The organism is Streptomyces sp. NPDC020490 (assembly GCF_044335305.1).
GTDB lineage: Bacteria > Actinomycetota > Actinomycetes > Streptomycetales > Streptomycetaceae > Streptomyces.
In genome coordinates this window covers 1-44,320 of record NZ_JBIRUY010000056.1, presented here as the reverse complement: position 1 = coordinate 44,320, position 44,320 = coordinate 1, and the positions used below count along the sequence as shown (strand labels likewise).

At 70.3% G+C, this 44,320-nt stretch carries 40 protein-coding genes and 3 pseudogenes; 16 read left to right on the top strand and 27 right to left on the bottom strand.

The window, feature by feature from the left end; all coding sequences use genetic code 11:
• Positions 1–135: 135 nt before the first annotated feature.
• Positions 136–534, top strand: a complete 399-nt coding sequence (locus ACH4ZX_RS37820; RefSeq protein ID WP_398283046.1) for a VOC family protein — start codon at positions 136–138, stop codon at positions 532–534.
• Between the two features lie 127 nt (positions 535–661).
• Positions 662–835, top strand: a pseudogene (locus ACH4ZX_RS37815) (hypothetical protein); the annotation flags it as partial.
• Positions 836–1,172: 337 nt separating this feature from the next.
• Here ACH4ZX_RS37815 and ACH4ZX_RS37810 read toward each other — a convergent pair.
• Positions 1,173–1,448 (bottom strand): hypothetical protein, encoded by a 276-nt coding sequence (locus ACH4ZX_RS37810; RefSeq protein WP_398283044.1) that lies wholly within the window; start codon positions 1,446–1,448, stop codon positions 1,173–1,175.
• 173 nt (positions 1,449–1,621) lie between these two features.
• On the opposite strand from ACH4ZX_RS37810, the pseudogene ACH4ZX_RS37805 reads away from it, so the two are divergent.
• Positions 1,622–1,729 (top strand): annotated as a pseudogene (locus ACH4ZX_RS37805) (XRE family transcriptional regulator); the annotation flags it as partial.
• A gap of 23 nt (positions 1,730–1,752) precedes the next feature.
• Here the strand turns inward: ACH4ZX_RS37805 and ACH4ZX_RS37800 are convergent.
• The gene (locus tag ACH4ZX_RS37800) at positions 1,753–3,276 is read right to left on the bottom strand and encodes a hypothetical protein (RefSeq protein WP_398283042.1); all 1,524 of its coding nucleotides are present in this window, start codon (positions 3,274–3,276) and stop codon (positions 1,753–1,755) included.
• Between the two features lie 493 nt (positions 3,277–3,769).
• On the opposite strand from ACH4ZX_RS37800, the gene ACH4ZX_RS37795 reads away from it, so the two are divergent.
• Positions 3,770–4,477 carry a Crp/Fnr family transcriptional regulator gene (locus ACH4ZX_RS37795; RefSeq protein WP_398283040.1) on the top strand — a complete coding sequence of 236 codons (708 nt, stop codon included), beginning with the start codon at positions 3,770–3,772 and terminating at the stop codon, positions 4,475–4,477.
• Positions 4,478–4,507: 30 nt separating this feature from the next.
• Here ACH4ZX_RS37795 and ACH4ZX_RS37790 read toward each other — a convergent pair whose 3' ends face one another.
• Entirely contained in the window at positions 4,508–5,026 is a 519-nt protein-coding gene (locus tag ACH4ZX_RS37790) for a Pycsar system effector family protein (RefSeq protein ID WP_398283038.1), read from the bottom strand.
• Positions 5,027–5,826: 800 nt separating this feature from the next.
• Here ACH4ZX_RS37790 and ACH4ZX_RS37785 point away from each other — a divergent pair.
• The 8 genes from ACH4ZX_RS37785 to ACH4ZX_RS37750 all read left to right on the top strand — a co-directional run bounded on the left by ACH4ZX_RS37785 (position 5,827) and on the right by ACH4ZX_RS37750 (position 13,364).
• Positions 5,827–6,135, top strand: a complete 309-nt coding sequence (locus ACH4ZX_RS37785) for a hypothetical protein (protein ID WP_398283036.1) — start codon at positions 5,827–5,829, stop codon at positions 6,133–6,135.
• Positions 6,132–8,294, top strand: a complete 2,163-nt coding sequence (locus ACH4ZX_RS37780; RefSeq protein WP_398283034.1) for a hypothetical protein — start codon at positions 6,132–6,134, stop codon at positions 8,292–8,294. Before ACH4ZX_RS37785 ends, ACH4ZX_RS37780 begins: the two co-directional genes overlap by 4 nt.
• Positions 8,279–9,055, top strand: a complete 777-nt coding sequence (locus ACH4ZX_RS37775; RefSeq protein WP_398283032.1) for a tetratricopeptide repeat protein — start codon at positions 8,279–8,281, stop codon at positions 9,053–9,055. Before ACH4ZX_RS37780 ends, ACH4ZX_RS37775 begins: the two co-directional genes overlap by 16 nt.
• 496 nt (positions 9,056–9,551) lie before the next feature.
• On the top strand, positions 9,552–10,346 hold the full coding sequence (locus ACH4ZX_RS37770; protein ID WP_398283030.1) for a hypothetical protein: 795 nt from the start codon (positions 9,552–9,554) through the stop codon (positions 10,344–10,346).
• 312 nt (positions 10,347–10,658) lie between these two features.
• Positions 10,659–11,192, top strand: coding sequence for a 2'-5' RNA ligase family protein (locus tag ACH4ZX_RS37765; RefSeq protein ID WP_398283028.1), 534 nt, complete (start codon positions 10,659–10,661; stop codon positions 11,190–11,192).
• Between the two features lie 216 nt (positions 11,193–11,408).
• A complete protein-coding gene (locus ACH4ZX_RS37760; RefSeq protein WP_398283026.1) occupies positions 11,409–11,855 on the top strand; it encodes a hypothetical protein in 447 nt (148 codons plus the stop codon).
• Between the two features lie 428 nt (positions 11,856–12,283).
• Entirely contained in the window at positions 12,284–12,784 is a 501-nt protein-coding gene (locus ACH4ZX_RS37755; RefSeq protein ID WP_398283024.1) for a hypothetical protein, read from the top strand.
• Positions 12,785–12,794: 10 nt separating this feature from the next.
• On the top strand, positions 12,795–13,364 hold the full coding sequence (locus ACH4ZX_RS37750; RefSeq protein ID WP_398283022.1) for a transposase family protein: 570 nt from the start codon (positions 12,795–12,797) through the stop codon (positions 13,362–13,364).
• A gap of 522 nt (positions 13,365–13,886) precedes the next feature.
• Here the strand turns inward: ACH4ZX_RS37750 and ACH4ZX_RS37745 are convergent.
• The 3 genes from ACH4ZX_RS37745 to ACH4ZX_RS37735 are packed head-to-tail and all read right to left on the bottom strand — an operon-like array spanning position 13,887 to position 15,554.
• Positions 13,887–14,504, bottom strand: coding sequence for a hypothetical protein (locus tag ACH4ZX_RS37745; RefSeq protein ID WP_398283020.1), 618 nt, complete (start codon positions 14,502–14,504; stop codon positions 13,887–13,889).
• Entirely contained in the window at positions 14,492–14,917 is a 426-nt protein-coding gene (locus ACH4ZX_RS37740; protein WP_398283018.1) for a hypothetical protein, read from the bottom strand. Before ACH4ZX_RS37740 ends, ACH4ZX_RS37745 begins: the two co-directional genes overlap by 13 nt.
• 46 nt (positions 14,918–14,963) lie before the next feature.
• Complete coding sequence (locus ACH4ZX_RS37735; protein WP_398283016.1) at positions 14,964–15,554, bottom strand: DUF697 domain-containing protein; 591 nt, start codon at positions 15,552–15,554, stop codon at positions 14,964–14,966.
• Between the two features lie 86 nt (positions 15,555–15,640).
• Between ACH4ZX_RS37735 and ACH4ZX_RS37730 the strand changes: the two genes are divergently transcribed.
• Positions 15,641–16,750: a helix-turn-helix transcriptional regulator gene (locus ACH4ZX_RS37730; RefSeq protein WP_398283014.1), complete on the top strand. Its 1,110-nt coding sequence runs from the start codon at positions 15,641–15,643 to the stop codon at positions 16,748–16,750.
• Here the strand turns inward: ACH4ZX_RS37730 and ACH4ZX_RS37725 are convergent.
• Complete coding sequence (locus ACH4ZX_RS37725; RefSeq protein ID WP_398283012.1) at positions 16,734–17,495, bottom strand: discoidin domain-containing protein; 762 nt, start codon at positions 17,493–17,495, stop codon at positions 16,734–16,736. The genes ACH4ZX_RS37730 and ACH4ZX_RS37725 overlap by 17 nt on opposite strands.
• Before the next feature lie 107 nt (positions 17,496–17,602).
• Positions 17,603–18,553, bottom strand: a complete 951-nt coding sequence (locus ACH4ZX_RS37720; protein WP_398283010.1) for a LysR family transcriptional regulator — start codon at positions 18,551–18,553, stop codon at positions 17,603–17,605.
• 83 nt (positions 18,554–18,636) lie between these two features.
• Between ACH4ZX_RS37720 and ACH4ZX_RS37715 the strand changes: the two genes are divergently transcribed.
• From ACH4ZX_RS37715 to ACH4ZX_RS37705, 3 genes are all read left to right on the top strand, one after another.
• Positions 18,637–19,398: a sulfite exporter TauE/SafE family protein gene (locus tag ACH4ZX_RS37715; protein WP_398283008.1), complete on the top strand. Its 762-nt coding sequence runs from the start codon at positions 18,637–18,639 to the stop codon at positions 19,396–19,398.
• A 49-nt stretch (positions 19,399–19,447) separates the two neighbouring features.
• Positions 19,448–19,999, top strand: coding sequence for a hypothetical protein (locus tag ACH4ZX_RS37710; RefSeq protein WP_398283006.1), 552 nt, complete (start codon positions 19,448–19,450; stop codon positions 19,997–19,999).
• A gap of 650 nt (positions 20,000–20,649) precedes the next feature.
• The gene (locus ACH4ZX_RS37705) at positions 20,650–20,895 is read left to right on the top strand and encodes a transposase (RefSeq protein WP_398283004.1); all 246 of its coding nucleotides are present in this window, start codon (positions 20,650–20,652) and stop codon (positions 20,893–20,895) included.
• A 41-nt stretch (positions 20,896–20,936) separates the two neighbouring features.
• Here ACH4ZX_RS37705 and ACH4ZX_RS37700 read toward each other — a convergent pair whose 3' ends face one another.
• The 19 genes and pseudogenes from ACH4ZX_RS37700 to ACH4ZX_RS37610 all read right to left on the bottom strand — a co-directional run bounded on the left by ACH4ZX_RS37700 (position 20,937) and on the right by ACH4ZX_RS37610 (position 44,023).
• Positions 20,937–22,193, bottom strand: a complete 1,257-nt coding sequence (locus ACH4ZX_RS37700; protein WP_398283002.1) for a cytochrome P450 — start codon at positions 22,191–22,193, stop codon at positions 20,937–20,939.
• Positions 22,194–22,227: 34 nt separating this feature from the next.
• Complete coding sequence (locus tag ACH4ZX_RS37695; protein ID WP_398283000.1) at positions 22,228–23,256, bottom strand: C45 family autoproteolytic acyltransferase/hydolase; 1,029 nt, start codon at positions 23,254–23,256, stop codon at positions 22,228–22,230.
• Positions 23,253–23,849: a GNAT family N-acetyltransferase gene (locus ACH4ZX_RS37690; RefSeq protein ID WP_398282998.1), complete on the bottom strand. Its 597-nt coding sequence runs from the start codon at positions 23,847–23,849 to the stop codon at positions 23,253–23,255. Before ACH4ZX_RS37690 ends, ACH4ZX_RS37695 begins: the two co-directional genes overlap by 4 nt.
• Position 23,850: 1 nt before the next feature.
• Positions 23,851–24,108 carry an acyl carrier protein gene (locus ACH4ZX_RS37685; protein WP_398282996.1) on the bottom strand — a complete coding sequence of 86 codons (258 nt, stop codon included), beginning with the start codon at positions 24,106–24,108 and terminating at the stop codon, positions 23,851–23,853.
• Positions 24,101–25,600, bottom strand: a complete 1,500-nt coding sequence (locus ACH4ZX_RS37680; RefSeq protein ID WP_398282994.1) for an AMP-binding protein — start codon at positions 25,598–25,600, stop codon at positions 24,101–24,103. The genes ACH4ZX_RS37685 and ACH4ZX_RS37680 overlap by 8 nt, the downstream gene beginning before the upstream one ends.
• On the bottom strand, positions 25,597–28,914 hold the full coding sequence (locus ACH4ZX_RS37675) for an amino acid adenylation domain-containing protein (RefSeq protein WP_398282992.1): 3,318 nt from the start codon (positions 28,912–28,914) through the stop codon (positions 25,597–25,599). Before ACH4ZX_RS37675 ends, ACH4ZX_RS37680 begins: the two co-directional genes overlap by 4 nt.
• Positions 28,911–31,145 carry a class I tRNA ligase family protein gene (locus ACH4ZX_RS37670; RefSeq protein WP_398282990.1) on the bottom strand — a complete coding sequence of 745 codons (2,235 nt, stop codon included), beginning with the start codon at positions 31,143–31,145 and terminating at the stop codon, positions 28,911–28,913. Before ACH4ZX_RS37670 ends, ACH4ZX_RS37675 begins: the two co-directional genes overlap by 4 nt.
• Positions 31,142–32,209 (bottom strand): NAD(P)/FAD-dependent oxidoreductase, encoded by a 1,068-nt coding sequence (locus ACH4ZX_RS37665; RefSeq protein WP_398282988.1) that lies wholly within the window; start codon positions 32,207–32,209, stop codon positions 31,142–31,144. The genes ACH4ZX_RS37670 and ACH4ZX_RS37665 overlap by 4 nt, the downstream gene beginning before the upstream one ends.
• Position 32,210: 1 nt before the next feature.
• Positions 32,211–33,515, bottom strand: coding sequence for a lysine N(6)-hydroxylase/L-ornithine N(5)-oxygenase family protein (locus tag ACH4ZX_RS37660; RefSeq protein ID WP_398282986.1), 1,305 nt, complete (start codon positions 33,513–33,515; stop codon positions 32,211–32,213).
• Positions 33,512–34,645: a saccharopine dehydrogenase C-terminal domain-containing protein gene (locus tag ACH4ZX_RS37655; protein WP_398282984.1), complete on the bottom strand. Its 1,134-nt coding sequence runs from the start codon at positions 34,643–34,645 to the stop codon at positions 33,512–33,514. Before ACH4ZX_RS37655 ends, ACH4ZX_RS37660 begins: the two co-directional genes overlap by 4 nt.
• Entirely contained in the window at positions 34,632–35,444 is an 813-nt protein-coding gene (locus tag ACH4ZX_RS37650) for a saccharopine dehydrogenase (protein WP_398282982.1), read from the bottom strand. The genes ACH4ZX_RS37655 and ACH4ZX_RS37650 overlap by 14 nt, the downstream gene beginning before the upstream one ends.
• Complete coding sequence (locus ACH4ZX_RS37645) at positions 35,441–36,472, bottom strand: cytochrome P450 (protein WP_398282980.1); 1,032 nt, start codon at positions 36,470–36,472, stop codon at positions 35,441–35,443. Before ACH4ZX_RS37645 ends, ACH4ZX_RS37650 begins: the two co-directional genes overlap by 4 nt.
• A 71-nt stretch (positions 36,473–36,543) precedes the next feature.
• On the bottom strand, positions 36,544–37,725 hold the full coding sequence (locus ACH4ZX_RS37640; protein ID WP_398282978.1) for an acyl-CoA dehydrogenase family protein: 1,182 nt from the start codon (positions 37,723–37,725) through the stop codon (positions 36,544–36,546).
• A complete protein-coding gene (locus ACH4ZX_RS37635) occupies positions 37,725–39,896 on the bottom strand; it encodes an iron-containing redox enzyme family protein (protein WP_398282976.1) in 2,172 nt (723 codons plus the stop codon). The genes ACH4ZX_RS37640 and ACH4ZX_RS37635 overlap by 1 nt, the downstream gene beginning before the upstream one ends.
• A 35-nt stretch (positions 39,897–39,931) precedes the next feature.
• Positions 39,932–40,819 carry a 3-oxoacyl-ACP synthase gene (locus ACH4ZX_RS37630; protein ID WP_398282974.1) on the bottom strand — a complete coding sequence of 296 codons (888 nt, stop codon included), beginning with the start codon at positions 40,817–40,819 and terminating at the stop codon, positions 39,932–39,934.
• Positions 40,816–41,643 carry an oxaloacetate decarboxylase gene (locus ACH4ZX_RS37625; RefSeq protein WP_398282972.1) on the bottom strand — a complete coding sequence of 276 codons (828 nt, stop codon included), beginning with the start codon at positions 41,641–41,643 and terminating at the stop codon, positions 40,816–40,818. The genes ACH4ZX_RS37630 and ACH4ZX_RS37625 overlap by 4 nt, the downstream gene beginning before the upstream one ends.
• Positions 41,644–41,671: 28 nt before the next feature.
• Entirely contained in the window at positions 41,672–42,391 is a 720-nt protein-coding gene (locus ACH4ZX_RS37620) for a thioesterase II family protein (protein ID WP_398282970.1), read from the bottom strand.
• A gap of 435 nt (positions 42,392–42,826) precedes the next feature.
• Positions 42,827–43,081 (bottom strand): annotated as a pseudogene (locus ACH4ZX_RS37615) (helix-turn-helix domain-containing protein); the annotation flags it as partial.
• Between the two features lie 102 nt (positions 43,082–43,183).
• Positions 43,184–44,023, bottom strand: a complete 840-nt coding sequence (locus ACH4ZX_RS37610; protein WP_398282968.1) for a patatin-like phospholipase family protein — start codon at positions 44,021–44,023, stop codon at positions 43,184–43,186.
• Positions 44,024–44,320: the final 297 nt, after the last annotated feature.

Below are 44,320 nucleotides of genomic sequence, written 5' to 3'. Positions count from 1 at the left end.
GCCGCGATCTGGCACAACAACGCAACCAACGCACCGATCACCCGGTCACTGATCGCCTATGACCACTGACCGGAGATCGGACTTACTCGTCTAGCCTGCGACGAGCACGCCTCCAGCACAGCCAAGGAGATTCCGATGGACTTCGTCTCGATCCGCATCATCACCAGCGACGTCGCACGCCTCGTCGACTTCTACGAGCGAGCCACAGGGGCGCGGGCGACGTGGGCCACCGAGGACTTCGCCGAACTCCAGACCGCGGGCGCCACCCTCGCGATCGCCGGCACCCGCACCGTCCCGCTGTTCGCCCCGGACTCTGCCCGCCCGGCGGACAACCACAGCGTGATCACCGAGTTCCTCGTCGACGACGTGGACCGCGTTCACCAGAACCTGACCGGCTTCGTCACCGACTTCGTCAACGAGCCCACCACGATGCCCTGGGGCAACCGGTCGCTGCTGTTCCGCGACCCCGACGGCAACCTCGTCAACTTCTTCACTCCCGTCACCCCGGCGGCCATCGAAAAGTTCGCACGCTGACGCCACGCACAGCCGCTCACGCGGGAGCCCTGAGATCCCAGGGCTCCCGGTGAACGCGGCCACCTAGTCCAGGAGCGGCACCAGCAGGGGACACCGGAACGGCGACCACGCAACCGAGCATGAACGCCGCGTCGCACTCGCGGAGTTCGTGAACTACTACAGCTACGAGCGGCCGCACGCAGCGCTCGGCGGCCGACCGCCCATCAGCCGGACCGCCGGGAGCGACCGGATCGTCTTCGACCAGCCGCACGAACCACTCGTGGACATCCCGCAGCAGCTCACCTTCGAGGACTCCGCGTAACCAAGGTCCCGAGACACCACACCTAGGCGTCCGGAGCAGCGACGACGGCGCTCGGGAACGGGCGGCGGCGACGGAGTCACGCGCTCCCGCCCATTTCGCGCAGTTCCCGGCCGACGAGGTCGCCGGCAGCACGCTGGGCACGTTCGAACCGGCCGGTTCCCTGGACTGCCGCGGCCACGGACAGATCCTCACCGAGCGGCAGTACGCGGTGGCGGGCCCGGACTCCTGGCCGTGGGCAAGCTGGCTTGCCGGTGCCCGCGCGGAGCGGGGACGCCTGTGGGCGCCGGCGCCGGGGCCGGTCCGGGGAAGACCGGCCCGGCCCCGGCACCGGCGGCGGTCAGGGGGCGGTGAGGTACCACAGCTGTGAGCTGGTGGCATGTCCGCCGGGCAGCTCGCGCAGCGGAGCGACGTTGTCGTCGCCGTAGGTGGCGGTGACGGCGAGGTCTTCGTTGAGGTAGGGCACCAGAGCCCATGCGTCACCGCTGGTGGTGGGCCGCAGCCGCCACCATTGGGCCTTCTTGCTGGACTGGCACTTGGTCAGGTACACCCAGGTGCCGGCGTCACCGCGCATCTCCGCGCAGTTGCCCGTTGTGGTGATCGTCCACCGGTACACCGTCTCCCCGTGGGAGGTGCTGAAGGGGGTGAACTGGAAAGTCCGCGGGTAGGGGTGGTCGGCCCTGTCGACGCTCGAGGAGGCACACGATCTACTGACGCTCGCACAGGGGGAGAGGATCACGCTGTCGCGAGGGGCCAAGCAACTGGTGAAGGAGATCGCGGCGCCCCGCCCGGATCCGGCACCTGACGGTCGCGCTCCCGCCCCGCTACGCCGCCCGCCTCTTCCAAGCCCGGGAGCAGGGCGCCACCGAGCAGCGCCTGCGCCAGATCCGGGTTGAGCGTTGAGTCGGCGGGCAGGGCAGTCACAGCTGCAGTTGGGGCAGCAGCTCCGACATCACGGCGAGTGGTAGCGACGGGTTGGCGGCCGCCGCTTCCACCACCCGCCAGGCGGCGTCGGTGAGCAGTTCTGCGATGACCGGCGGGGGCAGAGCCGGATGGCCGGCGGCTATGGGCCTCGCCTTTGTGTCTGCCAGACAGGCGAGCAGCGCCGAGGCCGTCGCATGGCGGTGCCGGGCGACCTCGCGCAAAGCTTTCTGTGCCGGTGGTTTGTGCCGGGCCAGGTCCTCCAACACTGCCGGGGTCGCGTCCGGGTTCGCCGCCACCTTGGCAGCGACCTGGACCCCGTGCCGGTCGAGCATGGCGCGCAGTCGGGCTTCGGAGAGGCCCGGGTGCGGCGCGATCGACTTGACCACTTTCGCGTCGGGGTCGGTGGCCAGCGCGTCGCGTATCACGGGCGGCAGATCGCGCCGTTGGGCCACGAGCATCCGCGCGGCCGGGTTCGGCGACTGGGCGAGTTCCTCGACCTCGTCGGGGGAGGCGGCGGCAATCCGCGGCAGGAGAGTGGCGCCGAGCCGGAAGGCGCCGGCCAGGTGGGCGAGCACGTCGAGCGGCACACGTGGGTTGTGGGCGAGCCGGCGCCGCACGTCGTCGTCGGGGTCGGTGGCCAGCGCGTGGATCAGGGCGTCGTCGATCGACGGATTCTCGGCGAGGTCGGCCCGGACCGCGGGGTGGGGATCCACGGCGAGCCGTCCGCACACCTGCGACGGCAGACCGGGGCGGGCGGCGAGCGCACGGCGCAGCAGCGGCGAAGAGTGGTCTGCGAAGCTGACGACGGCTTCGCCGGGTGCGGCCGGGTTCCCCAGCGCCGTCCGCTGCGTCTCGCGCACGGTGGACTCGTGGGAGCCGTCGCAGCAGGCGCCCGGCAGCAGATCGCAGTCGGCCCGCGAGCATTGCGGATCGCGCACGAACGGCGTCTGCTCACGGCCGCAGACCAGACACCACCGCGCCGGAGGCAGCCCCTGCCCGGTGAGCAGCGCCGCCAGCACGGCCGGGGGTGTCGCCTCGTTGGCGGCCACCGCGCGGCGGACCTCGGCATGCGGATGCCCCGCAAGTCTGGTGGCCACGTCCGGCGTCGTCCACAGCGCGAGCTCCGCCACGACCCGCACGTCCGAGTCCGCGGCGAGCATCTCCACCGCATCGCGCGGAAGACCGGGGCAGGCGGCCAGCTTCTCCCGGCGCTCCACGACCGGACCCGTCGCCAAGAGGCGCGCCCACTGCGGGCGTCCGGCACGCTCGTCGAGCAGGGCGAGCGCGACGTCCGGCTGTGCCACGGGATCGACGTCGGCGGCGGTCAGCCGCCCCGCGTACGCCAGCCGCACAGCGCTTTCCTCGACACGCGAGGCCAGCGCGAGCGCCTGCGCATGGCTGAGGTCCGCGCGATCGGCGAGGACCGCGGCGATGTCCGGGTCCGCGACCGTGATCAGCCGGTCGACCAGTTCGGACGGCAAGCTCACGTTGGCGGCAAGCCCGCACAGAACATGGTTCACAGAGGCATCCTGCCCCGGACCATGGCCAGACGGCTCCTGGATTTCGACCCCGGTGAGCTGCTGCCGGCACTCGGGCACGTCCTGAGCGCGGCACGTGGCGACTCGCGCTCCTCCAACTCGCGGACCTTCTTCCGCGGAGCGACGTTCTCCGCCTCCAACCGAGTCGGCGGCTCGGCCGGCGCCTCCGACCGGTGTCCCCAGGGCCGGCTCGCACCAGCTGCCCGGACCCAGTTCCGCAGGGATGGAATTCTTGAGCAAGCCTCATCGTCCCAGCTCAGCGGGCACTTTCGCGTTTCTGGTCAAGATCCGGACGCCACCGCAACTGAAACGCGGAGGCCAAGTGCCGGGCAGACTCGGCTCGGCGGGTACGCGTCGGCATTCCGCACCTCTGGGACGACGCCACCAGTTCCTCGATCGAATCGTCTTGGACTTCGTGCGGACGGGCACGATGATGACCGGCACGCCCAACGCGGACAGACACGGGGAAGTACACATGGATGCGCCGATCGGATCCGAAGAATGGCCCGCGCGCAGCCTGCTCGGGCTGCTGTCGCTCCCGGCCCGGCGGGAACTTCTCGGACTGGGCACCCGGGTACGGTTCGAGGCGGGAGCCGTGCTCCTCAGCGAGGGAATGAACGACCAGCACGTACTGCTGCTGCTGTCCGGTTTCGCCAAGGTCACCGCCACCGTGGAGAACGGCGAGAGTTCGCTCCTCGCGGTCAGGGCAGCCGGGGACACCGTGGGTGAGATGGCTTCGATGACAGGCGCTCCGCGCTCCGCAACGGTCACCGCCTGCGGTCCGCTGACCGCCAGAGTGCTGCCCAGCGGCGTATTGCGGGAACTGCTCCAGCGCCGCCCGGAGGTCTCCATGACCCTGACCGCCGTCGTGGCCGAACGGCTGCGCTGGGCGAACCAGCGGCGGTTGGAGTTCCGCGGGTACCCGGCAAAAGTACGTCTGGCCCGGCTGCTGGTGGAACTGGCCGCCTCCTACGGATCGCCGGTGAATGGAGGCGTGGTCGTCAGCTGTCGGCTGACCCAGCCGGAGCTGGCCACCTTGGTCGGCGCTGCCGAGACCACCGTCCACAAGGTCCTGCGTGAACTGCGCGACGAGGGTCTGCTGAAGACCGGTTACCGCGCCACCGTGATCCGTGACCTGCCCCGGCTCAGACGTCTGGCGGACCTGGCGGACGAACCGCGTTGAACGGCACGTGAGCCTCCCCGGCGGCCGCTGTCAGACGACCACCCGCAGGAGTACGACCCCCAGCCCACCACTCACCCCCATGACGGCCGTGCACATCACCGCCGTCGCCAGCCAGCGGTACTTGCGGACCGCCACGCGCGCGAGGAACCGTACGGTGCGCGAAAACTCCTGCCGGTCCGTCGCCTCGTCGACACCCCTTCCGTCGGCGGGCAGGATGTCCGGCCCGTTCGCCAGCTGGACGAAGCTGTAGCGGTTGGGGTCCGGATGCCTCAGCATCCGCGGGCACAAGGTGGCCGCCAGGCTCGCCACACCGCCGACCAGTCCGCAGACGAACAGGGCCAACAGCACACCGGCGAACACCCCGGCCGCACCGCCCCGTTCCCAGGCGAGCACAGCCCGCTGGGTCCACGCCCCCGCCGTGCCGGTCAGCGCCGCCTGTGCCGCCGCCAGGATGCCCGCCTTCGCGTCCGCGTGCTGGTGGGTGGTGTGCAGTGCGGTGAACATGTACTGCGCGGGACGATTGCCGCGTTCCTGACGAGCGGACGCCATGAAGATCTCCTTCGTACGACGACGGTGTGTTCCGTCCGACACAGCCAGTAGGGACCGGATGCCCCGCCCGAACCAGACACTTCTGCGGGTTCTCGGCACCTGGTACGCGTCGGGAGTCCCGGCAACCCGTACTTCCACAGGATTCACTCCGGGGCGGGGGTGTACGACTGCTGTACCGGCGCCCGTACAGGGGGAGCGCGGGCGCCGGCCCGGCGTGAAGCAACTTTGTTGATTCACAGGAGATTTGACTGGCCGGATGGTCTCCGTCCCGGAACGGGCGTAACGAGAGGTGCCATGACAGCGAACCGTGGGGAAGGGCCGGGCGGCTCGGGGACGTTCGAGCGCAGGCTGTTGCTGGCGGTCGACGCGAAAGGGTACGGCCGTGCCGACACCGTGACGCAGCGCCAGTACCAGGAGGGCATCGCACGGCTGCTGGACCGGGCCGCCGGCACCGCCCGGCTGGACCGTGACGGCTGGCTGACGCAGGAGGGCGGCGACTCCGTGTTCGCCGTCCTGCCCGGGACGGCCTACGAGCCTGCCCTGATCGACACCTTCATGCGCGCGCTGGACGCCGGACTGCGGGAGTTCAACCAGAATCGGATCCCGCAGGCCCGGCTCAGGCTCAGAGCAGCCGTCCATTTCGGTCCCGCCGTGCCGGGCGCGGCAGGCTTCGTCGGCTCGGCCCCCGTCGAGATCGGCCGCATCCTCGACAGCACACCACACCCCTTCGCGCGGCCCTTGACCAGGCACCGGACGCCTGTCTCGCCGTCGCGGTGTCTGCGGCCGTCTTCCGTGATGTCGTGCAAGAGGCACACACCACCCTCCGGCCGGAGGAGTTCCGGCAGGTGGCCGTCACGGAGAAGGAGTACCGGGGTCAGGCGTGGATCTGGATGCCGGGAACCACCGCCCGGGGCCCGCAAGCGCCCCCGGACTCCGGCCCGGCGGCACCCTCGGACCTCGGCCCCGACAGGACCCCGCCCGGCCACGCGCCGGCGCAGCAGCCGCGCGTCGGCTTCGTCCAGAACGTGTCGGGAGGTACCGGCATCCAGGCGGAGAACGCGACGGTGACCATCACACAGACGCCCGGAATCGCAGGTGACCGGCCGTGACCGAGAACCCCGAACGCCCCCGTGTCCCGTACGAGCGGACCTACGTGCAGAACGTGGGCCCCGACGGCTGGGGAGTCCAGAGCACCAACGCGACCATCAACGTCTACGGCTCCCGCCTCCCCGCGATCGAAGAGCTCCCGGCCCCGGCCGAACTCGACCCCGCCTGGCTGATGGAACAGCCCAGCCGGCTGCTGGACGCGCGCAGCCGGATCGTCCCGTTCGTCGGCCGGGAAGCCGAGCTGGAGCGGCTGCGGCAGTGGCGGGACGCCAACGGCCCCCGGCTGTCGGTCCTGTTGCTGCATGCCCCCGGCGGACAGGGCAAGACCCGCCTCGCCCTGGAGTTCGCCGAACGGTCACGTGGCCGCACCGGGCCGGGCCCGTCCGCCGCGCGGCCCTGGCACGTCCTGCACGCGGGATTCCAGGGCGCGCCCCCCGGACCGTTCCCCTCGGGCAACGACGTCGCACCGCCCGGCGACGCCGCCGGAGTGCTCCTCGTCGTCGACTACGCCGACCGATGGGCCCACAGCGAGCTCGAACGCCTCCTGACCTCCCCCGTGCTCCATCAGCAGACGCCCACGCGCGTCCTGCTGGTCGGCCGCACGGTCCGCTGGTTCGCCGCCCTGCGCGCGGAACTCGGCGACCGGCGCGCCGCCGCCGACGACCTCCGGCTGCCGTCGCTGGCCGAGGACAGGCTGCGGATGTTCACCGCGGCCCGCGACCGCTACGCCGACAGCGCCCTGTACGGCGTGGCGGACCCCGTGAGCATTCAGCCGCCCGCCTCGCTCGGCCGGCGGGACTTCGGCCTGCCCCTCAATCTGCAGATGGCCGCCCTGGTAGCGGTCGACGCCCGCAAGAACGGCACGGCGCCGTCCCTGTCCGAGCCGCACCAGCTGTCGGCGTACCTGCTGGACCGCGAACGGCTGGCTTGGCAGAGACTCGTCGACGCCGGACGGCACGGGCAGGACTACCGGACCGGGCAGTCCGTCATGGCCAAAACCGTATTCACCGCCGTACTCACCGGAGCGGTCGGCCACGGAACCGGGAAACGCGCCCTGCGGAGGCTGGCCCTGCCGGAACCGCACGACCACCTCCTGGACGACCACCGGTTCTGTTATCCGCCCGCGGACCGGGCGACGGTCCTGGAACCGCTGTATCCCGACCGCCTCGCGGAGGACTTCCTCGGACTGCTCACCCCCGGGCACGACATCAGCTCCTACGAACCCGACCCCTGGGCGAACGACGCCCCCGCGACGCTGACCGCCACGCCCGCCGGACCGACCCCCGGCGTGACCGCCGAAGAGGACCTCCGGGCGGTCATCGCTCCCCGCGCCGTGACCTTCCTGGCGTCCGCCGCCGCCCGCTGGGCGCACCTCGGCAAGGAGATCCTTTACCCGCTGCTGTGCCGCGATCCCGGGCTCGCGATCGCCGCCGGCAGCTCCGCCCTCACCGCACTGGCCGCCCTCGGCGATCCGGGCGGCCCGGACGAAACCGGCGACGGCGCCCTCGACCCGGACCTGCTGGCCGTACTGGAGGCGGTGGAGACCCTGCTGCCCGAGGGCAGCGACGTCGACCTGGACATCGGCATCCTCGCGGTCATGGAGGGCAGAGCGCGGCCTGCCGGGAGGCCGGCGACCGCTCGGCCGAGGGCAAGGCGCTCCTCGACGTCGGCCTCACCCTCCGGAGCCTGCAACGGTTCCAGGAGGCCGCCTCCATATGGCAGCGGGCCGTGGGCATCTTCCGAGGGACCGGCGACCGCGGCAGTGAGGGAGTGGCGTGGGCCGGCCTGGGCGCCGCTCTGGCGGAGTCGGACCGTACCGGCGATGCCATCGCAGCCCGCCAGCAGGCCGTCGCGGCGTTCCGCGACGCCGGCAAGCCGAGCGAGGAAGCGGTGTTCTCGGGCGAGCTCGGCACCAGTCTCGCCGCAGCGGGCCGGCATGCCGAGTCCGCCACCGCCCACATGCGTGCGGCCGAGCTCCACCAACGTCTGGGGCACCGCGCCAAGGAGGGCCCGGCCCTGCGCGATGTCGGCCTCGCCCTGGAGAACGCGGGGCAGCACGAGGAGGCGATCGCCTGGTACTCGCGGGCCGCGGCGGTCTTCCACGAGGCACGTGACCACCAGGACGAGGCCGACGTCCTGCGCCGGGTGGCCGGAGCCCTGACGTCGGTGGGGCGGGCCGAGGAATCCATCGTCATGTGGCAGCGGTCGGTGGCCTGTTCTCAGCAGTCGGGCGACGACCCGTACGAAGCGGTGGGCCACTACGGTCTCGGACAGGCCCTCATGGAGGGGGCACGCCACGACGAGGCCCTCAGCGCCTTCCGGCGAGCCGTGGACCTCATGCGGCAAAGAGGCATGCGAGGCCCTGAGGCCACCACGCTCCGCGAACTGTCGCGCGCCCAACTGGCCCTGGGCTGGACGGAGCAGGCCATCGCGGCCCTCGCCCGGGCCGTCACCTGCCTCGAAGAGGAAGGTGACCCCGAGGGCCAGGGCGAGGCCCTGTTCGACCTCGGCAAAGCGTTGGTGAAGGCAGGCCGGTGCGAGCAGGCCGCCGTCGTCGCCCTGCGCTGCGCCGACGTGAGCCGCAGGGCACACCGTCCCGATCTCGAACAACGGGCCCTGATGGAAATCGGCGTCGACATCGCGAACGCGGGCCGGACCGAGGAAACCCTCCCGGTGTTCCGGCGCCTCCGCGAGGCCTACGCGGCAGCCGGTGACACGGAGAAGGAGGGCTGGGGGCTGGTCCTCGTGGCCGGGGCCCTGGTGGACGCCGGCCGCTTCGCGGAGGCCATTCTCGCGAACCGCCAGGCCGCCGACTTCTGCCGCGCCACGGGCAACACCCTCGGCACGGACACGGCCCTGGGCCAACTGAGAAAGGCCGAACTGGGTCTGAGGCTACGGCCTCAGCGGGGCGTCACTCCCTGAGAGCGACAGGGAGTAGCCCGAGTCCCCACGCTTTCCGGCGCGGCCCCCGACGACGACGCGTCGACCGCCTCAGCCGGGCTCTCGCACCCCAGCTCCGCGATACGCTGCGGGACGGGGCCCAGCACCTGATCCAGTTCGGCCTGCGTGCAGCGGCGTCTGCCCCGGTGCGGGCTTCCTGCCAGGCGGCCCATTCAGCGGTCGCGCCTGCCTCCCTGCTTCGGACGCTCCAAGTCGACGGCTCACCGCCGCGGCCGCTGCCTCAAGCCGCAGCGTCTCCGTTCATGGCAGCCCGCCGCAGCCACAACGCCGCCCCGCCGACGACCCAGCTTTGGCCGACGGCCTCGGCCTTACCTGCCTGTCACCGCTCGGTTCGTGGGACGCCCTGGTCGTCAGCCCCAACAGGCACCACAGGAAAAGGGAATTGGCGTGGCAGACCCCGTGTGTAGCCTCGTGCGAGTACTGATCGACTTCACGATCGGCTCACCAGGGGAGGACCATGAAAAGCACAGCACGTTTTGGCCGAAGAGTCGGCTGGGCCGCAACGGGAGGGGGGCTCGCCCTGGTGCTGCTGACGGCGACCGGCGCCCACGCCGAGGGGCGGGGCGACGTCCGGGTGGTGTCCACCGTCGTCAACGACGGAGCCAACGTCACGGTCGGCACAACGCAGAAGGTGACCTTCCCGATCGCCATCACCATCAAGGACAACTCGGGCGTGAAGGGGCTCACCCTCGTCAGCACCTTCAACCGCTCCAACGGCTACGGCTTCTTCGACTGGACGGGCACGACGTGCGAGAAGAAGTCCTCGACGACGTCGGTGTGCACGGCGACCATGTCGGTGGACCCGGCCTGGATCGCCGCCAGTGACGACATCGACTCCAACAACGTCGCCGGCACCTGGACGGTGAACGCCACCGTCAAGGCGAACGACGGGGACTACTGGATCTCCGACTCCATCGCCGCCTACAAGGTGAAGCGGGCCTCGAAGCTGACCACGGACGCGGCCCCCGAACCGGTCGCCAAGGGCGCGAAACTCACGGTCACCGGCAAGCTGTCGCGCGCGAACTGGGAGACCCTGAAGTACCAGGGATTCGCCGGACAGGACGTGAAGCTCCAGTACCGCAAGGCAGGCGCCGCCCACTACAGCACGGTCAAGACCGTGAAGACGGGCAGCTCCGGACAGCTCAGCACCAAGGTGACCGTCACTTCCGCGGGCAGTTGGCGCTGGTTCTTCCCCGGCACGACGACGACCGCCCGGGTCGTGTCGGCCGGTGACGCGGTGGTCCTCTCGTAGTCACGGCACGCGAGAGGCCGTCCGCCGCCCCAGGGGAATGCCGTGTGGCGGCGGACGGCTTCGCCGATCCGGCTGCCTCGGCGTGCCCGCCCACCTGGTCCTCACCGACGAGGGCGGCGCGATCTTCAGCCAGGTCCGGCCGCGCCTGCTTCGCCGGCACTGCCGCCCGCCTCGAAGCCGCCTGGATCGCCGGACTCGACGTGCTGATCTTGATCTGGGACAAGCGCGACGCCGCCCGGCCGCCCGCGATGTCACGGCACCGCCCCCCGGCCGGCGGCGGCACCGCAGGCGCACCGCCGGTAGGCTGCGGTGGTGCGCACGGTCGAGCTTCTGTTGGATGAGGCGGCGGAACTGGCGGTCCGGGAGGCGTGGCGGCGGCTGGCGGACGCGGGGCTGCCCAGTCAGGCGCGGCACCGCTCACCGACGAACAGCCCGCACCTCACCCTGGCCGCCTGTCCGGAGCTGACCGGTCCGATCCGCTGGGAGCTCGCCGAGGTGGCCGCCGCCCTGCCGCTGCCGGTGCACTTCACCGGCGTGGTCCGTTTCGAGCGGCCGACCTCGGTGCTGGCCTGGGCGCTGGACCTCGACTCCGAGCTGGCCGGCTTGCACCGCCAGGTCTGGGAGGCGGTGGCCTCCGACAGCCCTCCCGGAACTCTCAGCCCCTTCCACGCACCTGGGCGCTGGAGCCCGCACGTCACCCTCGGCCGTACCCGGCGCCCTGGTGCCTTCGCCGGACGGAGGGTCCCTGAGCTGCTGCCGGCGCCGCCGTTGACGGTCCGGCTCACCACCCTGCGCAGCTACGACACCGCCACCGGCGCCTTGGAGGTGCTGGAGCCCCGCTGCTGAGACGCCCCCGACACCGGGCCGCGGCCGGAGGCCGACGACCACCGGCAGAACTACGGTGGCGGGAGAGCAGCACCCACCGGGCGGACAGAGCGCCGCCGACACCGACAAGCTCACCCGACACCGGCGCGCCCCGGCAGGGGGCATGAGAACGGCTGTCCCCCTCCGCCCTTGCGCTCCACCGTTGCCGGGCATGAGCACGCAGGCCTTCAAGGGCTCTTGTCTTCCGGCTGCCGACGACGCCCCGGCACGTATTCCGCCGCGCGCCTGATCCGCAACTCCTGCACTGCCGACCTGGCCCACGCCGACGTGCTGCGCCGCCTGACGGCGGCCGGTGAGGTAGGTCCGACCACCCGCTGGACGCTGCTGCGTGGCGCCCCGGAGAACTCCACCACCGGCCTGTGGCTCCTCGACGGCGCCGGACGCGGCGAGCGCCGACGCCGCGCTCCGCCGCCGTGGGACGAGGACATGCGCAACCGGCATCAGCACGAGACCGACACCGGTCACTTCCCGTCCGGCGGCGGCATGACCGGTGCGCGGCGCCGGGCCGAGATCGGCGCCATCGCCGAGCCGCATCGATCGCGCGGCAATGCCCAGGCGGTGAGTCCGCGCACGACTATCTCCGACTCGCCCGGCTCCACCTGTACGCGGACCCGGCCAGCGTAGGAAGAGCCGGCAGGAGGCCTGGTTGCCCTGCTCGGGCGCAGCCCGTCTGCGCGAGCAGGTCCGTCCACAGCTTTGTGGTGAGCAATGGCATCTGTCCGCTCAGTTCGCCGCCGCCGGCCAGACGCAAGATCTCAGGGCGGGCAGCAATGTGAGACAGGGCCGTTGGCCGGACAGACCTGCCGTGGGATGCCCGTCAGGAAGGACGCACCGGCGACGGCGAGCCGGTGGCCACGCCACATGCCGGCTACCCGCCCAGAAAAGTACCGATTCAGCACCTACTGGGAGGGCGGAAACCGGCGTCATCGTGATTGTTCACTGTGGCGGAAGGGGCCTGCTGAACAACGCCGTGGGCGGTGAACTCGATGACACACCGCACAGGCCGGGCCACAGCCGGCCCGGCCGCAACCGCCAACGGAGGAATCACGATCATGGATGTGCGCACACGCGCCACCTTCGCCCTGTCGACCGCGGCCCTCGGCATGGGCCTCGCCCTCGGAACGCCTGCCGCAGCAGCTCCCGCGCCGGCCGACACCGTCACCGCCGCGGCAGTGACCGCCCCGGCCACCGGCACGGCAACCGCACCGGCCGCGGCCGCCGACACGTCGGTCGCGGCCCGAGCCCGAGCGTGCACGAGGCTGTGGACGCAGCGCAGTTACGGATACGCCGACGTCTGCAAGACCTGGTACCACCAGAGCGGCTACCCCGGCCGCTACCACGGCACGCTGTGGGGCACCGTCCACCACTACCACGCCCCCTCCAACCGCCAGGTCGTCGTGCAGGCGAGCCTCGACGGCAGGAAGTTCCTCCTCGGCGCGACCTACGGCAACAAGTCCTTCAGCAACAAGTACCGCTACACCCGGAAGCTCCTGATGCGGCTGTGCCTGCACCGCCCCGGCGGCGGCGTCTCCTACTGCGGCGGCTGGTGGTGATGTCAGACGAGTGACTGGGGTGCGGTACCGGGACACCCGACCGGTACCGCACCTTCTCGCCGACCGCGGCGGGGAAGTCGTCCTGATCGACGGCACCCTCATCCCCACCCAGCGCCGCACCGGGAAGGCGAACCGGAAGAACTGCTCTGGCAAGCACCACACCCACGGCCTGCACTTCCTCGCCCTGACCGACGAGAAGGGCAGGCTGATCTGGATCTCCGCCGCCCGACCCGGCCGGACCCACGACGCCACCGCCGCCCGCCGCGACAGGATCGTCGAACACCTCAAGGCAGCCGGCCTCGGCGCCCTCGCCGACCTCGGCTTCATCGGCGTCGACAAGCCCGACGGCCCCGACGACCAGGTCGTCGTCACCGGCTACAAGGCCACCCGCTGGCGCAAGCTCACCCCCGGCCAGAAGCAGGCCAACCGCGTGTTCGCCGCCGGCCGCGCCCCGGTCGAGCACGGCTTCGCAAACCTGAAGGCCTGGCGCATCCTCACCAAGCTCCGCACCGACCCCGGCCACGCCACCGCGCTCCTGCGCGCCCTGCTCGTCCTGACCAACTTCGAAGTCAACCGGTGACGAACGATCAAGGCCGCAGACTGCCGCCCGCGACCAGCGTGAGCACCCCGGCCAAGTAGGCCCGGGGCGGCGGCTGGCGTGGTCCTTAGCCGCCGAAGGCCAGGCCGCTGTGCTCGCAGTCTCTCTCGGTCGCCCGGGCAACAGCAGGTGAGGAGCGCGGGGCTTGGATCTGGCGCCCTTCGGCGTTCTGCCGGTACGGACTGTGCTCACGCGACCGCAGTCCAGGGTGGGGAGTTCTGATGCGTCGGTACGTTGTCGTGGCAGGCATGGCTGGGCTTGCCGCCATGGTGGTCACCGTAGTGGTGCTTTTGTCTGGCGGGGGGACGGCACCGACGGCGTCCCGGGCGCCCACGTCCCGCCCCCGCGCGGCCCGTCGGCCACGGGCCGCCCGCAGGAGTACGACTGGATGGCGATCTTCACCAGAGTTCCACAGAGTCTGGGAGACATCCGCTCCGCACCGGCCACCCCTGCCGTCACCTCTTTGGACTCGTCGACGAAGCGGCCTGGTTGACGCCCCGTCCGTCAGCCGCCCTTGTGCGTGTAGTACCGGCGGGCCTGTGCGGCGAAGGCCTCGACGAGCGCGGCGGTCGCGCCCCCGGCGATGCTCGCGCCGACCACCGGCGCCATGCTCGCGCCGACCTCGCCGGCGACGTAGGCCGCCAGCTTGACCCCTAGCAGGCCGAGGAAGCCGGGCACGGCTTGCTCCAGGAGGGAGCGCGTCACGGCGGCGTCCTGCGCGGCGCGGGCCGAACGCAGGGCATCGAGGTCGATTCCGCCGAAGGCGGCGCGGGCCGCCGTCAGGTCGTCCTCCGAGACCGCTCCTGTCCACAGGCCGGTGATCAGCAGGATGTCTGTCACGGGCTCCACTGGGACGCCCATGTCCTGGCCGACGGCCCATGCCACATGGGCCATCTTCCGGTAGGTGAAGACGACCGAGGCGGGGGCCGCCACTACCCAGACCCCGGGGATCAGGGCGCCGGCGGCGGCCAACCCGACCGCCTGGCTGCTCTGCCACCACTTCCACCGGCCCACGCTCTTCCACTGCTCGGCGTTCCTCAGCACGTCGTCCGCGTCGCCCAGCGCGGCTGCGATGGCCTTGAACGCGAGCTCGTCGCGCAGCGGCATGGTCAGCTCTTCCAAGTGACGTCGTTGGGGCTGACGTGCTCCCCGGTGGACTGCAGCACGGGGCCGCCGGTGCCGCTCTGGATCACGATGTTGCCGTTGTGGTCGACGCCCTGCCGGTAGAAACCCTCGTACCCGAACTTCGGTTCGATGGCGTGGTGCGGGTGCACTGCCCCGTCGGGGACGGCAGTGCCCGAGTCGAACCCGTCCGCGTTGGCCGCGGCGGCCGCGGCGCCGCCGATCGGGTCGAGCAGCAGTGTTGACACGACCGCGGAGGCGACGCCGCCGAGCACGACGCCGAACAGCTTGACGGTGAACTCCTCCCCGCCGGGCGGCAGTTCGAAGAAGTCGGACACCTGCTTGCCGAGCCGGCGGCCCACCGCGCCCGCGGCGCGACCGGCGGCCATGCTCGGCAGGAGCGACCATGGCATGGGTGAACTCCCCTGCTGTATTCGGTGGTCGAGGGTGGCTCCGGGATCAGTGCCCGGCGTACCGGGCGATCTTGCCCCGCATCTCCAGGTCGGTGACCAGGGCGTCGAGCAGCTTCTCGTAGCCGAGGCCGGTCAGCACCTTGATCAGCCACCTGCCGGTGTCGGACTCGAGGAACGCGTCCAGCTTCTTGAGCTCCCTGCTCATCGCCAGCTCGCAGAGCTTGATCCAGGCTTCGCCCAGCGCCTTGGTCGCGGCTACGGCCACGGTCGCGGAGACGGTCGCGCCCACGACCGCCCCGACCACGGGCACGAACCGGATCGCCTTCTCTGCCAGGAGCTTGGCGAGCCGCCGCATCGCTGCCTGCGTCAGCTTCTTCGCGCCGGCACGGCTGAGCTTCGCCGTGCCGGCGCCCAGTAGCAGCGAGACCGGGGCGACGGCGGCCCGCTCGCACGCGGGCAGCCGGTAGATATCGGCGATCTCGCGGATCATCCGGATCTGGACCGGTGCCACCAGCGCCACGTCCACCATCGGTACGGGCAGCGCGCCCGCCGCGCCGCCGACCACACCGGCCGTCACCGTGGCGGACTTGACCAGGGCCTTCGCCCTCTTCCTCGCGCCGCCGAACTGCTCCCCCATGGCCACCACCCCCTTGATTTCACAGTAGAGCCACAACTCCTCCCAGAACATCCCATGTAGATGGGATGCCGCCCTACCCTCTCCCCATGGCGTCACGCGACCTCAACAACCGTAGCTACCAAGCACGTTCGGGGCGGGCCGACCCGGAGCCACTGGACGTCCTGAAGAGTGCCGCCACCTCCCTGCTGCGCCGCGTGCCGGCGGACGTGTGGTGCGCGGTGATGCTGGACCCGGCCACCCTGCTGGACACCGGAGGCCTGCATGAGCAGGGTTTCCGCGCGGAGTCGATGCCCCGCCTCTTCGAGATCGAGCACGGCGAGCAGATTGGTGTCGACAACATCCGTGCCCTCGCCAGGCGCCGGGCCGCCAGCAGCCTGCTCAGCGTCTCGACCGGGGGAGACCTCGCTCAGAGCGTCTACTACCGGGACATCCTCGCGCCCGAGGGACTGGCCGACGAACTGCGCGTCACGCTGAAGGCCGACGGCTGCACCTGGGGGCTGCTGGTGCTGTGCCGGGCGCGGGAATCCGCGCCCTTCTCCGCCAAGGACCTGGCCGCTGCCGAGGCCGCCAGTGCGCCGGCTGCCGCCGAGCTGCGTCGGGCACTGCTCCTCAAAGGCATCGACGACGTGGAAGTGCCGGACGCACCGGGCCTGGTGACGGCGCGACCGGACGGCCGGATCACCTACGTCAGCCGGATCGCCGACTACTGGCTGGCGCAGGTCTCCGAACGGCACCGCAACCCCGGCACCACCACCCACACCCTCACCGCCGTGCTCAGCCACGCGCGCCGCCGCACCTCCGCGGACCCGGTGTCGGCCCGGGTTCGTCTCAACTCCGGCCGCTGGCTCACCATCAGCGCCTGGACCGAGGCGCTGGGGGGCGAGGAGACGGTCATCGCCTCGCTGACGCCGAGCCTGCCGGCCGCCCTTACCGCGCTGGTCCTCAACGGCTACGGCCTGACGCCCAGAGAGCGCCAGATCGCGCAGCTCGTCATCCTGGGCCGCGGATACGCGGAGATCGGCGACTCGCTCGGCATCCGCGAACAGACCGTCAACGACCACATGCGCAAGGTCTTCGCCAAGACCGGCGTCGACAACCGCATCGAACTCTGCACCAACCTGTTCACCCGCCACCACCTGCCCGTCCTCGCCGACCCGCCGCTCTCGACCGACGGCCGCCTCATGAGCTCCGGCTGAACCCGTCCTTCGCATGTGGACAGATTGAGGTCGTTTCATCGTGATACGTACAGGTCACCGGGCCTGGTGTGGCTCGCGTAGTGGTGCCCGCAGTCATGGTGAGGTCGGCCAGCGTCGTCCAGTTGCTCTCGTCGGTGGAGCCTTCCAGGCGGTAGCGGTAGTTCGTGTCGGCCTTCTTCCAGACGACGCGGACCCCGGTGAGGGGCTTGGCCGCCCCCAGGTCCACCGTCAGCCACTGGTCCGGGCCGCTCTCGCCGGCCAGCCAGTACGTCGATGTGGAGCCGTCCACGGCCAGGGCCGCGGAGTTGTCCTCCGCCGCGCTGCTGGCCGTGGCCCTCCGGTGAACGGCGAGGTCGCGCTGGCACACCGGACGGTCCAGCCTGATGCCGACGACGCTGTCCTCTGCGTGGCGGCTCCGGTTGACACCTTCGACCGTAACCGTCCCGTCAGGGGCGGACGCGTAGGACAGCGTGGTGCCCGTGGCCACGTCGAAGACCTTCTCGACCTTCGCGTCGCCGAGGGAGGGGGTGGTGAAGCCGGTGCCGCTGTAGCCGCGCAGCAGGTGGACGTAGATGGTGCGGTCGCGGTGGGTGAAGCCGTACTTGCCGTCGACGGGCTGCCAGGGTCCGCCACGGGTGCCGTACACGGAGTCGCCGTAGGTACGCATGAACTCGCCGATCCGCCGGAGCAGGCTCGCCTGGGCGTCGGGCACGGTGCCGTGCCGGTCCGGGCCGACGTAGACCATCACGGTGATGTCGCGGACCCACCGCGGTCACCAGGATGACGCCCTCCCGCCCCGCATGCGTGATCTTCCTGGTCCAGGCCGCGCCCCGGCCCGTGGCCGGGGTCTGGTCAGCCGTCGCGGAAGGGCCGCCGATCGACGGGGTCTGCGTGTGTGTTGCGGGACGAGGGCTCGGACAGTGCCGCGTGGCGCAGGTGTTCGGCGAGCGCCGCGGTGGCCGTCGATACGGCGTTGTCCTTGACGCCCCACGCCAGCAGATGGCGGCGGCGGGCCCAGGGGTCCTGCAGTTCGCACACGTCGAGTGGCTGGTGGGGGTCGATGGCGCGACGCGGTACGACGGCGAGCCCGACGCCGGCGGCAGCGAGGGAGACGAGGATGTTGAGGTTGGCGACGGTGGTGCGGTAGCGCACCACCGGAGCGCGGGGCCCGAGGTGCTTCTCGATCCAGCGGCGCAGCGAGGAGTCGGCGTGGAGCCCGACGAGAGGGTGCTCGGCGGCCTCGCTGTAGGCGATCGAGGTCCGTCCGGAGAGAATCCCCCCTACCTGGGCGATCACGACGAGGGAGTCGTCGCCGAGGGGCTCCATGCGAAGGCCGCAGTCGCGGGCCTCGCCGTCGAGGACGACCCCCAGGTCCGCCTCGCCGTCGGCGAGCATCCGCACCGTTCGAGGGGTACGGCTCTCGGTCACTGTGACGTCGACGTCCGGGTGTGCGCGGAGGAAGGAGACCAGGGCCTGCGGTACGAGCCGGTGCATCGCGGAGCCGCCGCCCAGCAGGGTCAGCGGAGCGGTCGGGGACCGGGTGTAGCTTGCGACGGCGCTTTCGAGCCGCGCGGTCTGGGCGAGCACGTCGCGTGCGTGGCGGGCCAGGGTCGTCCCCGCCGGCGTGGGCCGCACACCCCGCCGGCCGCGGATCAGCAGTGCCACGCCGGCGTGGTGCTCCAGTGAGCGCACCCTGGCGCTGGCCGACGGCAGGCTCAGGTGCATCCGATGGGCACCCGCTGTGATCGACCCCTCCGTGACGATGTGGAGAAAGAGCCGCAGGTCGTCCAGGTCGTAGCGCACCGTCTCAGCCTAAGGCCCGGCCTTAGGCTGGGTACGCCGATTACGCATTGTGGATCCACCGGTCACGGGCCGATGCTCGGCGTGTGACCGAGTTATTGCTTGTCCTGCTGGCCGGTGTCGCCGCCGGGGTGCTGAACGCCATGGGTGGTGGGGGCACGTTCGTGGCGCTGCCGGCTCTCGTCGCGTTCGGCCTGTCGCCAGTGACGGCGAACGCGGTGTCGCGGGTCGCCCTCGTCCCCGGGGCCGTGGCCAGCGTGTGGGTGTACCGACGAGAGATCGCCCCGGTCGGGGTGACGTCCACGAGGTCGCTGACAACGATCAGCGTGATCGGTGGCGGAGTCGGCGCCGGCCTGCTGCTGGTGCTTCCGGCATCGTCGTTCGGCGCCGCGGCGCCGTGGCTGCTCGCCTTCGCCACGGCGATCCTCGCCTTCGGACGCCACCTGTCCCAGGCATTGAGCAGCTCGCTGGGCCGCTCGGTCGGCATGAGTTCCCGAGCCGTCCTGATCGGCCAGTTCTTCCTCGCCGTCTACGGCGGATACTTCGGCGGTGCCGTAGGCATCATGATGCTGGCTCTGTGGAGCATCGGCCTCGGCCTCGACGCCGCGGTCAGCAACCCGATGCGGATCGCGCAGCTCGCGGCCGTCTATCTCAGCGCGACCGTGCTGTTCCTCATCGCCTCTGACGCACTGGGTGCTCCGCTTCTTCTCACTGTCATGCTCATCGGCGCGGTGCTCGGTGGCTTCGCCGGCGCCCACCTGGCCCGCCGACTCCCTGCCTGGCTGCTGCGCGGCGTCATCCTGACCACCGCCGTGATCATGACCGTCCTGTACTTCCTGCGCGGCTGACACACGGGGAGCCGCGGTAATCATGCGTCGGGAGCTGAGGTGAACTGACATGACCGAAGATGACACGGGAGCCGCCGCACCGTACACGGATGCGTCGCGAGCGCGACTGGTGATGGCCTACGAGGCATGCGAACTGGCAGATCTCGCGCGTGCCGCCGTCCCGATCGCCGAGCACGAGCTGAAACCCGACGGCGCCATCCGTTCCCCGGGCGTCGTGCTGGCCGACGCCGCCCGAGTGCTCGCGGCCGCACAGCGGTTCCTCGAAGCCGCCGCGGTGTTCGAGCGCATCGGCGGCGCCGACTGGCAGCTCATCGGCGATGTCCTGGGCGTGTCTCCGCAAGCCGCGCGGGTGCGCTTTGCGATGGCCGAAACCGCCTTCCGGGAGGAACTCCTCTCCCGCGAGGGAACCGGCACCGCCGGAGCCGCCGGCGAGGTGAGCCGCCTGCGGGCCCATATCGCCAGGGAACCGCTGGAAACGGCCCTCGACCTCGACGACTGGGTACTGCGACACGAGGATGGCGACAGCGGATTCGGTACCACGCCGGTCTCCGGCGGACTCGTTCGGAGAGCTTCTCGACGACGCGCCGAGAAGCACGCCTGACGGTGAGACCGGAGAGCCCGCCCGGGTGCTGACCGCGGCCGGAGTCACGGTCGTCGATGTCGACCGCCCCGACCGTAAGACGCGGCGGATGAAGGGCAAGTCCGATCCGGTCGACGCCCACGCGGCCGCGACGCCCACGCGGCCGCGACGCCCACGCGGCCGCGACGCCCACGCGGCCGCGACGCCCACGCGGCCGCGACGGCCGTGCTGTCCGGGCGGGCCACCGGCGTTCCTAGAGCCGGGTCGACGTGGTCGAGGCGGCGGACGGCCTCTGGCGTGCGGTCCGGGTCCTGCGGATCGCCCGCCGCGGCGCCGTCAAGACCCGCACAAGGCGATGAATGAGATCCGCGGCTGGTCGTGGCGGCTCCCGCGATGCTGCGCGAGCAAGTCGTGGGCCTGGACCGGGGGTGCTGATACGCACCCTGGCCCGGCTGCGGCCCGGCGACGACTTGTCCCGGCCCTTGGCCGCGGCCCGGGCGGCGCCGCGGCGGCCGGCCCGCCGCCATCACGTTCGACGAGGAGATCATCGAGCTGGACGCCCAGATCGGCCCGCTGGTCAAACAGGCCGCACCCCGGTTGCCGCGGATGTTCGGCGTCGGCCCCGAGACCGCTGACCGACTGCTGGCCTCGGCCGGGGACACTCCGAACGGATGCCCTGGAAAGCCGCGTTCGCGTGCCTGGCCGGGGCCTCACCGGTCCCAGCCTCGTCCGGACGCACCCACCGCCACCGCCTCAACCGCAGCGGCGGCCGGGCCGCCGACAACGCCCTGCACACCACCGTGATCAGCCGCGTGCGCTTCGACGAACGCACCCGCGCCTACCGTCGAACGCCGCACCGGGCAAGGGCTTGTCGACTCGTCGGCGGACCGCCGACCGGATCAGAACGCGGCGCCTGAGAGCGCCCTTTCGCCTCAGCGGGCGCTACCGTGACGCCCTCTCAGAGCACCAATTGCTCCACGCCGGCCGAGACCGGTTCGAAACGCACCGGCAGGCTGCTGATCCCGGTGAGAAGGTTGGAGTAGATCCGGCGGACTGGCCCGGCTATCTCGAACCCAGCGGTGAAGTCGCGGAGCGCGAGCAGCATTTCGGAGATCTCCAGCCTCGCAAGGTACGCTCCGATGCAGTAATGCGGACCGTGCCCGAACGCGATGTGCTTGTTCGGCGACCGGTCGATGAGGAACCGGTCCGGGTCGGTGAAGACGGTCTCGTCACGGTTTCCCGAAATGTTCCACACCGTCACCACGTCGCCCACCTTGATCGGGGTGCCGTGGATCTCCGTGTCCCGCACCGCGGTGCGGCCGAAGTGCATGGTCGGTGAGGCCCAGCGCAGCACCTCTTCGGTTGCCTGCTTGGCGGACACGTCGCCGCGCTTGAACGCGGCCCACTGCTCCGGATGGGTACTGAAGCTGTGCACGGAGTCGATCATCGTGAGACGGGCAGTCGCGTCCCCGCCGAGGATCAGGCTGTAGCAGTTGAGGACGATCTCGTCCTCGCTGAGGAACTCGCCGTCGATCGTGCTGCTGGCCAGCGCGCTGACCACGTCTTCCCGTGGCGCAGCACGGCGCTCTTCGGCCATGCCGAGGAAGTACTGCAGGATGTTGTTGCGGGCGTCGTCGGCCGCGGCGGAGTACTCCGGCTGGTCGTCCGAGCTGATCGCGGACTTGGTCAGGCTGAGCATGTACTCCCGGTCCTGGCTCGGAACACCGAGCAGGTCGGAGATTGTCATCATGGGTATCTTGCCGGCGATATCCAGCGCGAAATCGCATTCGCCGCGGTCCACCGCCGCGGCCAGCAGCGTTCGAGTGTTCCGGCGGACTTGCTCGCCGATCCGGCTCAGCACGCGCGGCGAGAACGCCTTCAGCAGCACATTGCGCAACTCCTTGTGCCGATGCCCGTCGGTCACCGGCACCATCAGACCGGCCGCCGAGTCACCCTCGCCCAGCAGCGTGATCAGGACGTTGCCGCGCTCCGAGGTGAAGGCGGCATTGTCCCGGTAGAGGGCGACGATGTCGTCGTACCGGCTGAGCACCCAGAAGCCGGGGCTGTCTCCGACCGCCGGATGCCGGTAGAGCGGTCGGGTTGCCCGCAGCGTGCGCCAGTAGTCGCTCAGGTCATAATCCGCGAACGTCTGCGGGTCCCCCAGATTCACATCGGCCAGGTCGTCCGGCGTCGCACGGACGGGCAGGTCTTCCACGGGCTTGGCCTCCAGTTCGAACCGGTGAAACAGATCAGAGGGTGAAGGACCGGGTTTTCGACAGCCGGGGATCTCCCGGCCGCAGGTGGAGCACTCCGTTCTTCGTATCGAGGACTACGACGGCGACGGTGCGCTCCCGGCGAATGTCACCGTCATCGGCGACGCAGATCGGCGGCTGCGACAGCACCGCGAAGTGCTCATCGGGATCCGCGTCCTCGGGCAGGGCCCGCAGACCGGACTCGGCCATCCGGAGTCGGCGCAGCGAGGAGTTGCGTGCGAAGACGTTGAGTTCGTCCCGGCTGGTGAAGTCCGGGGCGAGGAAATGGTTGGTGTGCACCGACTCCCGTGCTGTCATCACCCGGTACTCGTCGCCGAGGACCTCCACGCAGGCGGTCTCGGCGGCGTCGGCGAGCACGATCGTGCGGGAGCTGGCTAAGGGCAGCGAGCGCAGCACGGCGACGGCCGATCTCACTGAGGTAGCGGTGTCGAGGACGTGGCGTATGGCCAGGTACGGGGGTACGCCCGGACCCCAGCGCCCGCCGAGGACCAGGTTCAGGCCGACTGCGAGGCCGTGGGAGTTGACGCCGAGGTAGCCGAGCAGTCCGGCGAAGCTCAGCACGAGGGACTTGCGGTCGCCGTGGCCGACTTCGAGGACCGCGAGCTGGTCGTCGAGATTCCCGTTGAGGTCCACGGTCTGCGCCAGTACCCCCGGCCGGGCGTAGGTGGTGCAGTCGCCTCGGGTGGGGATCCGCTGGTATCCCACGATCTCGCGGCGCAGTTGCAGCAGGGTGGCCTCGTCCAGTGTCAGCCCGGCGCCGGCCGCGAGCCCGGCGATCTCGCCGGCCAGCCGGGGCGTCGACCGGGTGATCTCCGCCCGGTGGGCGGCGATGTCGGCGGACAGGCCGGCGACCGACACGGCAGCGGGCAGCAGGTGGTTGAGCCGGGCGACGCCGTCGTCGAGGAAGGCGCGCAGCCGCTCCCTCAGGGCGGTGCCGTGTGCGAAGCCGATGTCGTACGGATCGCCTTGGGCGACGACGTGCGCGACTGCGGAGATCGTGGTCACCCTGCGTCCGCCTTGGCTGTGAGCCGGTCGCGCACTGAAGGCCACTCTCGCTTGAGGATGCTGTAGTACACGGCGTCGCGGCGGGTGCCGTCCGGCATCGGGTTGAAGCTGCGCAGGATGCCTTCTTCGGTCGCGCCGATGTTGCGCAGGGCGCGGCGGGCCTGTTCGTTGCGCCGGTCGGTCTTGAACTCCACACGCTCGGCGCCGAGCCGATCGAAGGCGTTGTGCAACAGCAGCAGCTTGGCACAGCGGTTGAAACCCGCGCCGCGGAAGTCCCGGCCGAGCCAGGACCAGCCGATCTCCAGCCGGCGGTCCGGTTCGGACAGATTTCCGTAGCTCATCGACCCGGCGGTGCGGCCGGTGGTCAGGTCGGTGATGTGGAAGACGACCCGCCGGCCGGATGCGTGGTCGGCGATCATCGTGTCGAAGAAGGTCTCGAAGGAGGCCTCGTCGGTGACCAGCGCCACGAAGTAGCGCCAGATGGCCGGATCCATCGCCACCGACCGGATGCCCTCCCGGTCGGATTCGGTGATCGGCCGCAGGCGGACGACGCCGTTGTCCAGGACGGTCGCGGCGCGTTCGTGCCAGCTCATCTCAGCTCACCTCGGCATGCCGGGACAGCGCGCTGACGACCTGCCCGAGCGTGCGCATCGCGGCGAGGTCGTGCTCGGTGAAGAGGTGCAGGCCGACCTGCACCCTCTCGCACAGCGAGGTCAGGAACAGCACCTTGTTCAGCGAGGTGAGGCCGAGGTGGTCGAGGTTCGCGTCGGGATCGATGGACTCCGGCGGCAGGTCCTGCGGCAGGACCTCGGCCAGTGCGGCACGGGCCGCCGCCTCGATGGTGTCAGGCACGGATTCCCTCCTTCGGGTCGATGACGAGGCGGCGGTAGCGTGCCTCGATCTGCCTGCGACGGGGCTTGAACTGGGAGCTGAGCAGCCCGTTGTCAACGGTGAACCGCTCCGCCAGGACGGCCTTGGCGATCTGCTCGTCGTGGTCCAGGTCGGCGTTGGCCTCCCGCACCGCCGCCGCGATCAGCGTGGCGTCCACCGGGTGCACCGCGGGCGAGACGATGGCGACGAGCTGTCGCTGCGACGGATTGGTCACCACGCAGTCCTCGATCGCCGCACATGCCTTGAGCCGTTCCTCGATCCGCCGTACGACGATCTTCTTGCCGTTCTCCAGCACGATCACGTCGTCGGACCGGCCGTGCACGAACAGGTAACCGTCCTCGTCGAGATGGCCGAGGTCACCCGTGCGTACTATCCCGCCGGGCCGGAACATCTTCTCCGAGTCGCCCGGCTCCGCGTGCTCGTAGCGGGTGGCCACCGGCGGCTCGCTGCGGACGTTGATCACGCCGTCGGCGTCGATGAGGACCTCCTTTCCCGGCAGCACTTGGCCCACGCTGCCGGGCCGGTGTGCGCCGGGGTGGTTCTTGGCCACGATGCAGGTTTCGTTGAGCCCGTAGCCTTCGAAGACCGGCAGTCCGGCGTCGGCGAAATATTGCAGCGTGGCCGGGTTCGCCGGCGCGGAGCCCGTCCACAGGTAGCGGATCCGGCGGCCGAAGATCTCGGCGGCGGCCTCGGCCGGGGAGACCCCGGTGCGGGCGGCCCTGGCCCGCAGGTGGGTGCATGCCGTTTCGTAGAAGCCGGGCACGCCCATCACCACGGTCGGCTGTGCCGTGCGCAGCGTGGCGAACGCGGCTTCGTAGGTGCTGATCGTGACGTCATGGCCGAACACGAGCGCCGAATACACCCAGTACCGCTGCTGAAGCAGGGAAAGCGGCAGGAAGACGAAGAGGTCGTCTCCGGGGCCGTGCGCGAACATGTCCTGCACCGCGGCGAGCGAACTGTCGATGCTTCCCGCGCTGGCCAGCAGCGACTTGGCCGGACCGCTGCTGCCCGAAGTGAACTTCAGCGCGGGTGCCTCGCAGGGTCCCCACGACACCGTCGGCAGGTCCCTGTCCGAGGGCGGGAGCCCGCGCAGGGCGGCGATCGGGCGCACCCGGTCGGCCGTCTCGTCCTGGTCGGTGAACAACACGGTGAGGCCGTAGCGGGCGACGAGTTCAGCCCCGGTCGCGTCGAACTTGCCGGGGTCGAATCCCGCGGTCACCGCCTTGATCCGCAGCGCGGCCAGATCGAGCACCACCCACTCCAGCGAGTTCGCCGCGAGTACGCCGATCCGGTCACCCGGCCGGACGCCGAGGCCGAGCAGGTACCCGGCCACCCGGCCCGACATCTCCCAGACCTCGGTGAGATCCCATGACTCCGTCGCGCCCAGCCGAGCCACGGACAAGCGGTTGCCCGGCCGCGGTGGACCGCTGATCACCCGGTTGATCACGCTCATGACGCCCGCCCGATCCGGGCAGCCATCGCCCGCACGGTGTTCACCCGGACCAGCTCCGACAACGGGATGGTGACCTTGTACCGCTTGCGCACACCGGCCAGGATGCGCGCCGCGGCGAGCGAGTCGGCGCCGATGTCGGTCAGCGGGGTCAAAGCATCCACTTCGGGTAGTTTCAGTACGCTCGCCCACAGTTCGGCCAGCTCCCGTTCGACCCCTTCCGCCGGTGCGGCGTCGCCGGACGGGGCAGGCTCGGCCTCGGGCACGTCGCCTGCGGCCAGCCGCGCCCGGTCGACCTTGCCGTTGGCGGTCAACGGCAGGCCGTCGTGCCACACCACGGCGGACGGAACCATGTACTCCGGCAGTTGCTCGCGCAGCGCCGCGCGCAGCTCGTCCTCCAGGCGCCCGCGCTCACCGTCCGGCACCGGCTGATCCCGTTCGCCCGGCACGAGGTGCGCGACGAGCCGGTCGCCTCGGCTGCCCGGCCGGCGGACCACCACTGCCTGCCGTACGCCGGGCAGTGCGGCCAATCGCGTCTCCACCTCGCCCGGTTCGATGCGGTAACCGTTGAGCTTGATCTGGAAGTCCGCCCGGCCGAGGATGTCGATCTCTCCGGACGGAAGGTAGCGCCCGAGGTCACCGGTTCGGTAGAGCCGTACGCCCCGTCGTCGGTCGAAGAGGAACTTCTCGCTGGTCGCCTGCTCGTCCTTCCAGTACCCGCGGGCCAGGCCGGTCCCCGAGGCGAAGATCTCGCCAGGCACCCAGTCCGGCAGGTCCAGGCCGTCCTCGTCGAGCACGTAGGCCTTGTTGTTGTCGTTCGGCCGCCCGTACGGGATCCGCCGCGAGCCGTCGTCGTCCGGACCGATCGGGTGTACGACGTTCCAGACCGTCGTCTCGGTCGGTCCTCCGAGCGAGACCACGTCGAGCCCGGGCAGGCTCGACCGCAGGGCCGCCGGGAGTTCCGGCGGGATCCGGTCGCCGCTCATCATCACCAGCCGCAGCTCGGCAAGCGGGGAGAGGCCATCCGCGAGTGCCTGTTCGTGCAGCAGTGCGACGATCTGCGGCACCGAGTTCCACACCGTGACCCCGCCGTGCTCGCACATCTCGAGCCAGTGGGCCGGGTCGGCGGCCTTGTCATGGTCAGGCAGCACGAGCGCGGCGCCGACCGACAGCGCGCCGAACACGTCATAGACGGACAGGTCGAAGCTGAACGCGCTGATCGCGAACAGCCGGTCGCGCGGGCCGACGCTGAAGCGGCGGGTGCAGTCCGCGACGACGTTGGCCACGCTGCGGTGACTGACCATGACGCCTTTCGGCGCGCCGGTCGTGCCCGAGGTGGGCAGCACGTAGGCGAGGTCGTCGGGATGCGCCCCGGCGAGCGGGGCCGAATCCGGCCCGTCGTCGGCAGCCGTTCCGTCGGCTTCGGCGTCGCGGTCCAGCTCCAGCACCGTGCGCCGGGCGGCCGGGTCGCTCCAGCCGGAGTTGGTGAGCACACACCGCACCTCGCCGATGTCGAGCAGCTCTTGCTGACGGCGACCGGGCAGGTCCGCGTCCACCGGCAGATAGGCCGCACCCGCCAGCAGCGTGGCCATGATCCCGACGATCTGCTCGGGTCCCCGGGTCATGACCAGTCCGACGAGCTCATCGCGGCCGACTCCGTGGGCGCGCAGCCGGGCCGCCGCGGCGCGGGCCCGCCGGTACAGCTCGGCGTAGCCGAGCTCACCGGTCGAGGTGATCACCGCCGGTGCCTGCGGAGTGCGTTGCGCCTGGGCCGCGAACGGCTGGTGCAGCAGCTGCCGAGGCTGCGGCCGGTCGGTGTCGTTGGCGTTGCGCCTGCGCTCGCGCTGCTCGGCGGGCAGCAGGTCGAACCAGTGGTTGTTCCACTCACCGTTGTCGGCGAGCAGGTCGAGCAGGCGCTGATATCCCTGTGCCAGATCGTCCAGCAGGCCGGGCGGGAACAGTTCGTCCACGCCGTCGAGCTGGACGACGGCACCGCCGTGCTGCTCCATGGCGAACACGTTGAGCCAGGTCTGCGGTGTCTGGCTGATGGTGTGCGCCTCGGGTCCGAACAGCTCCAGCGCGGAGCCGTCCACCTCCGCGAGCGGATAGCCGATGGCGCTGTTGAAGGTGAAGGGCATGCGGGGCTGCCCGCCGCCTCGCCGGCCGAGTTCGCGCAGTACCTCGATGCCGGAGAAGTGCCGGTTGTCGAGGTCGGTGCGCAGCCGCTCCTGCACCGCCTTGGCCCGCTCGGCGAAGGGCACACCGCGGTCCAGCTCGACCGAGACGAGCATCGGGTCGCTGTACTGCCCGATCGACTCCAGGATGCGTGGATGGACCGGCGGCCGGTTGGCCACCGTGGTGGTCAGGGTGAACCGGGGGCCGGCGCCCCAGCACGCGAGGGTCTCGGCGTAGGCGGCGAACAGGAGCCCGGAAGGGGTTACGCCGACCGCGGCGGCGTGCTCCTTCAGCTCCGCCCACCGCGGCGCCGGCACCCGAACGACGCGCTGCGTGAAACGCGGTGCGGTGATCGCGGAGGGGCTCTTGGCCAGCGGCAGCTCCGGGTGGTCCCACAGGGTGCCGCTGTCCAGCCGCTCCAGCCAGTACGCCCTGGCCCGGGCGTAGGGCTTGCGGGTGCGTGCGGTCTCCAGAGCGGCCACATAGGACTCGAAGGAAGCCTCCTCGTCCGCCGGTGGCCGTTCGCGCTCGTAGTGCGCCCACCAGTCGCGGAAGAACAGGAACATGCTGATCCCGTCCATCACCAGGCCGTCATGGCCGACATGCAGCACCATCCGGTCCCCGGCCAGCAGCGACACCTCCGCCGCCAGCAGCGGCGCCTGGGAGACCGGCAGCATCCGGTGCGTCCAGCGCGCGCGTTGCGCGGCCAGCCCGGTACCGTCGTCGTCCCGCAGGTCGACCCGGCCGATCCGGACCTCCACCTGCGTCTGCCGGACCTGGGACTGCGTCGACGTGAACCTGGAGCGCAGGCAGTCGTGCCGGGCGACCACGGCATTGAGCGCCGCCTGGAGCCGGTCGAGGTCCCAGTGGCCCTCAATCTCGTGGTAGACGTAGCTGGCCACGTTGCCCAGCTCGAACACCTCGTCCCGGCCGGCGAGATAGCTTTGCTGCAACGGGGTCAGCGCGAACCCGGGGTCCGGGGTGAGATGGGCGAGGAGTTCGGCCTTGACGGCCTTGATCCGGCCGACGAGATCGGCGTCCACACGCTCGCGCGGTCCCTGCAGCCGCAGGTCCGGGCCGGCGGCGACGATGCTCAGACCACGGGAGCCGATCTCCTCCAACACCGCCAGATAGTCGGTCATCGGGCCACCGCCTCGGCCAGCTCCCGGCTCAGCGCGGCGATGTTCCGGTCGGAGAGCAGCTCCGCCATCGGCACATCGAGATCCAGCCGTTCCAGGATCTGGTACTGCACCGCGACCGCCTGCAGCGAGGACGCGCCGAGCTCCCGCAGCGTCTTGTCCGCCACTACCGTCTCCGCCGACAGGCCGAGCGTGCTCCGGACCAGCTCGGCGAGCCAGGGGAGCGGGTCCGGTGCGGCGTCCGGCGGTTCGGGCAGTGTCGGCTCGGCGGCGAAGAACACCTGCCCGGTCAGGTCCAGCCTGGTCCCGGCCGGCACCAGGTCCACAGCAGAGGGCCAGGTCGGCCCGCTCCCGCCGAGCAGGGCTCCGAGGCGCGCGGCGAAGCGCGGCATGACGGGCGTGGCGACCCGGGACAGCAGCCGGGCCGCCGCCAGTTCGAGCGCCATCGCCGTGCGGTTCTCCGCCTGCCACCCGGACGCGCCGACGAGCACTTCCTCGCGCTCGGCGAACGTGCGCGCGTCGGCGACGATGCCCTCCAGTTCGGCGGTGGCCGCCCGGAGGGAGAACCCGTCCTGGCCGAGGTGCGCGGTCACGGCCGCCAGCCGCCTGCCGAGCTGCGCGTAGAACGCGGTGTGCTCGGGGGTCCAGATTCCGGCGTCCGGTACCACGCCCCCGTACCGCGTGTTCAGCCGACGGCCGAGGTCGTCGAGCCAGCCCTGCCAGCCGTCGATCAGAACCTCGCGCACGGTCGCGGTGTAGGTTTCCCGCTCGAAGTTGGTGCGCTCACCCTCCGGGCGGGTGCGGGAGAGGTAGAACCGGACCGCGTCCACCGTCTCCGGCGAGAGGATGTCCTTGCCCCACACCGCGTGCCGTCGGCTGGTGGAGAACTTCAGGTTGTCCAGCAGATAGAACTCGTTGACGTGGTAGTCGATGTCCGGCTTCCAGCCTGGGAACGCCAGCTGATACAGCACCGGGTAGAGGATGGCGTGGTAGAAGCTGTTGTCGTAGCCGAAGAAGTGGACGATCTTCCAGTCCTGCTCCGGTTTGTCCGCTTGCCATGTCTCGCCGATCCGGGCGCCGAGCCGCGCGATGCCGTGCAGGAAGCCGTACGACATCTCCGGCCACACCCAGATCACCTGGTCGTCGGCGCCGCGCGGGGACACGCCCCACTGCGCGGGGTGGGTCAGCGGCAGGTCGAAGGTCTCGCGCGCGAACACCCGCTCGGCCAGTTCACGCAGCCGGGCGGGGACGCGACCGAGCCGGTGGTGCCGGGCGACGACCTCGCGGAACTCGTGCAGCGGCAGCGTGTGCCGTGCCAGGCTGCCCGCCCGTACCGAGTCGGAAATCCGGCTGCGCGCCTCGGCCAGGTCGGCGGTGATGTTGGGCTCGCCGCACTCCTCGCAGATGTTGCCGTTGGTGGCGGCCGCGCAGGACGGGCAGGTGCCGGACACGTCGACTTCGTAGAGGTACCGGCCGGTCTCCCCGTCGAACAGCGCGGGAAGTTCGCGCGGGGCCACACGGCCCGACGCTCCCAGCGCGGCGAAGAAGTCGCGCAGGCCCTCGCGGTATCCGCCATCCGCACTGGTCACCGTGAACTGGTCGGGCCGGATGTCCATCAACTCGAGTGTCCTGGCGATCTCGGCGCCGTAGTGCGAGGCGACCTGCTCGGGTGTGCTCCGCTCCTGCGCAGCCTTGGCGACCACGTAGCTCTGGTAGTCGTCGCTGCCGGTCAGATGCCAGGCCCGCACTCCGTTCATCCGCTGGAACCGGACGAACGCGTCCGCGCCGAGGTACGGGCCGGACAGATGCCCGAGGTGCAGGTCACCATTGGGGGTCGGCGGGGTGGAGAAGACGAACACCGGCCGCTCCGCCAAGCGCCGCCGGCCGGGACGCGCGGCCGCCTCCCCGGCATGGCGGGGCTCACGCCAGTAGCACGTCACGAATACGACATCTGTGTCACCGGTGTTGTCGATGACGTGTGTCTCGAACGGGTCGAACTTGACGACCGTGCCCGGCCCCACCGGATGCCGCGCGCCGTCCACGACGACTTCACCGTTGCCCGACACGATGACGAACATCTCGATCTCGTCGTGCTGGTGCGGGTCGGAGTGCCTGCCCGGCGCCACCCTGCCCCAGCCCGCGCCCAGCCCGACGACACCGGGCAGGTCGATGGTGTTCATGTCGATGCCGAAGGCATCGCTGAGCGTCGCGGGGTCGAAGGTATCGATCCTCATGCCGGGCTCCCTTCCACGCTCGGGTCGAACAACTGGACGGCCTCGGCCGCGATGGCCGGGGCGAGGCGGTAGCCGGATCCGTTGGCCGCGCCCGCGAACACCACCCGGCCGTCCGGGTCGAGCCGGCGCAGCAGCGGCTGGCGGGAAACGCTGTAGGCGTCGCAGAAGACGCGCCCGGCCGTGCAGCGCGACGCGAGCGAGGGCGCGTAACGGCTCAGGCATGCGCGGGCCTGCTCCACGTCGTACGCGTCGAGATCGGCGCCGACCCGGTCGGGATCGACGTCCCATTCGTGGCAGGTGTAGCTGAACAACCAGTGTCCCCGGTAGGCCAGGGGGAGCAGGAAGGCGTCCTCGTCGTGGAAGACGACCGCCTGGTCGGCCTGGTCCACAGGATGGTCGATGTGCAGGGCGACGATCTTCTTGACGCGCGCTCCCAGCGGCGCCACCAGATCGGCCCAAGCGGGCACGCCGAGCCACGGTCCCGGCGCGAGCACCGCCCGGTCGACGGCCAGCCGCTCGCCCGTGCTGAGCGAAAGCCGCACACAGCGGCCACTCGGCTGCAGTGCGGTGACGCGGACTCCCTCACGCACGCCGACCCGCGGGCGCAGGTCGGTGATCAGCACCTGGACCAGGCGGTGCACGTCCGCGTAGTGTGCGCCCCTGACGTCCCACAGCGACGCGCCGGGCGGCACGCGCACCTCGGCACCACAGGCGTCCAGCACGGCGTGGGCATCGTCCCGGCGGACCGGCTCGACGTAGATCCTCTCCAGCTCACCTGGGTCGGACTGGGACATCACCGACATGCCGACCGGATGGATCGGCACGGTGGGCTGGTCGGCCTTGAGTTTCTCGTAGAACTCCTGGCTGTAGCCCGACATCCGGCGCACCCGCTCGCTCGCGCCACGCGGGAAGTGCAGTCCGGCCGAGCGCCTGCTGGCGCCGCAGCCGACCGCGTCCTGCTCGAGGAGCAGCACCGTGCTCGCCGGGTACTGGTGGATGATCTGCCTGGCCACCAGGCAGCCGATGATGCCACCGCCGATCACCGCGACTGTGCCTAGAGCCATCTCACACCGTCCCTCGCAGTTCGCCGTCCTCGCCGTCCTCGTTCGCCCACTCGACGAAGGAGGAGAGCTGTTCTTCCCGCTTCACACCGCGCAGGCGGTCGACGATGCGCTGGCTGCGCCACGCCAGGAGGCTCAGGTTCTTGTCGGCGAGGCCGCGCTGGTTGGCGGTCCCGTTCTGGATGAAGATGTTGTGTTCTTCCGGGCCGTCCCAGCGCACCGCGTAGTCCCGGTCCACTTGGTACTCGCCGCCATCGCAGTCGAGTCGGTCCGCCAAGGGGGCGAGCAGTTCCAGGAGTCCGGTGCGGAAGCCGGTCGACCAGATGATCACGTCGGTCGTCACGTGCTGGGGTTCGTCGGGCCGGTCTTTGTTGACCACCGTCAGTTCCCACCCCGCACTGGCCTGGGCCACGCCCGTGATCTCCCGGTTCGGGTACAGCCTGATCAGACCGGGCGAGCGTGCGATGAACCGGTGGTGGTAGGTCCGCTGGTAGATCGCGCGCAGGGTCGGCTCGGAGATTCCATCGCTGGAGAGGGTGTTCTCCTGGTTGATCCGCTTGCGGGTCGCTTGCTCCAAGCCGTAGAAATACTCCGAATAACACGGCATGTAGAAGTCATTGGTGAACGGCGAGTCGTCGATCGGCAGGAAGTTCCGGCGCCGGGAGAACCACGACACCCGGCTGGGCAGCTCGCTGCCTTCACGGGAGATCAGGTCGAGGAACGCCTCGGCGCCCGACTGCCCGCCACCGACCACCACGACGCGCTTGCCCCCGAGACCTACGGCCTTGTCGACGAAGTCGCACACATGGAACTGGCTGCGCGAATGCCAGCCCTGGCCGGCCGGCGGGATCCACGGCTGGCTGCCGACGCCGACGGAGATGTTGTCCGCGGTGAGCATCCGATCGTCGGTGCGCACCTTGAACACACCGTCGAAGTCGACCGATCGCACTTCCTCGCCGAACACGACGTTCTTCATGCGCCAGCTCGCCCATTCCAGGTAGTTGCGGAACTCCTGCCGGGGCACCGCGTCGAACTGGGCATTGATGAAGTGATAGATCCGGCCCTGGTCGTGCAGGTAATTCAGGAACGAGAACTTGCTGGTCGGATCGGCCAGGCTGACCAGGTCCTTCAAGGTCGACACCTGCAGTGTGGTGCCAGGGATCTGCTGGCCGTCGTGCCAGCCGAAGGCTTCCTTGCGATCGAGGAACAGACTGGGCAGGTCCCGGTGGGGATACAGCAGCGCGGCCAGGCTGAGATTGGCTGGGCCGACACCGATACCGAGCACACCCAAGTGGTGGGGGTCGGTCATTTTTCGACGCCCCCGTTTCCGGTCGAAGACTCCGTGAACTCGGCGGTGATCCCGCTGGAGCGCAGGGAGTCCAGCCAGCGGCGGGCCGCGTGCACGCCTTCGGCTCCACGGTGCAGCCCGGCGGGCAGGCGCCCGGAGAGGATCTCCCCGACACCGACCGCCAGCGGCGTCGACACGAGCCGGGCCATCGCACTGTCCTCCTCGTCGCCGGTGACGTCGACCACGTACTCCCCGGACCACGCCGTGGCGTCCTCCCCCTCGACGGCGAGTGCGACGGCCAGCACCACCCGGTCCCGGTCGGCGCCGGTGGTCGGGTACCGCCGCGCGAGGTCCTCGGCCAGCTCGGTGATCCGGTCCGGTGTGCCGGTGCGCAACTCGGCGAACACTGGCTGCCATGCGGCCTGCCAGCCGTGGAGCCGGAGGGTGCCGCGGATGAAGGTGTCCAGCGACCACAGCCCTGGTACGCCGTACTGGGCGATGAAGGGGATGCTGTCGCGATTCGGGTACGCCTCGAACTCCTCACCCCGCACCAGGTGCGGGCGGGTCGCCTCCCAGGGCCTGTCCGCCGTCAGTTCGGCGCCGCCCTCGACATAGCGTGCCGGCGCGAGCAACGCGGTCAGCACGCCGCGCGGCGCCCAACTGAACCGGTAGCGGAACTCGTTGGGCACGGCGGGAAGCCCGCCGCAGTAGGAGGTGAACCTCGCTCTCGCCGGCCCGCTGACTGCGGCCCGGCCGCGTGCGACCAGATCGTTCGCCAGGAGGTGGTCGATGCCGGGATCGAGGCCCGCTTCGGTCAACACGACGATGCCCGCGTCCTCGGCCAGTTCGGCGATCTCGGCGCTGGCATAGCTGGTGTCCGCGAAATGCGCCCCCGCTGCCATGCTGAGCTTGAGCAACCAGGCGTGTTCGGTCGCCGGCAGCATCGACACGACCACGTCACCGTGGGCCGGAGCCAGCGTGTCGAGTGCCGCGGCAGTCGCCTTGCCGGCCAGTCCGAGCCGGTCCACGACGGCCTCGGCCTTGGCCTCGGTCCGCCCGTAGACCGTGACGTCGGCCTGGTCGGTCAGCAGCCGGACGCCACTGCCGGTGGACAGTCCGGTACCGACCCAGTGCACTCTAGGCATGGACATTCTCCTCCACCGCTGTAGGGAACCGCCGGGCCGCTCGCTGCCATGGCGCCGAGTCGAAGTGGAGCGAGTGCCTGCCGAGGCCGGCCGAGAACGCCGCACCGGCTTTCCGCGGCAGCAGCGAGGGGAGGTTGCCGATGGCGATGACCTGCGCCGGGCGCTCACCCAGGCGCAGCTCGCGGGCCGGCTCCTGGTGGTTGGTCACCTGGCCGTGCACCGGCAGGGTGTTGCAGTCCGAGGTCGCGTCGCAGGTCACGTCGGAGAGCACCGGCAGTTCGCCGGCCGGGTCGTCGCGATCGGGTTCGGTGAGCAAGGGTTTGACCGGGCCGGTGCAGAACACCGCACTGATCAGGATGTCGTGCGCCGGCAGTACGGTCAGCGCGGCACCGGTGCACCAGGCCGGGCGGCCGAGCGCGACCAGCCGCTGACCGTCCTCGCCGGTGGGGTGTTCGGAGTCGAGGAGCGTGCCACCGCCGGCGGTGAAGCGGCCCAGCAGGCCGGCGGCGCCGTGGCGGCCCTTGTAGGCGTGCCCGTACACATGCCGGTGCCGCAGTGGGGCCGGTTCGTCCGGCAGTTCCCTCGATCCGACGACGTAGGAGTCCGCAGGCGCGTCGACCCGGATGCCCGCCGGAGCGATGGTGCAGCCGGTCGTCGGACACTCCTCGCTCGGGAACACCCGCTGCGGCGACTGCCCGCGCGTGACCTGGTGTCCGGGGGTCACCGGACGCGCCGCGTCGGTCGGCGCCACCGCCGCTCTCCGTTCGGTGCTGCGCACCTTGTGCCTGAGCCACCATCGGGTCATCCGAACTGCCCTTTCAGGACGGGGATGCGGGCATTGGGCGAGGGCCGGTAGCCCTCGTGCGAGGGCGCCCCGGTCACCGCGGCGGCCACGCCGATGGTGATCGCGGCGGCCAGGACATGGCCGGGACACCGGTGGGTACCCCGGCCGAAGGTGAACACCTGTGGATCCGCCCGGCCGGGGAGGAACGCGTGCGGATCGGGGTTGGCCATCGGGTCGCGGTTGGCCGCGGCGAGCAGCAGCAGAATCGTTGAGCCTGCCGGGACTTCATGGCCGGCGACGGTGGTCGCGGTCACCACGTACCGGCGAGTGTTCTGGATGGGCGCATCGTGCCGGACCACCTCGTCGACGAAGCCCGCGAGATCGTCCGGCTTTCCATGGCGAGCCAGCGCGAGCAGGGTGTTGCCGACCAGCCCCGCTGTGGCGTCATAGGTCTGCGACAGCAAGCCGATCACATTGGCCGGCAGCGGAGCGGTCGTCGGCAAGCCGTTGCGGGCGGCCAGGCGGACCAGCTCGCCGATCAGGCCGCTGCTCCCAGCGCGCAGGCACGGGCCCAGCAGGTCGAGCAGACGCGCGGCCGCGGTGGCCGCGGCGGCCTGGTCCTCGGCGGTGGCCGAGGCGGGAACGCACCTGACGAATTCGCCGATGAGCCGGGCTGCTTCGGCCGGGATGTCCCCGCCGAGGCCGAGCACTGTCGCCACCACCCGTGCGGGCACCCCGAACTGGAGGTCCGTCCAGTCAGCCGCCTTGCGTGCCTGCTCCGCGGCCAACGCGACGACCTGCTTCTCGCTGATCGTGTTCAGCGCCGCGAGCAGGACCTGCTTGAGCCGTACCTGCGGTGCGCCGTCGGTCATCCGGACCAGCTCGCCGAACACGTCGCCGGCCGGGGTGCCGAGGATGCCGCTCGGCACCGGCTCGCTCCTCGGCCGGACTCGGCAGGCCGGATCGGCGAGCACCTCGGATACCGCCGCTGCGCCGGCCGCCACCCACAGCCCGCTGTCGGTGTCATGGCCGAACGGCCGGTTGGCCACCAGGTCGGCGTAGAACGGATACGGATCGGGATGGGTGGCCGCTGTGCTTGCGGTCGCGGAACGTGGCTGCGTCATGATGCCCCCCGGTGCGTCCGGTCCGGATCGATCGCCGCCGCGATGATCGCTTGCTGTATCTCCGACGGGCCCTCGTAGATCCGCAGCGACCTGATCTGCCGGTACAACCGCTCCATCAGGCTGTCGTGAACCAGCCCGGCCGCGCCGAAGATCTGCACCGCACTGTCCACGATCTGCTGCGCGGCCTCGGTGGCGTAGAGCTTGGCCACCGAGGAGTGCCGGGCGTAGCGGGGGCCGCCCTGGTCGGTCTCCCAGGCGGACCGGGCCACCAGCAGCGCGGCCGCGTCCAGCTTGACCTCCATGTCGGCGAAGGCGGTGCGCACGGTGGGCAGATCGAACAGCTTCCCACCCAGCATCGGCCGCTCCCGCGCCCTGGCCAGCGCCGCGTCGGCGGCCCGGCGGGCGAAGCCGAGCGCGGCGGCGCCGACGGTCATCCGGAACCGGTCCAGTACCTCCATCGCGATCGGGAACCCGCCGCCGCGCCTGCCCAGCAACGCCTCCCGCGGCAGCGCGCAGTCGTCGAACACCACATGGCCGAACGCCCGCGGGGCGATCATCGGCACCGGCTCGACGCGCAGGCCGGGGGTGCCCGCGGGCACCAGGAACGCGGTGAGTCCGAACGTGCCCGGCCCAGGACCGGTGCGCGCGATCACCGTGTACACGTCGGCGATGCCGGCGTTGGCGATCCACGCCTTGCCGCCGTTGAGAACCCATCCTCCATCGGTTTCGCGCGCCTCCAGCCGGATCGCGGCGACGTCCGAGCCCGCTGTCTTCTCCGACACCGCGAAGGCGCCGCACAGGGTGCCCGCGGCCAGTCCCGGCAGATACCGGCGGCGCTGGTCGTCGGTGCCGAAGAGGCGGATCGGGGTCGCTGCCAGGGCCTGAATGGAGAACGCGTAGTCGGCGAGATCACCGGTGTACGCCAGTGCCTCCCGCGCCAGGCACAGCGCGCGGCAGTCGTCGGGACCGCCGTCGAGGAACGCCAGCCAGCCTGCGTCACCGAGTGCGCGGAGGATGTGCAGGCCCGCTGCTTCCGGCTGCCCGGAGTCGGCGAGCGTCTCCCGGTGTTCGTCGCACCAGGTGGTCAGGCGCTGGGCCAGTTCGCGGTGGTGATCCTCGTACAAGGGCAGCGCGAGGATGTGAGTGTCGAAGTTGCTGTGGGACGTGGCCGTCGTCATCAGATGATCACATCCGCCGACTTGTGCCGGTCGAGGCCGGCCACCAGGTCGTGCTCGATGAAGTAGGCGAAGGAGGCGTAGCCGCGCCAGATCCGCTCCCAGTGCGACGGCACCGCGTCGGCTCCGGACAGCTTCGCCACGTCGTGCAGGTGGGCGATGATGATCTCGGCCGACTGCCGCGCGTGGCCGGCGGAGAGGTTGTCGATGGAGAGGTGCGCCTCCTCGTAGGCGATGTCGAAGCCGTGGCGGCGCAGCTTCTGCATCTCGTGCATGCGCATGGTGCCGAGCCCGAACATCTCGATGCCCAGGTTGTAGCCGAGGATCTCCTCGTAGAACGAGTCCGGGAACAGCGCGAGACTGAGCTGGAAGAGGGAGAACCCGTAGAGGTGGTCGGGCAGTTCGTCCTGGTCGAGGAACGCGGTGTCGCGGATGTGCGGCACCTCGATGCCCATGCTGGCGAGCACCTGGTAGATCAGGGTGATGTGGTTCTTGGTGACGTCACCGCGTCCCATCTCGTCGGCGTAGATGGAGTAGAGCATGCCGTCGCTGCGGCGGGTGTAGCGGCCAGTCGCTCCGATACGGTGCGCCCACGCGCCGTCGATCATGCTGCCGAGGGCAAAGGTCTTCTGACCGAAGATCACCTCGTCGCGGTCCGGGATCTCGGTCAGCGGCCGGTAGGGGTTGACCAGCTTGTCCCAGTAGATGCGGTCGACGTGCTCGTTCAGCGCCGAGGGCGCGTAGTCGAACCAGCTCGCGTCGGTGAGGACGCCGTCACCGCCGTACTCGAAGAGGATCTCGGCGCGGGCCAGGCCCTCCTCGGCGTTCGCGCGCGCGAGGGGCAGGGTGTTGGGGAAGTTCTCGATGTTGACCAGCCGGTGCAGGAATGCGCGGTCGTCGCCGCGGGCGGCGGCCCTCAGCCGCGTCTTGGGCGGGGGCGCGCTGATCGCCTCCGCGAGCGCGCGTGCGGCGTCGTCACCGGCCGTGTCCGGGGTGAGGTCGATGTCGGGCAGGTCTCCTGAGGCGATGGCCTCGGCCCACCGCTGGAAGGTCGCCGCTTCCTGCTGGTCGAAGATGCCGAACATGGGGCCGCCGAACTTGATGGCCCGCACGAACCGGCATCCGCCGTCACGCGGCTTCAACTGGGGTGACGCCCGGAAATCACCGATGAACTCGGCCAGGTCGAAGTCGGGATCGCGGAACCGTTCGGTCAGCGGTCGGCCGCCGACGCGGACGTTGCGGTGCTGCTTGCCCGCGAACGGGGCGTGCCTCGCCACGATCCGCGCGACCTGTGCGTCCAGCGAGAGGCCCGCATGCCACTCGGCGACGTCGCAGAGCAGACGCACATGCTCCAGCTCCATCGTCAGCGTGCGTGCGACAGCGGCGTAGAGCCTGTTCCTGACCGGCGACGGTGCCAGTGCGAGGTAGTGGGCGAGGGTGTCCCGCAGGTCCGCCTCGGTGAGCATGGGCCGGGTGCCGAGCAGGAGTTCGTCGACGCCGAGGGTGGCCATGACGTAGTGCGTGCCCACGACCTCGGGCAGAAACGTCGCGGGCAGCCTGGCCAGGCTGAGGCGGTAGGCGCCGTGCCACGTGGTGAGCGGCCGGGCCTCCGCCCGTCGCAGGAAGTCCGGCGCCGTGACGTCCGGCAGGAACACGCCCAGGTCTTCCAGTGCCTGCCCGCGCATCTGTTGCAGCCCGCGCCGGGGATTGCCCGCACCGCGCCACACGAACTGGTGGCGCACCAGGTGGTTCACCACGGTCGAGGGCTGGGTGGCAGGCTGGGAGACCGAGTCCAGCCAGCAGCCTCCGATCAGCGTCAGCGGCGCGCGCTGTGCCACCACGGCGTCGCACACCCGGGGTTCGGCGTCGCGCAGCGGTTGCAGCATCTCGGCGATCCGCCGACGCACCTGCGCCGTCCGCTCGGCGATGCTGTCGACCTCCTGCGCACCGGTGTCTTGGGCGGTCGGTTCTCGCACGTCACCGAGGAATCCGTTCAGCACGTGTCGGGCGAGGAGGAACACCACCTCGGACTCTTGATCGCTCACCAGCCGGTGGTAGACGGCCTCGGGGCCCGAGGCGATCACCTCGTCGGCCGCCGTGACGGCAGCCGGGTCGAATTCGGAGGCGGACAGAGGTGATACGACGAACGTGTCGGGCAGGGCGAAAGCAGGCATCGAAACCTCCGGGCACTGTCCTCAGGCCGTTGCGATCATGGCCGTGGTGGGGTCTTGTGCAGCAACATGGCGGCTCGGGAACCCGGTACGCTCGCGGCGAGCAGGTAGTACCCACCCGGTTCGGCGCGGCGGTCGGCGAGATTGATCAGCGGGTCGGCAGCGAAGCAGTGGCCAATCCGGGAGGTGTTGGCGGTGTCGAGTTGCGCGGGCGTGAATCCGGCCAGGCGTTCCTTCATCACGACGATCGGGATGAACAGGTTGTTGTGCAGTACGCCGGCCAGGTCGCTGGGGGCCAGCCCGTGCGGGGTCAGCAGGAGGTCGTTGACCTGTCGCGACAGGTCCGCGCTGATTTCGTTGCCCCAGTCCAGCGCCCGGGTGTCCTGCGCGCTCGCCGAGCCCAGGATCTCGTAGTCACCCGGCCGCGTGGTGACCAGACAGCCGGCGGCACCGTCGCTGAACAGGGCGAAGTTCTCCATCCGGGCGGTCTCGGTGGCGCTGCGGTCCGCGCTGATCACCAGGACGTTGCGGTACTTGCCCGCCCGGGCGAAGGACTCGGCCACGCCGAGCCCGCTCACCAGATTGGTGCATCGGTTGAGGGTCAGGCCGAGGAACGGGCAGTCCAGACCGAGACCGTTCATGATCGTCTCCATGAACCCGCCGTGGGTGTGCGCGTCGCCGGGGAACCACGTCGAACACAGCACCAGCAGGTCCACTTCCGCCGAGTCGGTGATCGTCTTCCCTGTATCGACGACCAGTTCCTCCAGTGACTTCTCGGTGCGGCGGACCTTGCCCCAGCCCCACAGCCGGGCGTCGGGCTGCATGCCGTACTCCCGAACGCGCGCGGCGAAACCGGGGATCTCGTGGTGGTCCTGCTCGATCTCGCCGAGCAGGTAGCCGGGGGAGGTGAGGTAGACGGGGGTCATGACCTGCCCAGCAGCGCGTTCGATTCGGCGTAGCCGAGCGCGGACTTGGCGAAACCGAACGTGCCCTGCTCCGCGAGTTCAGCCGCCGCGTCGAGCATCGCGGTCAGCGCGACCCTGGGCAGTGCCGAGCCGAGGCTGATCCGGCGGACGCCGAGGGCGCCCAACTCGGCGACCGAGCACGCGAGCAGGGGACCGGCGGCGAGCACGTTGACCGGCTTGTCCAGGGAGGAGCAGACCGCCTTGACCGCGTCGAGGCTCGGCAGCGCCGGTGCGTAGAGCACGTCCGCACCGGCTTCGGCGAAGGCCTGCAACCGTCGGATGGTGTCGTCGAGGTCAAAGCGTCCGTGGAAGAAGTTGTCGGCTCGGGCGGTCAAGGTGAAGGGGAACGGCTGCGCGTGGGCGGCCTCCGCAGCGGCGACGACGCGGTCGACCGCTTCGGTGATGTCACGGATCTCCTTGCCGGACTCGCCCGTCGTGTCCTCGATCGACGCACCGACCACCCCCACGTCGGCAGCGCGTCTGATCGTCTCGGTCACGTCCTCGAGGCTGTCGCCGTACCCGCTCTCCAGATCGGCGGTCACCGGCAAGCGGGTCGCCTCGACGATCGACCGTGCGTTGGCCAGTGCCTCGTCCCGTCCGACCAGCCCGGCGCAGTCGGCGCTGCCGAGGCTGAAGGCGAGGCCGGCGCTGGTCGTCGCGAGTGCGGAGAAGCCGTGGCCGGACAGCAGTCGCGCGCTTCCAGCGTCCCATGGGTTCGGGACCACGAAGGTGCCTGAACGGTGCAGTTCGGCGAACGTGACGGCTTTACTGTGTTGATCGGCCATGTTTCCCTTTCTCACGCGCCGCCAGAACTCAGATCAGTTCGACCGGCAATGTCTCCGCCGCGCGGCGGATTACTTCGGTGACCGCTTCCGGATGGTGCTCGAAATAGAAGTGCCCGCCTTCGGACCAATACATCTCGGGCTCGTCGACGCACTCGCGCGACCAGTCCTCCAGATCTTCACGACGGACCAGCGGATCATCCGTGCCGTTTACCAGAGAGACGCCGAACGGCAATACGCCGGCAGGCCGGTATCGATACTTCGCGACCATTCCGAAATCAGCTCGGACATCGGGAAGTATGAACTCCTGCAGCTCCGAATCAGCCAGAATCTCCGGCCGCAGTCCCCCGTAGACGGCCAGCGCGTCGGTGAGGCTCTGCCCGTCGAGCCCCGCCACTTCGACCATCCGCGGTGTCGGATGCAGGCTCGGCGCGACACAGCCGGAAGCGATCAGGTGCGCGGGCCGGTCGCCGAGCCTGCGACCCACCTCGAAGGCGATCAGCGCGCCAAGACTGTGACCGAACAGCAGAAATGGTCCAGTGCGCTGCGCTGCGATCAGTTCGGCGACCTGGTCGCAAACCGTGTCGATCCCGGTGCGCTCGGGTGGCGTGACCGCGACCAGTGCGGTTGCTCCGGCCAACGCCTCCTGCCACTCGACGAACGCCTGCGCCCTGCCACCGGCATGCGCGAAACAGTAGGTACGGGGCCACCCCGACGGCACAGCGCGTGCCATGTCGAACCATGCTTCCACCGACGCTTGTCCTTCTGTCGCAAAACAGGGGCGTGATCAGGACGGTCAACCTAATCGAAGCGTCGAACATGCCCGACCGGCAGATCAACAAAACTCGGATTCCATTGTTGCCTGCGATACGAACGTGTCAAGACCGAGTGACCGTGCTTGTAGCATTTCAATTCTTGACCAAGGAATTCCGGTCATGGCCGAAAATATCCAAGAGGGATCGGGGAGCGGTGATTAAGCCATGATCAAAGATTCTTGAAGGGATCGGGGGCACATAATTTCGGCCGACGATCGACGTAATATCCGGACACCGGGGCCGACGGGTGACCGTCGCGTGGCTGCTCGTCGCCTGCCCTACGTGGTCCGACCGACACGCAAGCAGTGCGGACGGCGAGCGCATGAGTTGACCGAGACGTCCGCTTGACGGCGTGGAGACAGTGAGGCGTAGCGGCGTATGCCGCGGCCGGTGGCCCGGTTCAGATGGGTGAGGCGGGCCAGGCCGTAGCGGGTCAGCACGCGGTGCACGGTCGAGGGCACCGGGCGCAGAAGGTGTGCGATGCGGGCCGGTCCTCACCGGCGCAGGAGGCGGACCTCGATGATCCGGCGTTCCGTCCGGGTCGTGCGGCGCGGGCTGGTGCGCGGGCGGCTGGAGCGATCGGCTGTGCCGGCCTCGCCGTACCGCCGGTGGCGTTCGACCCACCTGGGATCCACACCGAGCCGGAAGGCGCTCACCCCTTTCAAGATCCCTCAGCCGAGACCTGCGCCGGCTCGGACGCACCGTCCACAAGCTCCGGGAGGAAACACCTAGCGCCAGAACTCGGCTGTCGCCGACGACGCACGCAGCCCTTGGTCGTAGCCGGCGCGGGCCGCTGGTGCCCGCACCGTAGGATCGAGCAGGTCCGGTCCGATCGACGATGCCGCGGCGTCATCCGGGCGGATCACCATGACCTGCGCCCCCTGCTCGCGCAGCCCGGCGACCTGGTCGTCGAGGTCGGTGTTGCCCGGAATCACCATTACTTGGAGCACGAGGATCCGGTCGCATCCTGCGGCGAGGTCGGCGTTCTCCGCCGTGCGCGTACCGCCGTCGATGTAGCGGCGCCCGTCGATCGTGACCGGCGGCCAGGCGCCGGGCACCGCGCAGCTCGCTGCTACGGCGTCCACGAGGCCGACGCCCGATGCCGGGCCGAACACCCGCTCCGCACCGGTCTCCGCGTCCACCGCCACGATCTTCAGCTCGGACCGCGGCCAGTCGTGTGAGGGCAGCCGGGCCGCGATCACCGCGCGCCGCTCGGCTTCCGTCACGGTCGGCGCCGCCAGTGCCATGGCGCCGATCCGGCGCCGCACGTCGAGAGCGTCCGTGGCGCCGTCATGGGCATCGATGAACAGCGTCATCAGATCCTCAGCACCAAGGACGGGTGACAGTTCGGGAGTCTGGAGCGCCGGATCGGCTTGGCGGTCGAACAGTTCTCCGAGCGAGGTTCCGCTGGTGATCTGCGCTGCAACCGTCGACCCCGCAGATGTGCCGACGATCACGTCCGCATCCAGCGCGACGACGCCTCCTTCGAGGAGTCCGGCCAGCAGACCCGTCTGCCACGCGATTCCCGCCACACCACCGCCGCCGAGTACCAGCCCACGTCGAGTCATTTGCCGATGATATGCAGCGCCCCGCGGGAGCGGGAGGCTATGTCGTCTCAATATGATTGCAGGATCAAGACCTGCAGGCAGTCATCTGACCTGCAACGCTGCAAGGATTGAGAAGTTGATCAAGCCGAGTATTCTGGCCTGCCACGGTTGTGGCCTGCAGGGCTGCTGTGGTTGAGACGATCATGCACTCTCATTGAGGCGGTGAACCGTTCCGGGTTCGGTAGGGACTCGATCGTTTGAGAGGATCGAGTCATGGCACGTCCTTCCCCTTACCCGCTTGAGCTGCGCCGTCGTGCG

What these genes read in the sequence shown, in the direction of transcription:
- ACH4ZX_RS37740 (WP_398283018.1), bottom strand. Translation starts at nt 14,917, where the DNA reads ATGCCATGGTCGCTCCTGCCGAGCATGGCCGCCGGTCGCGCCGCGGGC.
- ACH4ZX_RS37770 (WP_398283030.1), top strand. Translation starts at nt 9,552, where the DNA reads ATGAAAAGCACAGCACGTTTTGGCCGAAGAGTCGGCTGGGCCGCAACG.
- ACH4ZX_RS37635 (WP_398282976.1), bottom strand. Translation starts at nt 39,896, where the DNA reads ATGCCTGCTTTCGCCCTGCCCGACACGTTCGTCGTATCACCTCTGTCC.
- ACH4ZX_RS37730 (WP_398283014.1), top strand. Translation starts at nt 15,641, where the DNA reads ATGGCGTCACGCGACCTCAACAACCGTAGCTACCAAGCACGTTCGGGG.
- ACH4ZX_RS37690 (WP_398282998.1), bottom strand. Translation starts at nt 23,849, where the DNA reads ATGAGCTGGCACGAACGCGCCGCGACCGTCCTGGACAACGGCGTCGTC.
- ACH4ZX_RS37680 (WP_398282994.1), bottom strand. Translation starts at nt 25,600, where the DNA reads ATGAGCGTGATCAACCGGGTGATCAGCGGTCCACCGCGGCCGGGCAAC.
- ACH4ZX_RS37710 (WP_398283006.1), top strand. Translation starts at nt 19,448, where the DNA reads ATGACCGAAGATGACACGGGAGCCGCCGCACCGTACACGGATGCGTCG.
- ACH4ZX_RS37735 (WP_398283016.1), bottom strand. Translation starts at nt 15,554, where the DNA reads ATGGGGGAGCAGTTCGGCGGCGCGAGGAAGAGGGCGAAGGCCCTGGTC.
- ACH4ZX_RS37625 (WP_398282972.1), bottom strand. Translation starts at nt 41,643, where the DNA reads ATGGCCGATCAACACAGTAAAGCCGTCACGTTCGCCGAACTGCACCGT.
- ACH4ZX_RS37725 (WP_398283012.1), bottom strand. Translation starts at nt 17,495, where the DNA reads ATGGTCTACGTCGGCCCGGACCGGCACGGCACCGTGCCCGACGCCCAG.
- ACH4ZX_RS37705 (WP_398283004.1), top strand. Translation starts at nt 20,650, where the DNA reads ATGCCCTGGAAAGCCGCGTTCGCGTGCCTGGCCGGGGCCTCACCGGTC.
- ACH4ZX_RS37670 (WP_398282990.1), bottom strand. Translation starts at nt 31,145, where the DNA reads ATGAGGATCGATACCTTCGACCCCGCGACGCTCAGCGATGCCTTCGGC.
- ACH4ZX_RS37795 (WP_398283040.1), top strand. Translation starts at nt 3,770, where the DNA reads ATGGATGCGCCGATCGGATCCGAAGAATGGCCCGCGCGCAGCCTGCTC.
- ACH4ZX_RS37755 (WP_398283024.1), top strand. Translation starts at nt 12,284, where the DNA reads ATGGATGTGCGCACACGCGCCACCTTCGCCCTGTCGACCGCGGCCCTC.
- ACH4ZX_RS37630 (WP_398282974.1), bottom strand. Translation starts at nt 40,819, where the DNA reads ATGACCCCCGTCTACCTCACCTCCCCCGGCTACCTGCTCGGCGAGATC.
- ACH4ZX_RS37790 (WP_398283038.1), bottom strand. Translation starts at nt 5,026, where the DNA reads ATGGCGTCCGCTCGTCAGGAACGCGGCAATCGTCCCGCGCAGTACATG.
- ACH4ZX_RS37660 (WP_398282986.1), bottom strand. Translation starts at nt 33,515, where the DNA reads ATGACCGACCCCCACCACTTGGGTGTGCTCGGTATCGGTGTCGGCCCA.
- ACH4ZX_RS37610 (WP_398282968.1), bottom strand. Translation starts at nt 44,023, where the DNA reads ATGACTCGACGTGGGCTGGTACTCGGCGGCGGTGGTGTGGCGGGAATC.
- ACH4ZX_RS37820 (WP_398283046.1), top strand. Translation starts at nt 136, where the DNA reads ATGGACTTCGTCTCGATCCGCATCATCACCAGCGACGTCGCACGCCTC.
- ACH4ZX_RS37675 (WP_398282992.1), bottom strand. Translation starts at nt 28,914, where the DNA reads ATGACCGACTATCTGGCGGTGTTGGAGGAGATCGGCTCCCGTGGTCTG.
- ACH4ZX_RS37640 (WP_398282978.1), bottom strand. Translation starts at nt 37,725, where the DNA reads ATGACGACGGCCACGTCCCACAGCAACTTCGACACTCACATCCTCGCG.
- ACH4ZX_RS37655 (WP_398282984.1), bottom strand. Translation starts at nt 34,645, where the DNA reads ATGTCCATGCCTAGAGTGCACTGGGTCGGTACCGGACTGTCCACCGGC.
- ACH4ZX_RS37650 (WP_398282982.1), bottom strand. Translation starts at nt 35,444, where the DNA reads ATGACCCGATGGTGGCTCAGGCACAAGGTGCGCAGCACCGAACGGAGA.
- ACH4ZX_RS37665 (WP_398282988.1), bottom strand. Translation starts at nt 32,209, where the DNA reads ATGGCTCTAGGCACAGTCGCGGTGATCGGCGGTGGCATCATCGGCTGC.